At 58.4% G+C, this 56,644-nt stretch carries 52 protein-coding genes and 1 other annotated feature (1 of these 53 cut by a window edge); of the genes, 23 read left to right on the top strand and 29 right to left on the bottom strand.

The window, feature by feature from the left end; genetic code table 11:
* Positions 1 to 250: 250 nt before the first annotated feature.
* Positions 251 to 811: a D-glycero-beta-D-manno-heptose 1,7-bisphosphate 7-phosphatase gene (gmhB, locus tag AB3U87_RS06015; RefSeq protein WP_253455360.1), complete on the bottom strand. Its 561-nt coding sequence runs from the start codon at positions 809 to 811 to the stop codon at positions 251 to 253.
* A 180-nt stretch (positions 812 to 991) separates the two neighbouring features.
* Between gmhB and metN the strand changes: the two genes are divergently transcribed.
* From metN to proS, 6 genes are all read left to right on the top strand, one after another.
* Positions 992 to 2,023 carry a methionine ABC transporter ATP-binding protein MetN gene (metN, locus tag AB3U87_RS06020; RefSeq protein ID WP_253455361.1) on the top strand — a complete coding sequence of 344 codons (1,032 nt, stop codon included), beginning with the start codon at positions 992 to 994 and terminating at the stop codon, positions 2,021 to 2,023.
* On the top strand, positions 2,016 to 2,669 hold the full coding sequence (locus AB3U87_RS06025; protein WP_125290540.1) for a methionine ABC transporter permease MetI: 654 nt from the start codon (positions 2,016 to 2,018) through the stop codon (positions 2,667 to 2,669). Before metN ends, AB3U87_RS06025 begins: the two co-directional genes overlap by 8 nt.
* Before the next feature lie 30 nt (positions 2,670 to 2,699).
* Positions 2,700 to 3,512, top strand: a complete 813-nt coding sequence (locus AB3U87_RS06030) for a MetQ/NlpA family lipoprotein (RefSeq protein WP_253455363.1) — start codon at positions 2,700 to 2,702, stop codon at positions 3,510 to 3,512.
* A gap of 151 nt (positions 3,513 to 3,663) precedes the next feature.
* The gene (gene rcsF, locus AB3U87_RS06035; RefSeq protein ID WP_253455364.1) at positions 3,664 to 4,068 is read left to right on the top strand and encodes an Rcs stress response system protein RcsF; all 405 of its coding nucleotides are present in this window, start codon (positions 3,664 to 3,666) and stop codon (positions 4,066 to 4,068) included.
* Positions 4,065 to 4,769 carry a tRNA (N6-threonylcarbamoyladenosine(37)-N6)-methyltransferase TrmO gene (gene tsaA, locus AB3U87_RS06040; protein ID WP_301252449.1) on the top strand — a complete coding sequence of 235 codons (705 nt, stop codon included), beginning with the start codon at positions 4,065 to 4,067 and terminating at the stop codon, positions 4,767 to 4,769. Before rcsF ends, tsaA begins: the two co-directional genes overlap by 4 nt.
* A 106-nt stretch (positions 4,770 to 4,875) precedes the next feature.
* Positions 4,876 to 6,594, top strand: coding sequence for a proline--tRNA ligase (gene proS / locus AB3U87_RS06045; protein WP_253455366.1), 1,719 nt, complete (start codon positions 4,876 to 4,878; stop codon positions 6,592 to 6,594).
* Positions 6,595 to 6,625: 31 nt separating this feature from the next.
* Here the strand turns inward: proS and AB3U87_RS06050 are convergent, their stop codons facing one another.
* Genes AB3U87_RS06050 through AB3U87_RS06060 form a run of 3 tightly spaced genes read right to left on the bottom strand, consistent with a single transcriptional unit; the run spans position 6,626 to position 8,022 of the window.
* Positions 6,626 to 7,030 carry a copper resistance protein NlpE N-terminal domain-containing protein gene (locus tag AB3U87_RS06050; protein ID WP_301252447.1) on the bottom strand — a complete coding sequence of 135 codons (405 nt, stop codon included), beginning with the start codon at positions 7,028 to 7,030 and terminating at the stop codon, positions 6,626 to 6,628.
* Between the two features lie 21 nt (positions 7,031 to 7,051).
* Entirely contained in the window at positions 7,052 to 7,474 is a 423-nt protein-coding gene (gene arfB / locus AB3U87_RS06055) for an alternative ribosome rescue aminoacyl-tRNA hydrolase ArfB (RefSeq protein ID WP_253455368.1), read from the bottom strand.
* Positions 7,471 to 8,022, bottom strand: coding sequence for a YaeQ family protein (locus AB3U87_RS06060; RefSeq protein WP_394148698.1), 552 nt, complete (start codon positions 8,020 to 8,022; stop codon positions 7,471 to 7,473). The genes arfB and AB3U87_RS06060 overlap by 4 nt, the downstream gene beginning before the upstream one ends.
* Positions 8,023 to 8,151: 129 nt before the next feature.
* On the opposite strand from AB3U87_RS06060, the gene AB3U87_RS06065 reads away from it, so the two are divergent.
* Complete coding sequence (locus AB3U87_RS06065; RefSeq protein ID WP_125290532.1) at positions 8,152 to 8,352, top strand: YaeP family protein; 201 nt, start codon at positions 8,152 to 8,154, stop codon at positions 8,350 to 8,352.
* Positions 8,339 to 8,599: a Rho-binding antiterminator gene (gene rof, locus AB3U87_RS06070; RefSeq protein WP_301289610.1), complete on the top strand. Its 261-nt coding sequence runs from the start codon at positions 8,339 to 8,341 to the stop codon at positions 8,597 to 8,599. The genes AB3U87_RS06065 and rof overlap by 14 nt, the downstream gene beginning before the upstream one ends.
* 36 nt (positions 8,600 to 8,635) lie before the next feature.
* Here the strand turns inward: rof and AB3U87_RS06075 are convergent, their stop codons facing one another.
* The 10 genes from AB3U87_RS06075 to ribF form a co-directional block, all read right to left on the bottom strand.
* A complete protein-coding gene (locus AB3U87_RS06075) occupies positions 8,636 to 8,944 on the bottom strand; it encodes a c-type cytochrome (protein ID WP_253455370.1) in 309 nt (102 codons plus the stop codon).
* Positions 8,941 to 10,242: a tRNA lysidine(34) synthetase TilS gene (gene tilS / locus AB3U87_RS06080; RefSeq protein ID WP_394148699.1), complete on the bottom strand. Its 1,302-nt coding sequence runs from the start codon at positions 10,240 to 10,242 to the stop codon at positions 8,941 to 8,943. The genes AB3U87_RS06075 and tilS overlap by 4 nt, the downstream gene beginning before the upstream one ends.
* Before the next feature lie 49 nt (positions 10,243 to 10,291).
* On the bottom strand, positions 10,292 to 10,678 hold the full coding sequence (locus AB3U87_RS06085; protein ID WP_125290528.1) for a VOC family protein: 387 nt from the start codon (positions 10,676 to 10,678) through the stop codon (positions 10,292 to 10,294).
* A gap of 74 nt (positions 10,679 to 10,752) precedes the next feature.
* Positions 10,753 to 12,891, bottom strand: a complete 2,139-nt coding sequence (locus tag AB3U87_RS06090; protein ID WP_394148700.1) for a lysine decarboxylase LdcC — start codon at positions 12,889 to 12,891, stop codon at positions 10,753 to 10,755.
* Between the two features lie 80 nt (positions 12,892 to 12,971).
* On the bottom strand, positions 12,972 to 13,157 hold the full coding sequence (locus AB3U87_RS06095) for a YegP family protein (RefSeq protein ID WP_125290526.1): 186 nt from the start codon (positions 13,155 to 13,157) through the stop codon (positions 12,972 to 12,974).
* 214 nt (positions 13,158 to 13,371) lie between these two features.
* A complete protein-coding gene (ispH, locus tag AB3U87_RS06100) occupies positions 13,372 to 14,325 on the bottom strand; it encodes a 4-hydroxy-3-methylbut-2-enyl diphosphate reductase (RefSeq protein ID WP_253455373.1) in 954 nt (317 codons plus the stop codon).
* Positions 14,306 to 14,776, bottom strand: coding sequence for an FKBP-type peptidyl-prolyl cis-trans isomerase (fkpB, locus tag AB3U87_RS06105; protein WP_253455374.1), 471 nt, complete (start codon positions 14,774 to 14,776; stop codon positions 14,306 to 14,308). Before fkpB ends, ispH begins: the two co-directional genes overlap by 20 nt.
* Positions 14,769 to 15,278, bottom strand: coding sequence for a signal peptidase II (gene lspA, locus AB3U87_RS06110; protein WP_253455375.1), 510 nt, complete (start codon positions 15,276 to 15,278; stop codon positions 14,769 to 14,771). Before lspA ends, fkpB begins: the two co-directional genes overlap by 8 nt.
* Positions 15,278 to 18,085, bottom strand: a complete 2,808-nt coding sequence (ileS, locus tag AB3U87_RS06115) for an isoleucine--tRNA ligase (protein WP_301252443.1) — start codon at positions 18,083 to 18,085, stop codon at positions 15,278 to 15,280. Before ileS ends, lspA begins: the two co-directional genes overlap by 1 nt.
* A 30-nt stretch (positions 18,086 to 18,115) precedes the next feature.
* Entirely contained in the window at positions 18,116 to 19,054 is a 939-nt protein-coding gene (ribF, locus tag AB3U87_RS06120; protein ID WP_253455377.1) for a bifunctional riboflavin kinase/FAD synthetase, read from the bottom strand.
* Between the two features lie 306 nt (positions 19,055 to 19,360).
* Here ribF and rpsT point away from each other — a divergent pair, with 306 nt between their 5' ends.
* The gene (rpsT, locus tag AB3U87_RS06125; protein ID WP_125290520.1) at positions 19,361 to 19,624 is read left to right on the top strand and encodes a 30S ribosomal protein S20; all 264 of its coding nucleotides are present in this window, start codon (positions 19,361 to 19,363) and stop codon (positions 19,622 to 19,624) included.
* Between the two features lie 182 nt (positions 19,625 to 19,806).
* On the opposite strand, the gene nhaA is transcribed toward rpsT, so the two are convergent.
* Positions 19,807 to 20,967 carry a Na+/H+ antiporter NhaA gene (gene nhaA, locus AB3U87_RS06130; RefSeq protein WP_253455378.1) on the bottom strand — a complete coding sequence of 387 codons (1,161 nt, stop codon included), beginning with the start codon at positions 20,965 to 20,967 and terminating at the stop codon, positions 19,807 to 19,809.
* 204 nt (positions 20,968 to 21,171) lie between these two features.
* Between nhaA and AB3U87_RS06135 the strand changes: the two genes are divergently transcribed.
* The gene (locus AB3U87_RS06135) at positions 21,172 to 22,101 is read left to right on the top strand and encodes an Rpn family recombination-promoting nuclease/putative transposase (RefSeq protein WP_394148701.1); all 930 of its coding nucleotides are present in this window, start codon (positions 21,172 to 21,174) and stop codon (positions 22,099 to 22,101) included.
* Between the two features lie 79 nt (positions 22,102 to 22,180).
* Here AB3U87_RS06135 and dnaJ read toward each other — a convergent pair whose 3' ends face one another.
* Together dnaJ and dnaK are read right to left on the bottom strand one after the other, a co-directional pair.
* Positions 22,181 to 23,320: a molecular chaperone DnaJ gene (gene dnaJ, locus AB3U87_RS06140; RefSeq protein ID WP_125290517.1), complete on the bottom strand. Its 1,140-nt coding sequence runs from the start codon at positions 23,318 to 23,320 to the stop codon at positions 22,181 to 22,183.
* A 105-nt stretch (positions 23,321 to 23,425) separates the two neighbouring features.
* Entirely contained in the window at positions 23,426 to 25,339 is a 1,914-nt protein-coding gene (gene dnaK / locus AB3U87_RS06145; RefSeq protein WP_253455380.1) for a molecular chaperone DnaK, read from the bottom strand.
* 301 nt (positions 25,340 to 25,640) lie between these two features.
* Here dnaK and satP point away from each other — a divergent pair, with 301 nt between their 5' ends.
* Positions 25,641 to 26,213 carry an acetate uptake transporter gene (gene satP / locus AB3U87_RS06150; RefSeq protein WP_394148702.1) on the top strand — a complete coding sequence of 191 codons (573 nt, stop codon included), beginning with the start codon at positions 25,641 to 25,643 and terminating at the stop codon, positions 26,211 to 26,213.
* 36 nt (positions 26,214 to 26,249) lie between these two features.
* Here satP and AB3U87_RS06155 read toward each other — a convergent pair whose 3' ends face one another.
* The 3 genes from AB3U87_RS06155 to tal form a co-directional block, all read right to left on the bottom strand.
* The gene (locus AB3U87_RS06155) at positions 26,250 to 27,551 is read right to left on the bottom strand and encodes an MFS transporter (protein WP_253455382.1); all 1,302 of its coding nucleotides are present in this window, start codon (positions 27,549 to 27,551) and stop codon (positions 26,250 to 26,252) included.
* Positions 27,552 to 27,665: 114 nt separating this feature from the next.
* Complete coding sequence (mog, locus tag AB3U87_RS06160; RefSeq protein ID WP_125290515.1) at positions 27,666 to 28,253, bottom strand: molybdopterin adenylyltransferase; 588 nt, start codon at positions 28,251 to 28,253, stop codon at positions 27,666 to 27,668.
* Between the two features lie 121 nt (positions 28,254 to 28,374).
* Entirely contained in the window at positions 28,375 to 29,328 is a 954-nt protein-coding gene (tal, locus tag AB3U87_RS06165; protein ID WP_253455383.1) for a transaldolase, read from the bottom strand.
* A gap of 239 nt (positions 29,329 to 29,567) precedes the next feature.
* On the opposite strand from tal, the gene yaaA reads away from it, so the two are divergent.
* The 3 genes from yaaA (at position 29,568) to AB3U87_RS06180 (ending at position 33,130) form a co-directional block, all read left to right on the top strand.
* On the top strand, positions 29,568 to 30,344 hold the full coding sequence (gene yaaA / locus AB3U87_RS06170) for a peroxide stress protein YaaA (RefSeq protein WP_301730176.1): 777 nt from the start codon (positions 29,568 to 29,570) through the stop codon (positions 30,342 to 30,344).
* Between the two features lie 117 nt (positions 30,345 to 30,461).
* Complete coding sequence (locus AB3U87_RS06175; protein WP_370734732.1) at positions 30,462 to 31,460, top strand: type III secretion system chaperone; 999 nt, start codon at positions 30,462 to 30,464, stop codon at positions 31,458 to 31,460.
* Positions 31,457 to 33,130 carry a hypothetical protein gene (locus AB3U87_RS06180; protein ID WP_253455386.1) on the top strand — a complete coding sequence of 558 codons (1,674 nt, stop codon included), beginning with the start codon at positions 31,457 to 31,459 and terminating at the stop codon, positions 33,128 to 33,130. The genes AB3U87_RS06175 and AB3U87_RS06180 overlap by 4 nt, the downstream gene beginning before the upstream one ends.
* A 295-nt stretch (positions 33,131 to 33,425) precedes the next feature.
* Here the strand turns inward: AB3U87_RS06180 and thrC are convergent, their stop codons facing one another.
* The 5 genes from thrC to AB3U87_RS06205 form a co-directional block, all read right to left on the bottom strand.
* Positions 33,426 to 34,718, bottom strand: coding sequence for a threonine synthase (gene thrC / locus AB3U87_RS06185; RefSeq protein ID WP_394148703.1), 1,293 nt, complete (start codon positions 34,716 to 34,718; stop codon positions 33,426 to 33,428).
* 3 nt (positions 34,719 to 34,721) lie between these two features.
* Entirely contained in the window at positions 34,722 to 35,651 is a 930-nt protein-coding gene (gene thrB, locus AB3U87_RS06190) for a homoserine kinase (RefSeq protein ID WP_253455389.1), read from the bottom strand.
* 2 nt (positions 35,652 to 35,653) lie between these two features.
* Positions 35,654 to 38,113: a bifunctional aspartate kinase/homoserine dehydrogenase I gene (gene thrA, locus AB3U87_RS06195; protein WP_253455391.1), complete on the bottom strand. Its 2,460-nt coding sequence runs from the start codon at positions 38,111 to 38,113 to the stop codon at positions 35,654 to 35,656.
* Between the two features lie 22 nt (positions 38,114 to 38,135).
* Positions 38,136 to 38,260, bottom strand: a sequence feature (Thr leader region).
* A complete protein-coding gene (thrL, locus tag AB3U87_RS06200) occupies positions 38,193 to 38,267 on the bottom strand; it encodes a thr operon leader peptide (protein ID WP_301252455.1) in 75 nt (24 codons plus the stop codon). (Overlaps the previous feature by 68 nt.)
* A gap of 188 nt (positions 38,268 to 38,455) precedes the next feature.
* Positions 38,456 to 39,154, bottom strand: a complete 699-nt coding sequence (locus AB3U87_RS06205) for a tRNA/rRNA methyltransferase (RefSeq protein WP_301730180.1) — start codon at positions 39,152 to 39,154, stop codon at positions 38,456 to 38,458.
* Between the two features lie 605 nt (positions 39,155 to 39,759).
* Here AB3U87_RS06205 and arcA point away from each other — a divergent pair.
* Positions 39,760 to 40,476: a two-component system response regulator ArcA gene (arcA, locus tag AB3U87_RS06210; protein ID WP_125290506.1), complete on the top strand. Its 717-nt coding sequence runs from the start codon at positions 39,760 to 39,762 to the stop codon at positions 40,474 to 40,476.
* Between the two features lie 49 nt (positions 40,477 to 40,525).
* On the opposite strand, the gene creA is transcribed toward arcA, so the two are convergent.
* Positions 40,526 to 40,999 carry a protein CreA gene (gene creA, locus AB3U87_RS06215; protein WP_253455395.1) on the bottom strand — a complete coding sequence of 158 codons (474 nt, stop codon included), beginning with the start codon at positions 40,997 to 40,999 and terminating at the stop codon, positions 40,526 to 40,528.
* A 174-nt stretch (positions 41,000 to 41,173) separates the two neighbouring features.
* Here creA and robA point away from each other — a divergent pair, with 174 nt between their 5' ends.
* Entirely contained in the window at positions 41,174 to 42,055 is an 882-nt protein-coding gene (gene robA, locus AB3U87_RS06220; protein WP_253455397.1) for an MDR efflux pump AcrAB transcriptional activator RobA, read from the top strand.
* A 28-nt stretch (positions 42,056 to 42,083) separates the two neighbouring features.
* Here the strand turns inward: robA and gpmB are convergent, their stop codons facing one another.
* Positions 42,084 to 42,731, bottom strand: a complete 648-nt coding sequence (gpmB, locus tag AB3U87_RS06225) for a 2,3-diphosphoglycerate-dependent phosphoglycerate mutase GpmB (RefSeq protein ID WP_253455399.1) — start codon at positions 42,729 to 42,731, stop codon at positions 42,084 to 42,086.
* A 51-nt stretch (positions 42,732 to 42,782) separates the two neighbouring features.
* Between gpmB and yjjX the strand changes: the two genes are divergently transcribed.
* Positions 42,783 to 43,325 (top strand): inosine/xanthosine triphosphatase, encoded by a 543-nt coding sequence (gene yjjX / locus AB3U87_RS06230; RefSeq protein ID WP_253455401.1) that lies wholly within the window; start codon positions 42,783 to 42,785, stop codon positions 43,323 to 43,325.
* Here yjjX and trpR read toward each other — a convergent pair.
* On the bottom strand, positions 43,311 to 43,640 hold the full coding sequence (trpR, locus tag AB3U87_RS06235; RefSeq protein ID WP_125290501.1) for a trp operon repressor: 330 nt from the start codon (positions 43,638 to 43,640) through the stop codon (positions 43,311 to 43,313). The two genes, yjjX and trpR, sit on opposite strands and share 15 nt — an antisense overlap.
* A 53-nt stretch (positions 43,641 to 43,693) precedes the next feature.
* The gene (gene sltY, locus AB3U87_RS06240) at positions 43,694 to 45,616 is read right to left on the bottom strand and encodes a murein transglycosylase (protein ID WP_301252454.1); all 1,923 of its coding nucleotides are present in this window, start codon (positions 45,614 to 45,616) and stop codon (positions 43,694 to 43,696) included.
* Between the two features lie 340 nt (positions 45,617 to 45,956).
* On the opposite strand from sltY, the gene AB3U87_RS06245 reads away from it, so the two are divergent.
* The 6 genes from AB3U87_RS06245 to urtB all read left to right on the top strand — a co-directional run.
* On the top strand, positions 45,957 to 48,653 hold the full coding sequence (locus AB3U87_RS06245; RefSeq protein WP_394148704.1) for a P-type ATPase actuator domain-containing protein: 2,697 nt from the start codon (positions 45,957 to 45,959) through the stop codon (positions 48,651 to 48,653).
* Positions 48,654 to 48,870: 217 nt separating this feature from the next.
* Entirely contained in the window at positions 48,871 to 50,667 is a 1,797-nt protein-coding gene (gene atzF / locus AB3U87_RS06250) for an allophanate hydrolase (protein ID WP_394148705.1), read from the top strand.
* Positions 50,660 to 54,274 (top strand): urea carboxylase, encoded by a 3,615-nt coding sequence (uca, locus tag AB3U87_RS06255; RefSeq protein ID WP_394148706.1) that lies wholly within the window; start codon positions 50,660 to 50,662, stop codon positions 54,272 to 54,274. The genes atzF and uca overlap by 8 nt, the downstream gene beginning before the upstream one ends.
* A gap of 11 nt (positions 54,275 to 54,285) precedes the next feature.
* Positions 54,286 to 54,984 (top strand): GntR family transcriptional regulator, encoded by a 699-nt coding sequence (locus AB3U87_RS06260; RefSeq protein ID WP_253455409.1) that lies wholly within the window; start codon positions 54,286 to 54,288, stop codon positions 54,982 to 54,984.
* 10 nt (positions 54,985 to 54,994) lie between these two features.
* A complete protein-coding gene (gene urtA, locus AB3U87_RS06265) occupies positions 54,995 to 56,263 on the top strand; it encodes an urea ABC transporter substrate-binding protein (RefSeq protein WP_301730188.1) in 1,269 nt (422 codons plus the stop codon).
* Between the two features lie 61 nt (positions 56,264 to 56,324).
* Positions 56,325 to 56,644, top strand: the 5' end (the start) of a protein-coding gene (gene urtB, locus AB3U87_RS06270) for an urea ABC transporter permease subunit UrtB (protein ID WP_394148707.1). Its footprint extends 1,243 nt past the window's final position; 320 of the gene's 1,563 nt are visible here — the first part of the coding sequence; the start codon lies at positions 56,325 to 56,327; its stop codon lies beyond the right edge, outside the window.

Consider the following 56,644-nt stretch of genomic DNA (forward strand, 5'->3'; position numbering starts at 1 on the left):
AAAGAGCGTTGCGGCCAGTGCTTTCGCTTCCTGCCGCGAGGTGGCGTATATTACGCTTTCCTCCTTCAGAGTCAACCACTTTTTCAGAAGTTTTCTCCGGCGATTCAGCTTCCTGAACCTTCTGAGCCGCTGGCCTGTAAGCCGTTGTGCCGTCTCAGTGGTTGCGCATTATAGGGAGGCGCCGCGGAAAGGCAAGCGTAAAAATGAACTTTTTTATCGTTCGCTCTATTTTTGCTCGCAACGCTGCTTTTTAGCGCTTTTTGATGCGCGAAGGCAGGTCAGCAAGGCTATCTATCACCCAATCTGCTGCATTTTCGCCCTCTTCCGTTACCGGCTTGCCGCTGCGCACTAATACCTTTGTGCCTACACCTGCCGCTTTACCTGCCAGCAGGTCATCAATTTTGTCGCCTACTATATAAGAAGCCGCCATATCGATATTCAGCTCTTTTTGGGCAGAGAGCAGCATGCCCGGCTGCGGCTTACGGCAGTCGCATTCCTGACGATACTCTTCCACTACGCCTTCCGGATGGTGAGGACAATAATAGATGCCGTCCAGGTCGACTTCGCGATCGGCCAGCGACCAGTCCATCCACTCCGTTAACTGCATAAAGGTATCTTCCGTAAAGAGGCCGCGAGCGATACCAGATTGGTTGGTGACCACCACCAGCGCGAAACCCATTTTTTTCAGTTCCTGCATCGCTTCGATAACGCCGTCGATAAACTGAAAGTTGTCGATCTCATGGACATAGCCGCGATCGATATTCATGGTACCGTCACGGTCGAGAAATATTGCGGGGACTTTGTTCGTCACGTGGAAACTCCTGCTACTAATGTTAAGACAGAGTATCGCACGTTTGTATCCGCAGAGAGAATGCCCCTTAAGCGCGCATTGATTGATTCAGACGTCTGGATGCCTTACCATCCACTCGCAGCTCTCTGCAGGAAAGTGCAGACGAATATTTGCCACGGCCCACTCTATTACGATAATAAAATGATAAAACTTCAAAATATCAGCAAAGTGTTCCGACAGGGCACCCGCACTATTACCGCGCTGACGGATGTCAGCCTGGAAGTGCCCGCCGGACAAATTTATGGCGTAATCGGCTCGTCCGGCGCCGGGAAAAGCACGCTTATCCGCTGCGTGAATCTGCTTGAGCGTCCTACCTCAGGCACGGTGTTAGTGGATAGCCAGGATTTAACCGCCTTTTCAGAAAGTCAGCTGACCCAGGCGCGCCGCCAAATCGGTATGATCTTCCAGCACTTTAACCTGCTGAACTCCCGTACCGTTGCGGGCAATGTCGCGCTGCCGCTGGAGCTGGGCAAGCTTTCCCGCAGCGAGATCGACTCGCGGGTTAACGAGCTGCTGGAACTGGTTGGTCTGGCGGATAAAAAGGACGCCTGGCCTGCCAATCTTTCCGGCGGACAAAAGCAGCGCGTCGCTATCGCCCGCGCGCTGGCCACCAATCCTAAAGTGCTGCTGTGCGACGAAGCCACCAGCGCCCTCGATCCGGCGACGACCAGAGCGATTCTGGAGCTGCTGAAAGATATCAACCGTCGCCTGGGGATCACTATCCTGCTAATCACCCATGAAATGGACGTGGTGAAACGCATCTGCGATCGCGTCGCCGTGATCAGCAACGGCAAGCTGATTGAACAGGACACGGTCAGCGAAGTCTTTTCTCATCCCAAGACGCCGCTGGCACAGCAGTTTATTCAGTCCACGCTGCATCTGGATATTCCGGAGGATTATGCCGCGCGGCTGTCGGCAACGGCGAAACCAGAAAGCGTCCCTTTATTACGCCTGGAATTTACCGGCAAGTCCGTAGATGCTCCGCTGCTGTCGGAAGCAGCCCGCCGTTTTAACGTTAACAACAATATTATCAGCGCGCAGATGGATTATGCAGGCGGCGTTAAGTTCGGCATTATGCTGACGGAAATGCACGGCGCAGCGGCTGATACGCAGACAGCAATCGCTTTTCTGCAGGAACACCATGTAAAGGTAGAGGTATTAGGTTATGTCTGAGGCAATGATTCTGCTGCTCTGCCGTGGCGTATGGGAAACGCTGGTCATGACTTTTGTTTCCGGTTTCTTTGGCTTCGTGCTCGGCCTGCCGCTTGGCGTGCTGCTGTACGTCACGCGTCCGGGCCAGATTATCGAAAACCGCGGGCTGTATCGCTTTTTATCCGCGCTGGTGAATATTTTCCGCGCCATTCCTTTTATTATCCTGCTGGTCTGGATGATCCCGTTTACCCGCATGATCGTCGGCACCTCGATTGGCTTACAGGCGGCTATCGTACCGTTAACCATCGGCGCCGCGCCTTTTATCGCGCGCATGGTAGAGAACACGCTGCTGGAGCTGCCGCATGGCCTGATTGAGGCCTCGCGGGCGATGGGCGCGACGCCGTTGCAGATCGTGAAAAAAGTGCTGCTGCCGGAAGCCCTTCCCGGCCTGATTAATGCGGCGACCATTACGCTTATCACCCTGGTCGGCTATTCGGCCATGGGCGGCGCCGTCGGCGCGGGCGGTTTGGGACAAATCGGTATTCAGTATGGTTATATCGGCTACAACGCCACCGTGATGAATACCGTATTGGTGCTGTTAGTGGTTCTGGTTTATTTGATTCAGTTCTGTGGCGACCGCATTGTTCGTGCTGTCACCCACAAGTAAATAACGCTTCTTACAGATTAAGGAAAGGATATGTTTAATTTTAAAACGATTGCCGCTGTGGGTGCGCTGATTGGTTCGCTGGCGCTGGTCGGGTGCGATCAGAAAGAGAAGGATCCTAACCATATTAAGGTCGGCGTGATTGTAGGTTCCGAGCAGCAGGTTGCCGAAGTCGCCAAAAAGGTCGCCAAAGATAAATATGGTCTGGATGTAGAGCTGGTCACCTTTAACGATTATGTCCTGCCGAACGAAGCGTTGAGCAAGGGCGATATCGACGTTAATGCTTTCCAGCACAAGCCTTATCTGGATCAGCAGATCAAAGATCGCAACTATAAGCTGGTGCCTGTTGGCAGTACCTTCGTTTATCCAATTGCAGGCTACTCGAAAAAGATCAAGTCGCTGGACGAGCTGCAGAATGGCGCGCAGGTTGCCATTCCGAACGATCCCACTAATCTTGGCCGCTCACTGCTGCTGCTGCAGAAAGTAGGTCTGATTAAGCTGAAAGACGGCATCGGCCTGCTGCCGACCGTGCTGGACGTGGTAGAAAACCCGAAAAACATTAAGCTGGTTGAGCTGGAAGCGCCGCAGCTGCCACGTTCACTGGACGATCAGCAAATTGCGCTGGCGGTGATCAACACTACCTATGCCAGCCAGATCAACCTGACGCCGGCCAAAGACGGCATCTTCGTTGAGGATAAAGATTCTCCTTACGTGAACCTGATCGTAGCGCGTGAAGATAACAAAGATGCTGAAAACGTGAAGAAATTCGTTGAAGCCTATCAGTCCGACGAAGTCAGCGAAGCGGCTAATAAGATTTTCAACGGCGGCGCGGTGAAAGGCTGGTAATTTCCTTTCAGTACCACACTATTCTGGCGGTCACCTGGCCGTCACCTCAGCAAAGCGGGCAACAGCCCGCTTTGTTCATTTATGCGCGCTTGTTATTTGCCGCCGGGCTTGCTTCAATAACGCCTCTTTTACCGACAATGAGGATGTTCCCATGCGTGTTGTACCGCTCTGTTTGTTAGCCCTTTCGCTGACAGGGTGTTCATTGCTGCATAAGCCTTATAAGCCCGTAGAGCCTTTTAAGCAGCCTGCACAAACTGAGCCAGTCAGGAGCAAACCCGCGCCGCGTCCCGCACCGGTAAAACTTTACAGCGACGCCAGCGATCTGGTCAGCAAGCCTTTCCGCGATCTGGGCGAAGTCTATGGCGAAGATTGCCAGAGCAGCAGACAAAGCTCGCCGCCGGCTATCGCCACCGCCCGTAAAAGAATGCAGATCCGCGCCTCCGCGATGAAAGCCAATGCGGTGCTGCTGCACAAGTGTGAAATCGTCACCAATTCCCAGGGCTGCTACCGCCAGGCGGTGTGCCAGGGTTCGGCCCTGAAAGTCAGCGGCCAATGAGTTTTACCTTCCAGCCAATTGGCACTATCCATTCGCCGTGGAAAGAGAAGTTCGCGGTTCCGCGTCAGCCAGGCCTGATCCAGGACGGCGGCGGCGAGCTGCGGCTGCTGTCGCCCTATAATCAGCCGGAAGCGGTGCGCGGGCTGGAAGCGTTCAGCCATCTGTGGCTGCTGTTTGTGTTTCACCAGACGATGGCAGGCGGCTGGCGACCCACCGTTCGCCCTCCCCGGCTGGGCGGCAATGCGCGCATGGGCGTCTTCGCCACCCGATCCACCTTTCGTCCCAACCCGATCGGCATGTCGCTGGTAGAGCTGAAGGGCATCCGGACGGGAAAAGGCGAAGTGGTGCTGGAACTGGGCAGTCTGGATCTGGTTGACGGCACGCCGATAGTGGATATCAAGCCCTACCTGCCTTTCGCCGAGTCGATCCCTGCCGCGCGCGCGGGTTTCGCGCAGGAGGCGCCGGAAGCCTCTATGCCGGTAGCGTTTTCGCCGCAGGCCGTCCAGCAGATCGCGCAGCACGGCGCGCGCTATCCGCATCTGCAACGTTTTATCGCCGAAGTGCTGGCCCAGGATCCGCGTCCGGCCTACCGCAAAGGCGAAGAGCCGGAACGGGAATACGCCGCCTGGCTGCTGGATTTCAACGTGCGCTGGCGCGTCGACGCCTCCGGCACGCTGGTGACCGCCGTAGAGCGTCGTTAATTTATCTTCTGTCTCTTTTGAGTCTCTGACCACGCTGGTACACTAGCCGCCAGCAATTATTTAGCCTGGCTTAATGTAGCTTTCTGCTTAACTGGAATCGTAACTCATGCGTACTACTCAATATCTGCTCTCCACCCAGAAGGAGACGCCTGCCGACGCTGAAGTGATCAGCCACCAGCTGATGCTGCGCGCCGGAATGATCCGCAAACTGGCTTCCGGGCTGTATACCTGGCTGCCAACCGGCCTGCGCGTTCTGAAAAAAGTCGAAAACATCGTGCGTGAAGAGATGAACAACGCCGGTGCTATCGAAATCTCTATGCCGGTCGTGCAGCCCGCCGATCTGTGGCAGGAAAGCGGACGCTGGGAGCAGTACGGACCGGAGCTGCTGCGCCTGGTCGATCGCGGCGACCGCCCTTTTGTACTTGGCCCGACGCACGAGGAAGTGATCACCGATCTGATCCGCAACGAGCTGAGCTCTTATAAGCAGCTACCGCTGAATCTTTTCCAGATCCAGACCAAGTTCCGCGATGAGGTACGCCCTCGCTTTGGCGTAATGCGCTCGCGCGAGTTCATCATGAAAGATGCCTATTCGTTCCATACTTCGCAGGAATCGCTGCAGGCGACCTACGATGATATGTATCGCGCTTACAGCCAGAGCTTTGCGCGCATGGGCCTGGATTTCCGCGCCGTGCAGGCCGATACCGGCTCCATCGGCGGCAGCGCCTCGCATGAGTTCCAGGTGCTGGCCGAGAGCGGCGAAGACGATATCGTGTTCTCTACCGGCTCCGACTACGCGGCGAATATCGAACTGGCCGAGGCCGTTGCGCCAGCCGGCAGCCGTGCAGACGCCACCCAGCCAATGGTGGAAATCGACACGCCGAACGCGAAAACCATCGCGGCGCTGGTTGAACAGCATAAGCTGCCGATTGAGAAGACCGTGAAGACGCTGCTGGTACAGGCAACCAAAGAGAGCGGCCATTCGCTGGTTGCGCTGATTGTGCGCGGCGACCATGAGCTTAACGAAATCAAAGCCGAAAAAATTGATATCGTCGCCGCGCCGCTGACCTTTGCAAGCGAAGAGGATATTCGCGCGGCAACGGGCGCAGGCCCTGGCTCCCTTGGCCCGGTCGGCCTGACGCTGCCAATCGTGGTTGACCGCACCGTCGCGATGATGAGCGATTTCTGCGCCGGCGCGAACCAGGACGGCAAGCACCTGACCGGCATCAACTGGCAGCGCGATCTGCCGCTGCCGCGCGTGGCCGATCTGCGCAACGTGGTGGAAGGCGACGCCAGCCCGGATGGAAAAGGCACGCTGCTGATCAAGCGCGGCATCGAAGTCGGTCATATCTTCCAGCTCGGCACCAAGTATTCCGAAGCGATGAAAGCCTCCGTGCAGGGCGAAGACGGCCGCAATCAGGTGCTGACCATGGGCTGTTACGGCATCGGCATCACGCGTATCGTGGCTGCCGCTATCGAGCAGAACCATGACGAGCGCGGCATTATCTGGCCTGCGGCGCTGGCGCCGTTCCAGGTGGCTATTCTGCCGATGAATATGCACAAATCCTTCCGCGTGAAGGAGCTGGCGGAAGAGCTGTACGCTCAGCTGCGCGCTAAAGGCATCGACGTGATCCTTGACGATCGCAAAGAGCGTCCTGGCGTGATGTTTGCCGATATGGAACTGATTGGCGTGCCGCATACCGTGGTGATCGGCGACCGTAATCTCGACAGCGAGGAAGTGGAGTACAAATCCCGCCGCGCGGGCGAGAAGCAGATGATTAAAACAGGCGAAATCCTGGATTTCCTGCTGGCCGAAATCAACAAGTAGTCGTCAGGCGGCGGGCGTTCTGTCCGCCGCTTCAGCTGCCCGTTTCTACCGGCGCCAGCCGATAGTTCAGCGTGGTCGATAGCGCTTCGCCGCTCGCGTCCGTCATCTCCAGCCCGCTGTCGCGCGGCCGAAAATAGCGCTTCTCTCCCTGATCCGATACCAGCACCAGTTTTTCCGCCGTGCGCGACCAGTGGCCCTGCTGCTGATTTTCAACGTGTTCGTCGGTCAGATAGCGCTCCTGCAAACGGTAGCGCCCGCCCTGCTCTAAAGAGAGCGTGACCTGGATGCCTCCACAGTCGGCGCAGGGAATAACGCCGCGATAGTTCTGCACCTGTGCCTCGCGCGGCTGCACCGTTGCCGCCGCATCGTAGTTCTGACAGCCCATCAGCGGGCCAAAGAACAGCGATATCACCAGAACAATCAGAACCTTTTTCACTTTCCCTCCTCTGTCATACGATCAGTCAGGCACGCGTCGCATTTTGCCGCGCAGCGATTTGGTGGTGGCTTTGCGCGCCTTGCCCTCCAGCCGCCGCTTTTTAGACGCCAGCGTGGGCCGCGTGGCCCGCCTTGTTTTTTCGACTACCGTCAGCTCCTGGATCAGGTTTTCCAGCCTTTTCAGCGCCGCTTCACGATTCATCTCCTGGCTGCGATACTCCTGCGCCTTGATAATCACTATCCCTTCCGGCGTAATCAGATGGTGACTGGCCGACAGCAGCCGCTCTTTATAAAACTCCGGCAGGCTGGAGGCGCGAATATCAAACCGTAAATGGATCGCCGTAGAGCTTTTATTCACGTTCTGACCGCCGTTCCCCTGCGCTCGGATAGCGGTTAACTCCAGCTCGCTATCGGGAATGGTCGCGTGGCGTGACAGGACGATCATGCCGGTTTACCGTCGAGCAGCCAGTCGGTAAAGCGCAGTTCCAGATGCTGCTGCTCGTCGGAAAGCCAGATGGTGCCGTCCTGAATGGTCGCCTGGAGCGTCATGGAGCGCGAGGCAAGCTGCGTCAGCGCCTTCAGCTGTTCATCATCCAGGAAACGCACGGTCAGATTCTCTTGCTGGAGCTTGCTCTGGTTTTGTAGCCACCAAATCTGCGCGGCGCGGGCGTTATAAGTATACAAGTATACGCGGGCTGCGCGATTGCACGCTTTTTTTAGCCGCCGCTCGTCCGGCAGCCCCAGCTCTATCCAGACCTCAATGCCGTTGTGATCGTTCATCAGCCAGATTTCCGGCTCGTCTTCCGCGCTCAGGCCGCGCGTAAAGGTCAGCCTTTCATGCGCGTTAACCAGCCACGCCAGCAGACGTAGCATCAACCTTTCTTCCGTTTCGGAAGGATGTCGGGCCAGCGTCAGCACGCTGTCCAGAAACACGTTTTTGTCCATATCGGCCACGTTGACGGTGGCTTTATAAATTGTCGCTTTAAGTGCCATGGTATTCCTTATAGTCGTTGTCGGGCATTGTAACCCGTGCGGGCAGCAAATCACGCTCCGCCTGGCTGATTTCCCGTGAAATCCTGTGTTATAGTCGTCAGGTCGCCAAAGAAAATTCTTGAGGTGCATGTGCAAAAGTATTGTGAATTAGTTCGTCGTAAATATGCTGAAATCGGCAGCGGCGATCTGGGATACGTGCCGGACGCGATAGCTTGCGTTTTAAAAGCACTGAATGAGGTAGCCGCAAATCCTGAGCTACACTCTTCAATCAGGGAACAGGCAGCTTTTGCTGCTGCTAACTTATTGGTGAGCGATTATGTTGACGAATGAATACCAACCGATCAACTGCGATGATTACGACAATCTGGAACTTGCCTGCCAGAAACAGCTGACGCTGGCGCTGGCGCTGAAGGACGGCGAGCAGTTGAAGGCAAAGGCCATAGATATGCTGTTGCGCAAGAAGGTGGAATACCTGGTCGTCGATCTCTCAGGCGAGATCCGCGAGCTGCGTCTGGATCATATCGCCAGTTTCAGCCACCCTGAACTGGGTACCGTCGTGGTCAGCGAGTCTGACTAACCCCCAATCGGGCGGAAGCTATTCCGCCCTCCGTCGTCAGGGCTTCAGGCCCGCATAGTAAGCCGCCAGATCCGCCATATCCTCATCGCTCAGTCCCGCTACGAAAGCTTTCATCACCTCTGCCTGGCCGCCGCTGCGCTCGCCTTTTTGATAGGCGTGGAGCGAGTGATCGAGATAGTCTGCATTCTGGCCCGCCAGATTGGGATACAGCGACACGGCGGCTTTGCCTGCGGCGCCGTGACAGCCCTGACAGCTGGCGGCTTTTTGCTGGCCGCTCTGCGCGTTGCCCGCCAGCGCGGGGAAACTGATCGCCAGCAGCAGCGCCGACGCGATTACTTTTTTCATTGCTCATCCTGTTGCCAGCTGATTTGCCAGCCGGGTTGCTCTTTCGGATCGCCTTCACGGGTAACAAAGACGCCCACGGCGGCAATCAGCTGATTGCCATAAAACAGCAGCGGCGTGCGCTCGCGCAGCCACGGGGCCACACCAAGCTCCTGCCAGATTTTTTTTATCGGCCGACTGCCCGCGCGTCCGACAATATGTATTTTCCCCTGCGCCTGGAAGCGCACGCTGACCGCCTCGTCAGCCTGCGGCACCCGCACTTTTGTGCCTGTGTCACCGCGTACCAGCCTGCCCATTTTAGCCGGCAGCGCCAGCGATAAAGACGTCAAAGGCCAGGCAAGCACCTCATCACGGACAGATACGGCGACCGGCAGCCAGTACAGGCGGCCGCGAAAGCGCCGGATTTCAACATTGCCCAACAGCAGGCGCGGCTCCGCATCTTCACGGCTACAGGCCACTTCCTGCCAGATACGCGCCAGCGCATCCCGCGAAGGCATCAGCCCCTGATGCTGCGCTATCCAGCGTCGCAGCAGCGCGGCGCGTCGGCTGTCGCTCATCGCGGCCAGCGGCGCTATCGCCAGCGCGCCCTTTTCATCCATTAGCGAACGGAGCGATTCAGCCAGCAGCTCATCCAGCAGCTGTTCCTGCTCGCCGCACAGGGCCGCGCTGCGCGCCGCCGCGCGGGCAAAATGAGGCCAGCGCGCGCTCAGTTCGGGCAGAATAACCTGACGCAGGAAATTACGGTCGTAGCGCGTATCCTGATTGCTGTCGTCCTCAACCCAGCTCAGCTGATGTTCTGCCGCCCACTGCTCCAGCTGCGCTCGCGTCTGCGTCAACAGCGGCCGCAGGTGCAGATGCGAATCAAGTCTGACGCTGACGGGCATAGCGGCCAGCCCGGCCGGCCCGCTGCCTCTTTTCAGCGCCAGCAGCAGCGTTTCGCACTGATCGTCCAGATGCTGCGCGGTCAACAGACATTCGCCGGGCTGAAGGTGCTGACGAAACGCCTGATAGCGCGCCTCGCGGGCAGCCGCCTCTATGCCTTTTTCCCGCCCGTCGACCTGCACATACACCACTTCCAGCGCCACCTGCCAGCGCGCGCACTGCTGCCGACAGTGCGTCGCCCAGCTTTCCGCCAGCGGATTAAGGCCGTGATGAATATGAATGGCGCGTAAAGTGAGGGCGAGCTGCTGACGCAGGCAGACCAGCTGGTGCAGCAGCACGCTGGAATCCAGGCCGCCGCTGAAGGCCACCAGCAGCTGCCGTTGTCCGGCAAGATGGTGTTGAAGATCGGACAGTGACATGCAAATCCCTGAAGCAAAAAGGCCCGGCCGACAGCGGCCAGGCGCTATTTTACGCCTGATACAGCTCCAGCGGCAAACCGTCCGGATCTTTAAAGAAGGTATAGCGCTTGTCGGTCAGCGGATCGACGCGGATCGCCTCGCAGCTGACGCCCTTCTCTTCAAGATGCTGCTTTGCCGCCTCGATATCCTCCACGCTGAACGCCAGATGGCGCAGGCCGCAGGCTTCCGGGCCGTCCGGCCGCGCAGGCGGAAAAGGAAACGAAAACAGTTCAATAGCGTACTCGCCGTTCAGCGCCAGATCGCCTTTCCAGGAATCCCGCGCTTCCCGATACACTTCACCCATCAGCGTAAAACCCAGCACGTCGCAATAGAAAGCCTTACTGGTTTCATAATGGCTGGCGATAATAGCGATATGGTGCACTTTCCTGATAAACATATCTTTCTCCTGAATAAAAGCTTCCGGCTACCTTACGCAGACCGGAAGCACAGGACAATGGCACAATTCCGGAACTACGCTTTCAGCACGCGAACCAGATACTGCCCTTCGTCGGTCAGGGTGGCGCCATGAATATCGGTTTCGAAACCGGGATAGTGACGACCGATGGTGCAGAGCATCAGCAGGAAGTCGAGCACCGCGCGGCTCTCTTCGGTGATCATCTCGCCCGGCATCACCACCGGCACGCCCGGCGGATAAGGCAGGATCATATTGGCCGATACTCGCCCGACTAATTTGCTGAGGTCTACCGTTTCCACATTGCCTTTCACCTGCTGCTGGAACATCTGGTGCGGCGTCAGCTTCATTTCCGGCAGCTTATCGAAGGCCTGAAGCATCAGCCTTGGCAAATCGTGATCGCGGATCAGATTATGAATGCCCTGGGCCAGCGTCTGAATGCGCATATTGCGATAAAACTCCGGCGCCTGCGCATAAAGATCCGGCAGCATGTTTCTGACCCGCAGATTAAGGTCGTAAGCGCGCTTGAACTCGGTCAGGCCGCGCAGCACGCTCATCGCCTTGGTTTTATCAATGCCGATGCTGAACAGGAACAGCAGATTGTAAGGCCCGGTTTTTTCCACCACCACGCCGCGCTCGTCGAGGTATTTCGCCACCAGCGCCGCCGGGATCCCTTCATCCGCCATCACGCCCTGCTCGCTCATGCCCGGCGTCAGGATCGTTACCTTAATAGGATCGAGGTACATATGATCGGCATCGGCATCGTTAAAGCCGTGCCAGTCCTCCTCGCCCGGCTGGATCGGCCAGCACTGCGGCTCGTCGACGCCTTCCGGCTGCCAGATATCGAAGAACCAGCCTTCGGATTCTTCTCGCAGCCGCTGAACTTCGCGCCGGAAATGCAGCGCGCGCTCTACGGAGCGATTAATCAGCCGCTTGCCCGGATTGCCGCGCAGCATCGCCGCCGCCGTTTCTATCGACGCCACGATGGGATAGTTCGGCGAGGTGGTGGTGTGCATCATATAGGCTTCATTAAAGGTTTGTTCGTCGTACTCCCCTTTAATATGGATCAGCGAGGCCTGCGAAAAAGCGGCCAGCAGCTTATGGGTGGACTGGGTTTCGTAGATGATCTTACCCGGCGTGCGGTCGCCGCTCATGCCGCTCAGCCCGTTATAGATAGGATGGAAATTGGTGTACGGCACCCAGGCGGAATCAAAGTGGATCGACGGCACGTCCAGCGTCTCTTTGATGTAGCGGGTGCTGTAGAGCAGCCCGTCATAGGTGGAATTAGTGATAACCGCGTGCACCGGCCAGCTGGCGCGTTCGGTCTGCTCCACCTTTTGCGCTATGCTCTCGCGGGTAAACTCCCGCTTAGGGATGCCGCCAAGAATGCCCAGCGCGTTGCGCGTTGGCTTCAGCCAGATGGGTACGATATCGCTCATCATCAGCAGGTGCGTTAAGGATTTATGGCAGTTGCGATCGATCAACACCGTGCTGCCCGACGGTGCGGCGTACATACCGACGATTTTGTTGGAGGTCGAGGTGCCGTTGGTCACCATATAGCTTTGCTCGGCGCCGAAGGTGCGGGCGACATACTCTTCCGCCTCCAGATGCGGGCCGGTGTGGTCAAGCAGCGAGCCCAGCTCCGTGACCGAAATCGACACGTCCGCTTTTAACGCGTTGCCGCCGAAGAAATCGTAAAACAAACTGCCGACCGGGCTTTTCTGAAACGCGGTGCCCGCCATATGGCCCGGCGTGCAGAAGGTATATTTCCCTTCTTTCACATAGGTGAACAGAGCCTTCGTCAGCGGTGGCGTAATGGTATCGATATATTCATCGGTGTACTGGCGGATACGCTGCCCGATATCTTCCGCCGCGCCCAGACCATATTCAAAAAACCAGATGGCCATGCGCATCTGATTAACGCTGACGTCCATCGTCGAGTGCGTATTAATAAACGCGTACAGCGGCAGATATTCATTCAGCTGATTTATTTCGCTGCACAGATCGAAGCCGTGCTCGTCCCAGTCGAAAATTACGCCGCAGATACGCGGATTGTGTTCAATCAGCTTGAGCAGATCGCCAGCGTCTTTAGGATAAATAGTTTGAAAACCCTGGGCGGCCAGCGCGCCATCCAGTTCGCGGATGGGTTCATCCTTATAGAACGCGTGGTGCGGTCCCATAATCGCGATAATATTCAATGCGGACTCCTTACAATAACGGCAAGGGGTAAGCATAGCGAAGTTGAACAGCGGAGGCAGAAAAATCGCCTCCGCCGGGGTTAGCTCCTGTCGCGCACCTCTTCGGAAGGCGCATTGGCCCGTACGGACTTAATGCCGTTCAGCGCGCCCTGCTTGCTGGCGTACATCTCGCTGGTGGCGATAATTTCATGATTGTTGGCGACCAGCACAAAATACCAGGGCTGATCCGTCTGCTTGTCTGATTTTCTTACTTCGTAGTGACCCATATTTCCCTCCTGTTTTTACTGTTCCTGACGCTATAACAAACAGCTTCGCTCACGGAATCAAGCCAAAACATTAGAAAAGTTGATCTGTTTAACTTTTTATTACGCAGAGAAAGTCGGAGAGACTGAATAAGAGGCGTGATGAGGCAGAATAAAAAAAGCCCGAAGCGAAAACGGTATTAATGTTTCCCTTCGGGCTGTAGCGAACGGTCAGGCGTTAGTCGACCTGCTTAACGTCCACGCGCAGTTCTTTCGGCACTTCAAACACGATATTCTCTTCACGGCCGATCAGCTCGATGGCCGCTTCGCCGCCCAGCTCGCGCAGACGCTGGATAACCTGCTGCACCAGAATATCCGGTGCGGAAGCGCCCGCCGTGACGCCCACGCAGCCGACGTCCTTGATCCAGGCTTCCTGGATATCGTCCGCCGAATCGATCAGCCGCGCCAGTTTGCCCGCGCGCTGGGCCAGCTCGGCCAGACGGTTGGAGTTGGAAGAGTTGCGTGAACCGACCACCAGCACCACGTCCGCATCCTTCGCCAGCGTGCGTACCGCTTCCTGACGGTTAGTGGTGGCGTAGCAGATATCATCTTTACGCGGCCCGACGATCTTCGGGAAGCGATCGCGCAGCGCGTCGATTACTTCGGAAGTGTCATCCACGGAAAGCGTGGTCTGGGTCATAAAGCAAAGGTTATCTTCGTTTTTGACCTGGAGCTTGTATACGTCCGCAGGCGACTCCACCAGATACATGCCGCCAGCCGGATTGCTGTACTGACCCATGGTGCCTTCCACTTCCGGGTGCCCGGCATGACCAATCAGGATCGCTTCCGTGCCCTTACGGCTGGCGCGCGCCACTTCCATATGCACCTTGGTCACCAGCGGACAGGTGGCGTCAAACAGCATGGTCAGGTTGCGCGCTTTGGCTTCCGCCCGCACCGCTTGAGAAACGCCGTGCGCGGAGAAGATCAGGATCGAGTCGTCCGGCACTTCGCTGATTTCTTCAATGAAGATAGCGCCGCGCTCGCGCAGGCTGTTAACCACGTAACGGTTGTGCACCACTTCATGCCGCACGTAGATAGGCGCGCCGTACATCTCCAGCGCGCGCTCTACGATGCTGATGGCGCGATCGACGCCGGCACAAAAGCCGCGTGGATTAGCCAGCAGGATTTGCATGGTTCGCCTCCAGTACCGGATCGATTTCCAGCACTTCTACATCAAAGTGAATCGTTTGTCCGGCCAGCGGATGGTTGAAGTCCACGGTAATCGAATCCCCGGAGATTTCGCGGATTACGCCCGGCATTTCGTTGCCGTCCATGCCGCTGAACAGCATGATGGCGCCGACTTCCGGTTCGCCCGCTTCCGTAAAGTCACGGCGCGAAAAATACTGGATCAGATCCGGGCTGGCCTGGCCGAAAGCGGCATCCGGGCCGAGCGAAAACGCTTTTTTGTCGCCGGGCTTCAGGCCCAGCAACTGCTCTTCCAGCTCGCCGGAAAGGCTGCCGTCGCCCAGGCTGAACAGCGCGGGCTTGCCGTTATCCCGCGTTGATTCCGCCGTGGAGCCGTCGGCGAGTTTTAAGGTGAAATGCACCAGCACCGCGCTGTTACGCTGTACAGAATCAGTCATGCCCTGCCCTTTTCGCTTTGCCGGCGGGCGTTAAAAAGCCCTCCAGCACGATCAGCGCGGCACCGATACAGATGCCGCAGTCTGCAATATTAAACGTGGCAAAATGCCAGTCGCCCACGTAGAAGTCGATAAAATCGACCACAAAGCCGTGGTAAGCGCGATCGAACAGATTGCCCAACGCGCCGCCAATAATCAGCGCGTAAGCGATATTGTTCAGCTTCTTGCTGGCTTCGGTGCGGTACATCATCACCAGCAGCGCGACGGCAATCGCCACCGCAATCGCGGCGAAGAACCAACGCTGCCAGCCGCCTTTATCCGCCAGGAAGCTGAACGCCGCACCGTAGTTGTGCGCGTAGAAAAAGTTAAAGAACGGCATCACCGACATCGACTCGTGCAGCATCAGCGTATTCATAATCCACTGCTTGCTGCCGAAGTCGACGGCGATCACCACCAGCACCAGCCACAGCCAGCGCAGTCCGGTCGAAAAAATCGGCCTGTTCATCAGGCGAACTTACGCTGTTCGCCAGCGCCGCTGACGTTGGTGACGCAGCGGCCACAGATTTGCGCTTCCCGATCGATATCGGTCGCGTAGTGCCAGCAGCGCGGGCACTTCTCGCCTTCCGCTTTATGCAGCGCGATCTTCAGGCCTTTTACCAGCTCGCTTTGCTGAGCTTCGGACGTGGCCAGCGCATAATCCGCGACCTGGGTGCCGGAAGTCAGCAGCACGAAACGCAGCTCGTCGCCCAGGCTGGTCAGCTTCTGCGCCAGGTCGGCGTCGGCATACAGCGTGACGGTCGCTTCCAGCGAGCCGCCCACGCGCTTGTCGGCGCGCGCCTGCTCAATGACCTTGTTGACTTCGCCGCGCACTTTCAGCAGCTCCGCCCAGAAACCATCGTTCATCGACTCGCTTTCCGCCAGACCAAACAGCCCGTCGAACCACTCTTCGGTAAAGACATACTTCTCACGTTTGCCCGGCAGCTCGTTCCAGATTTCATCCGCGGTAAACGACATGATCGGCGCCATCCAGCGCACCAGCGCTTCCGCGATGTAGTAGAGCGCGGTCTGGCAGCTGCGACGCGCCAGGCCGTCGGCTTTGGCGGTGTACTGACGGTCTTTGATGATATCCAGGTAGAAGGAGCCCATCTCAACCGAGCAGAACTGCATCAGACGCTGCACCACTTCGTGGAAGTCGTAGCTGTCGTAAGAGGCGACAATCGCATCCTGCGCGGCTTTCGCGCGGCCTACGGCCCAGCGATCCAGCACCACCATCTCTTCCGGGCTGACCATATCCGTTTCCGGGTTGAAGCCGTTCAGGTTAGCCAGCAGGAAGCGCGCGGTGTTACGGATACGACGATAGGCATCCGCAGAGCGCTTCAGGATTTCGTCCGATACTGCCATTTCGCCGGAGTAGTCGGTAGAAGCCACCCACAGGCGCAGAATATCGCCGCCCAGCTTGTTCATTACGTCCTGCGGCGACACGGTGTTGCCGATCGACTTGGACATCTTGCGGCCCTGACCGTCCACGGTAAAACCGTGCGTCAGCACCTGGCGATAAGGCGCCTTGCCTTTCATCGCCGTGGAAATCATCAGCGAGGACATAAACCAGCCGCGATGCTGATCCGAGCCTTCCAGATACATATCCGGCGTGTGGCCTTCAAATTCCGGACGCGCATCCACCACCGAGTAACTGGTGGAGCCGGAATCGAACCATACGTCCAGCGTATCCGGCACCTTGACGTAGTTTTCCGCGTCGTCGCCCATCAGCTCCTTCGCGTCCAGATCCCACCAGGCCTGGATGCCGTCCTGCTCGACGCGCTGCGCCACTTTTTCCATCAGCGCCAGCGTATCCGGATGCAGCTGCTCGGTTTCTTTATGCACGAACAGCGCCATCGGCACGCCCCAGGTGCGCTGGCGTGAAATACACCAGTCGGGACGGTTGGCAACCATAGATTCGATCCGCGCCTGGCCCCAGTCCGGGATCCACTGCACGCCTTTGATCTCTTTCAGCGACTGCTCGCGCAGGCCTTTCTGATCCATGCTGATAAACCACTGCGGCGTGGCGCGGAAAATGATGGGCGTTTTGTGACGCCAGCAGTGCGGATAGCTGTGCAGCAGTTTTTCCACGTGCAGCAGCGCGCCTTTTTCACGCAGCAGCTCAACGATCATATCGTTGGCTTTAAAGACGTTTACGCCATCCAGCGTCGGGTAAGTACCCGGCAGGTAGCGTCCATCCGGCCCGACCGGGTTGGCCGCTTCGATACCGTATTTCTGTCCGATAACGTAGTCGTCCGGGCCGTGGCCTGGTGCCGTATGCACCGCACCGGTACCCGCTTCCAGCGTTACGTGCTCGCCCAGCACCACCGGAGAAGTGATGTCGAGGAAAGGATGACGGAAAGGCTGCAGCTCCAGCGCCGCGCCTTTGGCTTCGCCCAGCACCTGCCAGTCGCTGACGCCGGCACGTTTCATCACGCTTGCCACCAGATCTTTCGCCAGGATCAGCGCGCGCCCTTCGATCTGCACCAGCTGGTAGTCAAATTCAGGGTGCAGAGAGATAGCGCGGTTAGCCGGCATGGTCCACGGCGTGGTGGTCCAGATAACCAGCGAGATCGGGCCTTCTACGCTGTCAGCGCCGAATTTAGCACGCACGGCGTCGGCATCTACCGCGTTGAACATCACGTCGATAGAAGGCGAGGTTTTGTCGTAGTACTCCACTTCTGCTTCCGCCAGCGCGGAGCGGCAGTCCAGGCACCAGTGCACCGGCTTGGCGCCTTTATGCAGGTGGCCGTTGCCGATGATTTTGCCCAGCGCGCGAATGATATTGGCTTCGGTCTGGAAATTCATCGTCAGGTAAGGACGATCCCAGTCGCCCAGCACGCCAAGACGGATAAAGTCTTTTTTCTGGCCTTCAACCTGCTCTGCCGCATAGTTACGGCACGCCTCGCGGAATTCAGCCGCCGTGACCTTCTCGCCCGGCTTGCCGATCATCTGCTCGACCTTGTGTTCGATAGGCAGACCGTGGCAGTCCCAGCCCGGCACATAAGGCGAATCGAAGCCCGCCAGGCCTTTGGACTTAACGATAATGTCTTTCAGAATCTTGTTGACGGAGTGACCAATATGAATGCTGCCGTTCGCGTAGGGAGGGCCGTCATGCAGGATAAAGGTTTTTTTCCCTTTTTTGGCTTCGCGGATGATGCCGTACAGATTGTCAGCATACCAACGTTGCAGCATTCCCGGTTCGCGTTTGGCCAGATCGCCACGCATCGGGAACCCCGTTTCCGGCAAATTCAGGGTAGATTTATAGTCACTCATCAGATTCTCGATTCCGTATTCCGCTTCTGTTTAAACCGGTGCGCTCAGCCCAAAAAAAGTTCGGGCCGCCACCACGTCTTTAGCAATTTGCTCTTTGAGCGCGTCAAGCGAGGAAAAACGCTGCTCGTTTCGTATTTTTTCGCACAGCACCACTTCTATATGGCGCCCGTACAGGTCAATTGCAACGTCCAGCAGATGCACTTCCAGCTGCTGACGTATGCCCGCTACCGTGGGGCGCGTGCCGATATTGGCGACGCCGGGCAGCGGCTTGTCGCCCAGGCCGCGGACCTCGACGGCATACACGCCTTTTACCGGCGAAACATAGCGTCTTAACGGCAGGTTAGCGGTGGGAAAGCCGATGGTGCGGCCCAGCGCGTCGCCGTGCACTACGCGGCCGGAGATGCTGAAAGGGTGCCCCAGAAGCGTGGCCGCCAGCGGCAGATTGTCTTCCGCCAGCGCCTGGCGCACCGCCGTGCTGCTGATGCGCTTGCCGTCGTCGCAAAAAGTCTGGGTGCTGATAACGTCAAAACCGTAGTCGGCGCCCGCTTTCTGTAATAACAGGAAATCCCCTTCGCGACCAGCGCCAAAGCGGAAATCGTCGCCGACCGCCAGCAACCGTACGCCCAGCTTATCGACCAGCAGATCGGCGACAAAACTGTGTGCCGACAGCGCGGCAAAGCGTCGGTCGAAACGCAGGCAAAGCACCGCGTCCACGCCCGCCTCGTCCAGGTAGCGAAGTTTTTCGCGCAGTCGCGTCAGCCGCGCAGGCGCTTTATCGGCCGCAAACAGTTCCAGCGGCTGCGGCTCGAACAGCATCACCACCACCGGTAAATTACGTTTACGCCCTTCCTCGCGCAGCCGGGACAGTAGCGCCTGATGGCCGCGATGTACGCCATCGAAATTGCCAATGGTGAGAACGCAGCCGCGATGCTGCTCCCGGAGGTTATGTATGCCGCGGATAAACTTCATGGCTGGCTCAGGTTCGTGGAAATCGGCGGATTATACCAACTACCACCAGGAAGGTTAACCCGCGAATGCGCCTTTACCGCGTTAATGCGGGCTTTTTCTGTCGCGGCTGACGGGCGATACCATTTTTCTTGTGAATAAGCTGTATTCATCGCCATGAAGCTGGTAGAATCTTGCGCCATCGAAACGTAACCAGGTGTCGTTGTTTCAGCGGCGCTTATTTGCACAAATCCATTGACAACCACGGGCTAAAGAGGCATATTCCTCGGCCTTTGAATTGTCCTCATAGAACTATTTGGGAGTTGGACCTTGGCTAATATCAAATCAGCTAAGAAACGCGCCGTAACGTCTGAGAAGCGTCGTAAGCACAACGCTAGCCGTCGTTCAATGTTGCGTACTTTTATCAAGAAGGTATACGCGGCTATCGCTACTGGCGATAAAGCAGCTGCGCAGACTGCATTTAATGAAATGCAGCCTATTGTGGACCGTCAGGCAGCTAAAGGCCTGATCCACAAAAACAAAGCGGCACGTCATAAAGCAAACCTGACTGCTCAGATCAACAAACTGGCTTAATCGCCCGTCTGTTAATCAGCTTTGATAAAGAAACCTGCTCAGGCAGGTTTTTTTATGCCCGGCGTTTGGCTCCGGGCTTTTTTATGTCCGCCATTCGGCCCCGGCCTGAGTTTGCCGCCTCCTGAACGCCGGCCTTAGCCGCAAGAGACAACGGCAAGCGGTGAGCCTGCCGTCGTCCTCAATCAGCGCAGCTTGATACGCAGCAGCGTATAGCCTACCAGCGCAGAAACAATCGAGCCGGTAAGAATACCCAGCTTCGCCAGCGTCACCATCTCCTCATGCTGCGCATCGAAAGCCAGCGAGGCGATAAATATCGACATGGTAAAGCCAATCCCGCACAGCACGCCGATGGCGCAAATATCCTGCATACGCGTGTTTTCCGGCAGCGCCGCGATGCGCAGCCTGACGGCCAGCCAGCAGATTAGCGTGATACCTAACGGTTTGCCGATAAACAACCCTAAAATAATGCCCAGCGGCACGGCGGAGAACAAACCGTCCAGCGAGACGCCGCTCAGCGAAACGCCGGCATTGGCGAAGGCAAACAGCGGCAGGATCAGCCAGCTGACCCAGGGCGCAAGCCCGTGAGCCAGGTGGATAGCCGGAGAATGGCCGTTCTGTTTCTCCAGCGGCACAAAGAAGCCGACAATCACGCCGGCCAGCGTGGCGTGCACGCCCGACTTCAGCACCGCTACCCACAGCACCATGCCAACCAGCATATAAATAGCGATATTACGCACGCCCAGCCGGTTCAGTAACGCCAGCACCACGATAGCCCCGGCGGCCACGCCAAGCGAAGCCAGCGACAGATCCTGCGTATAAAAGAAGGCGATGATCAGGATAGCGCCCAGGTCATCAATCACCGCCAGCGCCATAAGAAACATTTTCAACGCTGGCGGCACGCGGCTGCCCAGCAGCGCCAGAATACCCAAAGCAAAAGCGATATCCGTGGCGGTAGGAATAGCCCAGCCGTGAACGGCCAGCGGATCGTTATGATTGAGCAGGGCAAAAATCGCGCCGGGCGCGATCATGCCGCCAATAGCCGCAATCAGCGGGAACATGGCCCGTTCACGCGTGGCCAGCGAGCCGGAAACCAGCTCGTGTTTGACTTCCAGCCCAATCATCAAAAAGAACAGCGCCATCAACGCATCGTTGATCCACAGCAGCAGATTTTTGCTGATATCCAGCGAGCCAAAACGGAATTCCACCGGCATGGCAAGAAGAGACTGGTAGGCTTGTTGGGTGCCGGCCGAATTGGCCAGATACATAGCGATAGCGGCAGCGATAATCAATACCACGCCGCCGGTTGCTTCATTATTGAGTAATCGCTTAATCGCGGATTTCATTGCAATCTTTCCTGATAAACAAATCGTGCGGCCTGACAGCATACGCGTTTCTGACGGCAGGAAAAACGGTTTGCGGTGGTTTATCGGGCAAAAAGGCTGCCGGAGAAATTATTTACGAGGCGCGCCGCATCGCGCTGTTAACGCCCTTAACCGGATAAAACGGGCATGACATGATGTCGGCATTATTTTTCTGATTCAGGATCGATGATGAAAACCCTTTCGCCTGTACCGCATGATGGACTATTTAAAACTTTTCTGACTAATACCGACACTGCGCGGGATTTTCTGTCGTTCTATCTGCCGCCGGAGCTGCTTGAAATCTGCGATATCACCACCTTGCAGCTGGAGTCGGGCAGCTTTATTGAAGAGAATTTGCGGACTTATTTCGCCGACGTGCTCTATTCATTGCGGACCAGTAACGGCACGGGCTATATCTATACGCTAATAGAGCACCAGAGCAGTTCGGATAAGCATATGGCCTTCCGCCTGATGCGCTACGCGATAGCGGCTATGCAGCGACATATAGAGGCGGGACACACGGCGTTGCCTTTGGTCGTCCCGCTGCTGTTTTGTCATGGTCGCGCCACGCCCTGGCCCTATACCACAGACTGGACGGCGCTGTTCGCTGAGCCGGAGCTGGCCCGACGGCTCTATACCCGAAGCTTTCCGCTGATTGACGTCGGCGCGATGGATGATGCGGATATCATGAAACACCGCCGGATGGCGATGCTGGAGCTGCTGCTGAAGCACGCCAGAACGCGCGACCTGGCGGAGCTGACGGAACAGTTGGTGACCCTGTTGCTTGCAGGTTATACTACGAACGAGCAGTTAGTAACCTCAATGAACTGGATGATGCAAATCGGCACGGCGGGTAATCCGGAAAAGCTGCTGCAGGAGCTGACCAGCCATTTATCGTCACAGGAGGACGTGTTGATGACTATTGCAGAATACCTTGAACAAAAAGGATTAACTAAAGGGCTTCAAAAAGGGCGAACCGAAGGCGAGCGCGAGGCCACGCTAAAAATTGCCCGCGCCTTGCTACAGAATGGCATTGCCCCCGACACGGTATCGAAAACAACCGGCCTGTCGGAGCAGGAACTCACCAGCCTCAGCCAGGCCAACCCAACGGCGTAGCCCTGGCGCTGACCCCTTTGCGCTTGCCATAAAAAACGGGCGGTTTAAGCCGCCCGTCTGGTTCTGCACGCTATAAAGGCTAGCGGGTCAGATCGTCAAAGAACTTCTTCACGCCGTCGAAAAAGCTTTTCGAACGCGGACTGTTCTTCTCGCCGCCCACGCCGCCAAAGCTCTCTTCCAGCTCGCGCAGCAGGCTTTTCTGCTTCTCGCTCAGGCTGACCGGCGTTTCCACGACCACACGGCACAGCAGGTCGCCCTGCGCGCCGCCGCGTACGGATTTAACGCCTTTGCCGCGCATACGGAACAGTTTACCGGTCTGCGTTTCCGCAGGCACTTTCAGCTTAACGCGCCCGTCCAGCGTCGGCACTTCGATTTCGCCGCCCAGCGCCGCCATTGCAAAGTTGATCGGCACTTCGCAGTACAGGTTATTCTCTTCACGTTCAAAGATAGGATGCTTGCGCACCTGCACCTGAACGTAAAGATCGCCCGCTGGTGCGCCGTGCTCGCCCGCTTCGCCTTCGCCTGAAAGACGGATGCGGTCACCGGTATCCACGCCTGCCGGAATTTTTACCGACAGCGTTTTAGAACGCTCTACGCGGCCATGTCCATGACAGGCGTTGCAGGGATCTTTGATAACGGAACCGCGACCGTGACAGGTCGGACACGCCTGCTGCACGGTGAAAAAGCCCTGACGCATCTGGACCTGACCCTGACCGTGACAGGTCGGACAGGTTTGCGGCTGCGTGCCCGCTTTGGCGCCGCTGCCGTGGCAGACGTCGCACTCTTCCAGCGTAGGGATGCGGATCTCTTTGGACACGCCGCGGACGGCTTCTTCAAGCGTCAGCTCCATGTTGTAGCGCAAATCGGCGCCGCGCGCAGCACGCTGCTGACGGCGTCCTCCGCCGAAGATATCGCCGAACACGTCGCCAAAGATATCGCTGAAGTCTGCGCCGCCGCCGCCAAAACCGCCGCCGCCGCCACCCATGCCGCCCTGTTCAAAGGCTGCATGACCGTACTGGTCATAAGCCGCACGCTTCTGCGCGTCGGTCAGAATTTCGTAGGCTTCTTTGACTTCTTTAAATTTTGCTTCTGATTCTTTGTCGCCCGGATTGCGATCGGGGTGATGCTTCATCGCCAGGCGTTTATAGGCCTTTTTGATTTCGCGCTCGTCCGCCGATCGCGAAACGCCCAAAATCTCGTAGTAGTCTTGCTTCGCCATTATGGTGATCCTGCCCTAAATATGCGTGAACGGGCGTGGAGAACACTCCGACGCCCGTAGGTTTCACTGGGGGCCTTGCGGCCCACCGTGCCCGCTCAAGGGCGATTATTTTTTGTCTTTAACTTCTTCGAACTCGGCGTCGACCACGTCGTCGTCTTTCTTCGCGGAAGCGTCGGCTGCATCAGCTGCGCCGCCGGCGGCCTGCTGCTGCTGAGCGAACTCCATCAGCTTGCTGGAGACTTCCATCAGCGCCTGCATTTTCGCTTCGATTTCCGCTTTGTCTTCGCCTTTCAGCGCGGTGTTCAGATCGGTCAGCGCGGCTTCGATTGGCGCTTTGTCGTCCGCAGGCAGTTTGTCGCCCGCTTCGTCCAGCTGCTTACGGGTGCTGTGCGACAGATGATCGGCCTGGTTGCGAACCTGTACCAGCTCTTCAAACTTACGGTCTGCTTCGGCGTTAGCCTCGGCGTCGCGCACCATTTTTTCGATTTCATCGTCGTTCAGACCAGAAGAAGCCTTGATGGTGATCTTCTGCTCTTTACCGCTGTTTTTGTCTTTCGCGGAGACATGCAGAATACCGTCGGCGTCGATATCGAAGGTCACTTCGATCTGCGGCATACCGCGTGGCGCTGCCTGAATGCCGTCCAGGTTAAACTGGCCCAGCGATTTGTTGTCCGCCGCGCGCTTACGCTCACCCTGCACCACGTGAATGGTTACCGCAGACTGGTTGTCTTCCGCCGTTGAGAACACCTGGCTGTGCTTGGTCGGGATAGTGGTGTTCTTGGCAATCAGCGCGGTCATCACGCCGCCCATGGTTTCGATACCCAGGGACAGAGGAGTAACGTCCAGCAGCAGCACGTCTTTCACGTCGCCTGCCAGCACGCCGCCCTGCACCGCTGCGCCTACCGCTACCGCTTCGTCCGGGTTCACGTCTTTACGCGGCTCTTTGCCGAAGAACTCGGCCACTTTCGCCTGCACCATTGGCATACGAGTCTGACCGCCGACCAGGATAACGTCGTTGATGTCGGAAACGGACAGGCCAGCATCCTGCAGAGCCACTTTCAGCGGCTCGATAGAACGGCTCACCAGATCTTCTACCAGCGATTCCAGCTTCGCACGGGTCACTTTGATGTTCAGGTGTTTAGGACCTGTTGCATCAGCAGTGATGTACGGCAGGTTAACGTCGGTCTGCTGTGCGGAAGAAAGCTCGATTTTCGCTTTTTCTGCCGCTTCTTTCAGACGCTGCATCGCCAGCGGATCGTTGTGCAGATCGATGCCCTGATCTTTCTTAAATTCTGCTACCAGATAGTTGATCATACGGCTGTCGAAGTCTTCGCCGCCCAGGTGGGTGTCACCGTTGGTCGCCAGCACTTCGAAAGTTTTTTCGCCGTCAACTTCATCGATTTCGATAATAGAGATATCGAACGTACCGCCGCCCAGGTCATATACCGCGATAGTACGGTTGCCCTGGCCTTTGTCCATACCGTAAGCCAGCGCGGCTGCGGTTGGTTCGTTGATGATACGTTTTACGTCCAGACCTGCGATACGGCCGGCATCTTTGGTCGCCTGACGCTGCGCATCGTTAAAGTAGGCTGGTACGGTGATAACCGCTTCGGTTACCGGCTCGCCCAGGTAATCTTCCGCCGTTTTCTTCATTTTTTTCAGCACTTCAGCAGAAACCTGCGGCGGTGCCATTTTCTGGCCTTTTACGTCCAGCCATGCGTCGCCGTTGTCGGCGCCAACGATCTGGTAAGGCATGATTTTAATATCACGCTGCACTTCTTCGTCCTGGAAGCGACGGCCAATCAGGCGCTTGATCGCAAACAGGGTGTTCTGTGGGTTAGTCACGGCCTGGCGTTTAGCAGGCTGACCAACCAGCGTTTCACCATCCTGGGTGTAAGCGATGATGGATGGCGTAGTGCGATCGCCTTCCGCATTCTCCAGTACACGCGCTTTGCCGCCATCCATGATCGCGACACAAGAGTTTGTTGTACCTAAGTCAATACCAATAATCTTGCCCATCTAAACGTCTCCCACTTAAATTCATTTCAAATCAGGTTATGCACACTTAATGCGGGCGGTTTTGGCCGTTTCAACTCCCGGCTTCACGCTTTTTTTCGCTACATAACCCTGGATGCCAAATAAGATGGGGCCTGCGCGCCCGGCATCAAGGGGCGAGTTAAAAAAAATTTCGTTTTTATCCTTATGGCAGATCAATGTCGCCCGCCCGGCGGCTCTTTATGATGCCGCGCGCTTTGCAGGAAAGCGGCGGTCAGCCGCCCTGCCCGCGCCTCTTCTTAATTTCTGTTATAGCTGAGGACTTATGCATAACAACAAACTGGCCAATCCTGGGCCGCTGGGCCTGATGGGGTTTGGGATGACCACCATACTGCTGAACCTGCACAACGCAGGATTTTTCCCGTTAACGTCCGTGGTGCTCAGCATGGGCATTTTTTTTGGCGGCCTCGCGCAGATCCTGGCTGGCCTGCTGGAATATAAAAAAGGCAACACTTTCGGCCTGACGGCGTTTACCTCCTATGGCTGCTTCTGGCTTAGTCTGGTCGGCATGCTGCTGCTGCCGTCGCTGGGGCTGGCTGCGCCGACGGATGCGGTTTTTCTTGGCGTCTGGCTGGCGCTGTGGGGCATTTTCACCCTGTTTATGTTCTTCGGCACGTTGCAGGCCAACCGCGCCTTGCAGTTTGTTTTTGCCAGCCTGACGCTGCTGTTCGCGCTGCTGGCGACAGGCAATATCAGCGGCAGCGAGCGCATTCTGACGCTGGCCGGTTACGAAGGCATTATTTGCGGCGCGAGCGCGATTTATCTGGCGATGGCGGAAGTGATTAACGAACAGCTGGCGCGCAAGGCGCTGCCAATTGGCGAGGTAACGCGGGCATAAAAAAAGCCCCGTGTGGATAATCACGGGGCCTGTCTTTTAGCGAACGCTGACCTGATTTAATAACGGTTGCCTGTCGCTACGCAGCAGCCAGCCGCCCAGCACAAAGCCCATCGCCGCCAGGCTCAGCACGTACCAGAGCGGCGCCATGGGTGTCAGCTTCATGATAAAAGTGACGCAAATGGGCGTCAGCCCACCAAAAATGGCGTAGGCGACGTTATAGGAGAACGAAATGCCGGTGAAGCGTACGTCCGCCGGAAACGCTTTAACCATGATAAAAGGCGTGATGCCCACTACCCCTACGCACAGGCCAGCCAGCGCATAGGCGGCATAAAGATACTGTGGCGCAGCCGCGGCCACGTAAAAAAAGCAGGCGCTGCCGCCCGCCAGCAGCAGGCTGCCGACCATCAACGTCTTACCCGCGCCGAAACGATCTGCCGCCGCGCCCGCCACCACGCAGCCGATAAGTAGCATAACGGTCGCCAGGCTATTGGCCTGTAAAGTTTGCGCCGCCGGTAGCCCATAGGTTTTTTGCAGCAGCGCGGGTGCCATCAAAATGACCACCACAATGCAGGCGGAAAGCAGCCAGGTCAGCAGCATGGAAACGATCACGCTCCGACGATGCGCCCTGACGATGGTTTTCAGCGGCAGCTCCTGCGCCAGCGCCTTGCGTGCCTGCATTTCCGTAAAGACCGGCGTTTCATGCAGCCAGCGGCGCAGATAAAGCGCGATCAGGCCAAAAATCCCGCCCAGAAAAAAAGGAATGCGCCAGCCGAATGTCGCGATGCTTTGGGCCGACAGCGTGGTGGCGATCAGCGTGGCAACCAGCGATCCCAATAAAATACCCGCCGTCAGTCCGGCGGTCAGCGTGCCGCAGGCGAAACCGATCCGTTTTTCCGGCACGTGCTCCGCCACAAAAACCCAGGCACCGGGCACTTCGCCGCCGATGGCCGCGCCCTGTAACAGGCGCAGCAGCAGCAGCAGTACGGGTGCCGCCACGCCCAGCGACGCATAGTCAGGCAGCAGCCCCATCGCCAGCGTCGGCAGGGCCATCAGCAGGATGCTCAGGCTGAACATTTTCTTCCTTCCCCTGCTGTCACCAAAATGCGCCATGATAATGCCGCCAAGCGGCCGCGCCAGATAGCCTGCGGCAAAGATGCCGAAGGTCTGCATCTGTCGTAGCCAGTCGGGGATATCAGCCGGAAAGAAGCGTTCGCCTATGACCGCCGCGAAAAAAACGAAGATGATAAAATCATAGAACTCCAGCGCGCCGCCCAGGGCGGCCAGAGAGAGGGTTTTGTAATCCTGCCGGTTCAATCGGCGAGTGCTGTTATTGTGCATAATCGTCGCGCAGCCAGAAGTGAGGGAATAAGAGCGTGTAAAGCCAGCATGACTATACCGTTCATTTTCCGCTACACCAGCAGCGCTGAACTTTATGCCTGAATCCGGAAATTTTTAGCTGTTTGTTTCGCGTCTGGCGCTTTTAGGACGAAATGCTGCTACTACCGCCTCATGCGTTTCCACATAAGGGCCATCCAGAAGCTGGATGCAGTAGGGCACGCTGGCGAAAATACCGTGCACTTTCGCTTTGCCGTCCGCGTCCTTTAAGCCTTCCAGCGTCTCTTTGATCGATTTTGGCTGCCCCGGCAGATTAATCACCAGTGACTGCTTGCGGATCACGCCAACCTGGCGCGAAAGGATAGCGGTCGGCACAAAATTCAGGCTGATCTGACGCATCTGTTCGCCAAAGCCCGGCATTTCGCGATCCGCGATAGCCAGCGTGGCGTCCGGCGTCACGTCGCGTCTGGCCGGCCCGGTTCCGCCGGTAGTCAACACCAGATGGCAAAACAGCTCGTCCACCAGCTCGCAAATGGCGTGCTCAATCATTGGCTGCTCGTCGGGCACCAGCCGTTTCTCAACGGTAAAAGGCGTCGCCAGCGCCGTAGAAAGCCAGGCTTCCAGCGCCGGTAAGCCTTCGTCCTGATAGATGCCGTTAGCCGCGCGATCGGAAACGGAGATCAATCCTATGCGTAAAGTATTCATTGTGTCGTCACTGTGAGGCCGGCCGCGGGAGGGCGCGGTTTTATAAGGGGAACAGGGGAAGGATAAACATTGCCACGCTTGATGTACAGGACGCGGCCGGCGAACCGACCGCGTGAGGGAATTACAGCAGTTCGGCGAGCATCTTATCCAGCTTGGCCTGGTCAAGCGCGAAGTTGCGAATGCCCTGCGCCAGCTTATCAACCGCCATTGGATCCTGGTTGTGCTCCCACAGGAATTCCGCTTCGGTCATTTTAGCGGGACGCGCTTTGACTTCGCCGGTGTAGGAGAGCTTACGCTCCAGCGTGCCTTCGCTTTCCGCCAGCTCTTTCAGCAGCGCCGGGGAGATGGTCAGACGGTCGCAGCCGGCCAGCTCAACGATCTCGCCTACGTTACGGAAGCTTGCGCCCATAACCACGGTTTCGTAACCGTGCTGCTTGTAGTACTGGTAGATTTCAGACACGGAAACCACGCCCGGATCTTCATGCGGCGCGTACTCTTTCTTGTCGGTATTGGCTTTGTACCAGTCCAGAATACGGCCAACGAAAGGAGAGATCAGGTAGACGCCCGCTTCGGCGCAGGCGCGGGCCTGAGCGAAGGAGAACAGCAGCGTCAGGTTACAGTTGATGCCTTCTTTTTCCAGCTGCTCGGCGGCGCGAATGCCCTGCCAGGTGGAGGCCAGCTTGATCAGGATGCGGTCGTTGCTGATACCGGCATCGTTATAGAGCTTGATCAGCGCGCGCGCTTTATTGATGCTGCCTTCGGTGTCGTAAGAGAGACGCGCATCGACTTCCGTAGAGATACGACCCGGCACCAGCTTCAGGATCTCCAGACCAATTTTGACGTTCAGCATATCTGCCGCGTACTGGATCTGCTCTTCTTTGTTGCTGGTCTGCTCGCGCGCCCACGTTACGGCTTCATCGATCAGCTTACGGTATTCCGGGATCTGTGAGGCATTCAGGATCAGTGAAGGGTTAGTGGTAGCGTCTTGCGGTTGATACAGCTTCATCGCTGCGATGTCGCCGGTATCGGCAACAACGGTGGTGAGCTGGCGCAGGGAAGTCAGTTTGTCCGTCATGGTTGTCATTCTCTCAGAAGAGTTATCGGGTTCTTGAAACTGTCTGCCACGGATAATATCACGCGAGACCGACCATGCAAGGTAAGCTTGCGGCCAGGCCACTGAGTGCTAAATCGCGCCCTTTATTTAGCTAATTTGTCCGGGCCGATAGCAGTGATTTGTCGTGCCACGGCGCTTTTTTGCTACACTGCCTGCGCTTTTTTTTGCCCTCCGATGGCGTATTACATAAGGATTCTGTCATGTTGATGGTGATCTCCCCGGCCAAGACGCTGGATTTCGCAAGCCCGCTGGCGACCGCCCGCTTTACGCAGCCCGCGCTGCTGAATGATGCCAAAAAGCTGATTGACGTGGCGCGCGACTTGACGCCCGCGCAGATCGGCTCACTGATGAGCATCAGCGACAAGCTGGCCGATTTAAACGCCGGTCGTTTTCAGGCATGGCAAACGCCTTTTACGCCGGATAACGCGCGCCAGGCCATTCTGGCTTTTAAGGGCGACGTTTACGCCGGACTTCAGGCGGAGACCTTCAGCGAAGACGACTTCACCTTTGCCCAACAGCATCTGCGCATGCTTTCCGGGCTTTACGGCCTGCTGCGGCCGCTGGATCTGATGCAGCCTTACCGTCTGGAGATGGGCACTAAGCTGACCAACCCTGCCGGCAAAGATCTTTATGCCTTTTGGGGCGACAGGCTGACCGAAGCGCTGAACGCGGCGCTGGCGGAACAGGGCGACGACGTGCTGATTAACCTGGCTTCCGATGAGTATTTTAAAACGGTGAAGCCAGCGAAGCTGCAAGGCCGCATCGTCAAGCCGGTGTTCCTGGACGAGAAGAACGGCAAGTTTAAGGTCATCAGCTTCTACGCCAAAAAGGCCCGTGGCCTGATGAGCCGTTATATTATCGAGCGCCGCCTGACGCAGCCGGAACAGCTGAAAGCGTTCGACGTTGACGGCTACTTTTTCGTGGCTGACGAAAGCAGCGAGCGCGAGCTGGTGTTTAAACGTCACGAAATCGCCTGATACCGCTTTCGCGGGCGAGCCGCCTTTTCAGATCCAGCCATAGCGTTTTGTTATGGTGCCGAACCGCGCCGCCGATCGCTCTACTCAAGGTTTATCTGCATCAGCCTTGAGGTAATTATGGATCGGCAAGCGCTTCTTAAAACCGTCACTGACAGGGCCTGGCACGCCACGCATCCTCCCACCGTAAACGCCGCCGCGCCCACGCTGCAAAATCCGCTGCCCGTTGGCTCGCATGCCTGGCTGCAAGCGGCAGCGGCGCAGTTTGGCGTAGACGAAAAGGCGCAGCAGCAATTTGCCACAACCGGCCTGCTCCGCCTGGACGCGCTGCATGTAGTTATGATTTGCCAAAGCGAAGATCCCGTCCCGCTGTGGCTCGTCGTTGGCTATTTGCGCACGCCCCAGGCAATCCATTCTGAAACCTGGCAGCAGCTGTTGCTGCGCGCTAACGGCGTGGCGATGGCGATGAACGGCATCAGCCTCTCGCTGGATGAACAGGGTACGACGCTGCTGACCAGACGCCTGGCTTTTGACGCCGTTGATGATGCGCTGGCGCTGGCGGCCATCCTTAACGATATCGACGCCCTTGCCGCCAGCCTGATCGATTTACTGCTGTCTCTCGGCCAGCCCGAGGCAACGCAGCAAGCAGACAAAACGCCAGCACTGCCCGGCTGGGTCATGGGCTGGCAGCAGCAGACGGCTTTAAAAATCGATGCGCTGGCGGAACAGGCGCTGGCCGCCCGGTGGCACTACCCGCTGGTGCAGCAGGCTGTCGCCGCGTTAGAACTGCCCGCAACGCAATACCAGCTCAACGGCTGCCTCTGTTCGCTACGCTTTCCCGAGCGTGAGATAGCCATTACCGCCGACGGTGACGGCCGCCACCTTTTCCTTTCCACGCCGCTTGAGCTGAAGAAGGATGACGCCCGTCGGCTGCTGGTCGCCAACGGGGATTTACAGCCGCTGACGCACTGCTCGCTGGGGCTTTATCAGGAAGAGGTCAGCCTGCTCTGCCGCTGGGATTCCCTGGGGCTGGACGGCCTTGATTTAGCCGAATGGCTGGCAAATCTGATGACCCTGACCATGGCTTTCAGTAGCGATACACAGAGAGGCGACTTATGACTGATTCAATCCAGCGCGCGCCCGCCCTACAGCAGATGACCGTGCAGAACAGCCGGGGCGATATTGAAAGCGGCCCGCTGCCCACGGGGCCAGCGCGCGCGGCCAGAGCGAGTCACGCGGCAGGCCAGTTTTTTTCCGGCCTGGCGGAGGGCGCCAGAAAAGGGTTACAGACGACCTCGGGCGGCCTGCAAACCGTTGGCAACGCGGCATGGGGCGGCTTAAAAACCGGCGGCAGCTACGCCGCCGACAAAATGACGGTAGCGGGCAAAGCGGGCTGGCAGGGCACGAAGTATGTTGGTAATCAAAGCTGGAAAGGCGCAAAAATTGCCGGAAAAGCGGGCTGGAACGAAACCAAACACTCCGCCGTCACCCTGGGGAAATTCGCCTCTGCGCCGCTGCAAAACAAAGCCTGGGGCGCGCTGGGCGGCCATGCGCTACAGCAGATGGTGACCTGCGGGCTGCCGACGCTGATGCGCGAAGAGGCATTTATCGAGGCCTATAACATGATGCTGCCGCATCTGGCCGAGAAGCATCCGGCCGCCGCCGTGGGGCTTCAGGTCGCGGTGTCGCTGGCAAACATCGCCGCGCATCACCATATCAGGGAGCCGCGTCTGGCACGCGATCCGCAAAACAATGCCGTTGCCGTGCGCGGTCAGTTTGGCCTGAGTCCGGGCCAGGCAGACGTGATCCAGCGCGATAAGCCGCAGGAATGGCAAAATATGACGGACAAACACCAGCAGGACTCACAGCGCGTAACCGGGCAGCAGGTCGCCGCCGAACTGATGAATATAGGCATGTCGGCGGCTGGCGTGCTGACCGGCAACCCTGGCTTAACCACCCGCGTGCTCAGCACCCAGCTGCGCAACGTGCTTTACGCGGCCTCGCGCGAATCTTTGCAGGCGACCGGCAGCATGGTGGCCTCGCGCGACGGCAAACCAAGCCACGGCGTCAGCGATGGCGATATGCGCACCAACGGTGCCTGGTACACGCTGAATACGCTGGCGATGGGCATGTTGCAGGACGGTCTGATCCAAAAAGCGCTGCCGCAGGGCTATACCGTTTCCGGCCCTGAAATTCGCGATGCGGCCGGGCAGCGGCTCAGCGGGAAAGAGCTGCACGCGATGGCGGCGCTGGTTTCCGGCATCCGGGCAGCCTGCAACACCGTGATTGAGACGGGCGACGCCTTTCTGGGCAAGCATTATGACGCCAAACGCGCGGGCGACTCGCAGAAGTTCTCCCCTTCCCTGCCGATGAAAGATTATGGCCGCCTGCTGGATCACTCCATTGCCCGCCTGAGCTGGAATAACTTCGCCAATGCCAGCACCCTGGCCGCGCAGCAGGTGCTGAATGCGGCGACCAAAGGCTCGCTGTCGCCGCAGCTCTCCAGCCTGCTGAACAACGGCGGCACCGCAGCCGCGTTTGGCCTGACCTACAAGATGGTGAACCAGATCTATCAGGCGCACAGTAAAGTGCGCGCCGCCGTAGCAGCTGCCACCAGCGGGCCGGTGAATATCACCGCCGCCGGACAGCCGAATCCGGCAGCGGATAGCCGTAGCCAGCAGGCGATTGCCGCGCCGCCTTCCGGGCAGCAAACGGCCGCTATTCAGCCTTCAGGGTCACCACAATCAACCGGAAACTCAGGAGAGCCCTCCACCAGCGGGACGGCATAACAGGCAGGAAAAGACCCTTACGGGTAAGGGCCAATGTTTGATGACAGACTTAAAAGCCTGCGACTCTACACTGTCGTTTTTGATAGCGACACAACCGCTTCACAGCGGCAGAGGCTGAGCGGATAAGCGGACCGTTTTCGCGCATGGACGCGCGAAACGAGCCTACATGGACGTATTCACGGCGTGTCCGTGTTCCGATCTGCCTCCGCTGCTTTCCACCGGCCCCAATGCGACTTGATGACAGAGGATGAGTGTGTCAACAATCTCAGGCCCTTATGAATAAGGGCCGCAGGCGTTATTTGTAAAGCAGGAAGTCGCGCAGCTCGGCGAAATCGGCGGCCATCTTGTGCGACAGCAGCGGCAGATCGGCGCGATCCGCCAGCTCCTGCGGCAGCGGCAGCGGCAGCGTCTGGCCCAGGATTTCTTCCACGCTCTCCTTGAACTTGGCCGGATGCGCCGTCCCCAGGAACAGCCCGAACTCGCCTTCCTGTAGCTGATCGCGCAGCAGTCGGTAAGCGATAGCGGCGTGCGGCTCGGAGATATAGCCCAGATCCGCCAGCTCGCGCATGGTAGCGCGGGTGGTTTCATCATCTACCGCGCCAAAGCCCAGGTCGGTCAGGCGCCAGGTTTTGCGGCGGAACAACTCCTCAACGCGCGGCCAGTTGTTCGGCTGGCTGACGTCCATGGCGTTCGACAACGTGGAAACGGTAGCGGCAGGCAGCCATTCACCGCCTTTCAGGAAGCGCGGCACGGTGTCATTGGCGTTGGTGGCGGCAATAAAACGCTTCACCGGCAGGCCCAGCGACTTCGCCAGCAGGCCGGCCGTCAGATCGCCGAAGTTGCCGCTCGGCACCGACACCACCAGCTGATTGCGTTTTTCCTGCGGCAGCTGCGCCACCGCTTCAAAGTAGTAGCAAATCTGCGCCAGCAGACGGCTGATATTGATCGAGTTCGCCGAGTTCAGGCCGATGGCCTTCTTCAGCAGCTCGTCGTCGAAGGCCTGCTTGACTAGCGACTGACAGGTATCGAAATCGCCGTCGATAGCGATCGTCTGGATATTGCCTCCCAGCGTACAGAACAGCTTCTCCTGCAACGGGCTAATTTTGCCCTGCGGATAGAGGATCACCACGCGCACGTTGTCCATGCCGTAAAACGCATGGGCTACGGCCGCACCGGTATCGCCAGAAGTGGCGGTCAGGATGGTGATCTTCTCGTCCGCGCCGCTGACGTAAGAGAGCATCTGCGCCATAAAGCGGCCACCGAAGTCTTTAAAAGCCAGCGTCGGGCCGTGAAACAGCTCCAGCGCAGAAATATCGTCGGTGACTCTCGCTACCGGCGCGGGGAACGCAAACGCGTTTTTCACGCGCTCGTGCAGATGATGCGCGTCGATTTCGTCGCCGATAAAAGCAGAGAGAATTTTGCTGCTGCGGCTGACGAAATCCATCTCCAGCATGGCGTCGATATCGGTCAGCTCAAACTCCGGCAGCTCCAGCGGGAAAAACAGCCCCTGCTGGCTGCCCAGACCCTGTTTAACCGCCTGTGAAAAGCTGACCTGCTCGTTGTGATCTTTCAGATTATAAAGTTTCATGCGTTATCCCAGTTTACGTGCGCCAGCCGTGTCTAAGCGGCAAATATGGACGAAGCCTTCCTCGTTTTGCAGGTAGTGCTGGCGAAGCCAGTCTGCCATGCGCTGCGCCGTGTCGGCCTGATTACAGACGGCGAACAGCGTCGGCCCGGAGCCGGAAATGCCGCAGGCCAGCGCGCCAATATCCTGGGCGGCCTGGCGGGCATTGGCGAAGCCCGGTAACAGTTTAGTGCGGTAGGGTTCGGCGATCACGTCGCGCATCAGCTTCGCCGCCAGTTCCGGCTGCTGAGTGTGGCAGGCGTGAATAAAGCCGCCCAGATAGCGGCCGTGTTTGATGATATCTTCTTTGCGATATTGCGCAGGCAGGATCGCCCGCGCCTCGGCGGTGGAAACCTTGATGCCGGGATAGGCCATCACCCACAGCCAGTCATCAAAGCATGGCACCGGCTGGCTGATCGCGCCGTTCTCTTCCAGCATCAGCTGCAGGCCGCCCAGGAAACAGGGTGCCACGTTATCAAAGTGGACGCTGCCGGAAACCCGGCCTTCCAGCTCGCCCATCAGCGTCAGCAGCTGGTTGTCGTCAAGCGGCCTGCCGCAATGTTCGTTCATCGCCATCAGTCCGGCCACCACCGAACAGGCGCTAGATCCCAGACCGGAGCCGATCGGCATATTTTTTTCCAGCGTCATCGCTACCGGTACGCGTTTGCCTGTCGCCTCGCAAAAGCGATCCCAGCACTGCCAGACGATATTTTCCTGCGGATCGGCAGGCAGCTTGCTGACGAAGCGTCCCTCGTTGCGCAGGCTGAACTCGCTGGCCGCCTCCACCGTTACGCAGTCGCCCAGCAGCGTTCCGTCGACGGGCGAAACCGCCGCGCCCAGCACGTCGAAGCCGACGCTGACGTTGCCAATTGAGGCTGGCGCATAGATCTTAACCATGTTTAAACTCCCAACTTCCATGACAAGGTGCGTAACAGATCGGCAAACACGCCCGCGGCGGTCACGTCGTTACCGGCACCGTAACCGCGCAGCACCAGCGGTATAGGCTGATAATAGCGGCTGTAAAAAGCTAAAGCATTTTCGCCGTTTTTGACTTTATACAGCGGATCGTTGCCGTCAACGGCGTCGATCTTCACGTGGCAGCGGCCGCCCTCTTCAATCACGCCGACAAAGCGCAACACTTTGTCCTCATCGGCCGCGCGGCGTACGCGGGCGGTAAAAGCGTCGTCCAGCTCCGGCAGCCGCTGCATAAAGGTTTCCACGTCCAGCGCGTTAAACGCCTCCGGCAGCACGGCTTCGATTTCGATATCGCTCAGCTCCAGCTGATAGCCCGCTTCACGCGCCAGAATCAGTAACTTGCGCGCCACGTCCATCCCGGAGAGATCGTCGCGCGGATCCGGCTCGGTAAAGCCCATTTCGCGCGCTGTACGTGTCGCTTCCGACAGCGACACGCCCTCGTCCAGCTTGCCGAAGATATAAGAGAGCGATCCGGACAGAATGCCGGAGAAACGCAGCAGCTCATCACCGGCGTTAAGCAGGTTTTGCAGATTTTCAATCACCGGCAGGCCCGCACCCACATTGGTATCGTACAGGAACTTGCGGCGCGATTTAGCCGCCGCCGCGCGCATCTGCTGATAGTACTGCCAGGATGAGGTATTGGCCTTTTTGTTAGGCGTGACCACGTGAAAACCATCGGCCAGAAAATCCGCATACTGATCGGCTACGGCCTGGCTGGAGGTACAGTCGACAATCACCGGGTTAAGCAAATGATACTCTTTCACCAGACGGTTCAGGCGCGCCAGGTTAAAAGGCTCTTTGGCTTCCTGGAGCGCGGCCTGCCAGTTGTCCAGCGGAATGCCGTGCACGTTGGTCAGCAGCGCTTTGGAGTTGGCGATGCCGCAGACGCGCAGATCGATATGCTTGTTCTTCAGCCACGCCTGCTGGCGGGAAAGCTGTTCGATCAGCGCGGCGCCCACGCCGCCGATGCCGATCACAAACACTTCGATCACCTGGTCGGTGGCGAACAGCATCTGATGCACCACGCGCACGCCGGTCGTGGCGTCGTCGTTATGCACCACCACGGAAATAGAGCGCTCTGAAGAGCCCTGCGCAATGGCTACGATATTGATATTGGCCCGCGCCAGCGCCGAGAAGAACTTCGCGGAGATACCGCGCAGCGTACGCATTCCGTCGCCCACCACCGAAATCACGGCCAGATTTTCCATTACGTCCAGCGGCTCCAGTAGCCCGTCTTTCAGCTCCAGGAAGAACTCGTCTTCCAGCACGCGACGGGCGCGCAGCTGATCGCTTTGCGGCACGCAGAAGCTGATGCTGTATTCGGAAGAAGACTGGGTGATCAGCACCACGGAAATGCCGCTGCGGGACATGGCGGCGAACACGCGCGCGGCCATGCCGATCATCCCTTTCATGCCGGGCCCGGAGACGTTAAACATCGCCATGTTATTCAGGTTGGTGATGCCTTTTACCGGGTTATCGTCGCTGGCGCTGTCGCCGCCGATCAGCGTGCCGGGCGCCTGCGGGTTGGCGGTATTTTTAATCAGGCAGGGAATTTGAAACTGGGCGATCGGCGTGATGGTGCGCGGATGCAGCACTTTAGCGCCGAAGTAGGAAAGCTCCATCGCCTCCTGATAGGACATGGTTTTCAGCAGGCGGGCGTCCGGCACCTGACGCGGATCGCAGGTGTAAACGCCATCGACATCGGTCCAGATTTCACAGCAGTCGGCGCGCAGACAGGCAGCCAGCACGGCGGCGGAGTAGTCGGAGCCGTTACGGCCCAGCACCACCAGCTCGCCCTTTTCGTTTCCGGCAGTAAAGCCCGCCATCAGGATCATATTTTCGGCAGGGATCTGCGCGGCGGCGATACGGCGAGTGGATTCAGGAATATCCACGGTGGACTCAAGATAGTGGCCAACCGCCAGCAGCTTTTCAACAGGATCGATCACGCTGACGCCGTAGCCGCGCGCCTGGAGCAGCCCTTCCATAATGGCGATCGACAGCTTCTCGCCGCGACAGATAATGGCGGCATTGACGCTGTCCGGGCACTGGCCGAGCAGGCCGATACCGTGCAGCACCTGCTTCAGCTGAGCGAACTCCGCATCCACCACGGCTTTCAGACGGGCGTAGGGAAATTTCGGCTCCGCTTCCGCCAGCCCTTGCAGCAAAACGTCAAAAATCTTTTCGGCATCGAGCAGGTTTACCTGCGCATCCTGCCCGCTGATGGTTTTTTCAATCATCGCCACCAGATGGTTGGTGATTTTGGCCGGCGCGGACAATACGGTAGCGACCTGTCCCTGCTTAGCATTGCTCTCCAGAATATCCGCCACGCGCAAAAATCTTTCCGCGTTGGCGACTGAGGTTCCACCGAATTTCAGCACTCGCATAATCATCTCCTGAATTTTTGCCGAAAAAAAAGCCCGCACTGTTTAAGGTGCGGGCTTTTTTTATTTTTTCCTGTATGCGTCAGCCCGCACCGTTACCTGTGGTAATGGTGGTGGTGGTAATAATGATTGTTGTCATCAGGCTGTAAGTACGCATTTTAGATTTTACTGTCTGTCTTGAATTTGTCCGCTTTCAGAAGTAAAGCAAAGCCCTGGCTAAGTCAATTTTTTTATCCGCAGGCGCAAATCGGCTGACAAAACGCCCGCCAGGGATTTGGCCTGAAAACAGATCTTAATCAAGGCGAAAGCCGCTTACCCTTAGCATGTCTTGCTATGTATAAAGCGTTAACCAGTTTTTTTATCTATAAGATTTTTTTCTATGTCGTGCAGCAGCCGGTGCAGCATAGCGGTGTCGCGCTGTTGCAGCGTGCCCAGACGCTGATCCAGCCAGTCGACCAGTTTGCGATCGTCGCTGACCTCAAGCCGCTCAACCAGCTGGCTGAGCCGCTGGCGCAGCGCCTTCAGCTGCTGACCGTCAGCCGTGACGGCCGGCACGGCGGCGACCTGACGCAGCGCCGACAGCTGATAGCAGTACACCATCACCGCCTGCCCAAGATTCAGCGAAGGATAGTCCGCCGCCATCGGAATGCCGGTCAGCAAATCCACCTGGTCTAACTCCTCATTCGTCAGGCCGGTATCCTCACGCCCAAACACCAGCGCCGCGCTGCCGATCCACTGCTGCTTTTCCGCCAGCTGGCTTTCTACCTGCTGCGGCGTGGCGTAATAGCGGAATTTTGCCCGGCTTCGCGCGGTGGTAGCGATGCTGAAGTCGATATCCACCAGCGCGGCAGCCAGCGAAGGCCAGTGCGTAGCCTGTTCCAGGATCTCGCCTGCGCCATGCGCGACCCGTCGTGCGCCCGCTTCCAGATGCGCCTGACTGTTTACGATCCGTAATTCATCAAATCCCATGGTTTTCATGGCGCGGGCCGCCGCCCCCACATTTTCAGGTCGGGCAGGTGAAACAAGTATCAGGGGAAAACGCATAAGGGCCTTCTTAAGTTCAGTGTGGACATATCCTGAGGGTCCCGTGGCATAAGATGGACGGGAAACCTCTGCTATCATTTTAACAAATCAACAACATACTAACGACCTGTCTGACCAGCTATAATTATAAACTACGGCTTTTTTCCGCTGATTTTAGCGATAAAAACATTTATCTGACGATAATCTCATGTAGTTCAGGCAATTAAGAATTGTTAAATTTTATCTATACTCTTTGCAAAGAAAGCCGTTTATTTTTTCATCTTTGCGCGGCGCTTATCCAGCTAAATCGCCCTTTGGCGGGGCGTTTTTCAACAGCACCTCAACGTGCTACAATTGGATTGATATAAGTCAATTAAGCTTTATTTATTGGCTGTTGGTCGTGGCTTGTGCTGTTATGTTGCTGTTAATGAGGTTAGGATATACGCCATTTTTGACCTTGCCGAGACAGGGAATATACTTTTTTATCTGGTATTTTCCGGTCCATGAATGGCTTGTGAACATATTCCGTACAGCCCGCGTTACGCGTCAATCGGCGCCCGCGTATTACCCATACGGTAACTGCTGTATGCCCATATCGTTTTTTGGCAATTTTAGGTAGCGAACACATGCAGACCCCGCACATACTTATCGTTGAAGACGAATTAGTTACTCGCAATACTCTCAAAAGTATTTTTGAGGCCGAAGGCTACATGGTTTATGAAGCTACGGACGGTGCAGAAATGCATCAGGTTTTGACAGAGAACGACGTCAACCTGGTCATCATGGATATAAACCTTCCCGGCAAAAACGGCCTGCTGCTGGCGCGCGAACTGCGTGAACAGGCCAACGTGGCGCTGATGTTCCTGACCGGCAGGGACAACGAAGTCGATAAGATCCTCGGCCTTGAGATCGGGGCGGATGACTATATCACCAAGCCTTTCAACCCGCGTGAGCTAACTATCCGCGCCCGTAATCTGCTGTCGCGCACCATGAATCTGGCGCCGCACAGCGAGGAGCGCAAGCTGGTTGAAAGCTACCGCTTTAACGGCTGGGAGCTGGATATCAACAGCCGCTCGCTGATTGGCCCGCAGGGCGAACAGTACAAGCTGCCGCGTAGCGAATTCCGCGCGATGCTGCACTTCTGCGAGAATCCGGGCAAAATCCAGACCCGCGCCGATCTGCTGAAAAAAATGACCGGCCGCGAGCTGAAGCCGCACGATCGCACCGTGGACGTCACCATCCGCCGCATTCGTAAACATTTTGAGTCCACGCCGGACACGCCGGAAATTATCGCCACTATTCATGGTGAAGGTTACCGTTTCTGCGGCGACCTGCAGGAGTAAGCCGGTGCTGCGTTGAGGGGTCGTTTTTCGCGGCCCCCTCTCGCTTGCCTTAGCGGCTCCAGGGCATGATGGGAACGGCGCTTAACGCATTTTTAGGCGAGCCTTCCACCACCTTGTCGGAATAGCTAAGGTAAATAAGCGCGTTACGTTTGCGGTCGTAAAAGCGGACTACCTGTAGCTTTTTGAACACCAGCGAGGTGCGCTTACGAAACACCACTTCACCTTCTGCTTTCCCTTGGGCAATCTTGTCGCTGAGCGTTATCGGCCCAACCTGCTGGCAGGAAATAGCGGCATCCGACGTATCTTCCGCCAGACCTAACCCGCCTTTGATCCCGCCGGTTTTTGCCCGGCTGAGGTAGCAGGTCACGTTTTGTACATCGGGATCGTCAAAGGCTTCGACCATAATCTTATGATCGGGCCCAAACACTTTAAAGGTGGTATCGACCGAGCCGACCACTTCGGCGCGCACCGCAAGAGGGGTGAGCATTATTGCCGTGACCATTAACATTTTTTTCATTGTCATAACGTTACCATTGCATAGAAAATAGATGACATTGTAAGTTACCTCGCTTAGCGCTTTTACGCTGGCGGACCTGGCGTGCCCCGGTATAGCATACCGGACTAACAAAACGAAATTTCACTCTCAGCACGTCCAGCACTGCTGCTGCACCAATATTAACCAGGATGAGGACGTTTTATGGATCAAGCCGGTATCATTCGCGACTTGCTAGTCTGGCTTGAAGGCCACCTTGACCAGCCGCTGTCTCTGGATCACGTCGCAGCCAGAGCAGGCTATTCAAAATGGCATTTGCAAAGGATGTTTAAAGAAGTTACCGGTCATGCTATCGGCGCCTATATTCGTGCACGTCGGCTGTCAAAAGCCGCGGTCGCGCTGCGCCTGACCAGCCGCCCTATTCTGGATATTGCCCTGCAGTATCGCTTCGACTCGCAGCAGACCTTTACGCGCGCGTTTAAAAAACAGTTTAACCAGACGCCGGCCTGGTATCGTCGCGCCTCCGACTGGCACTCCTTCGGCCTGCGTCCGCCGATCCGGCTGGATGACTTTCAGCTGCCCGAAGCCACTTACGTCACCCTGCCGGAAACGGTGCTGGTGGGACAAACGCAAAGCTATACCTGCACGCTGGAGCAGATTTCCAGCTACCGCGATGAGATGCGCCTGCATTTCTGGCGGCAGTTCCTGACGGAAACGGACACCATCCCGCCCGTGCTGTACGGCCTGCACCAGTCGCGGCCCAGCGTGGAAAAAGATGACGAGCAGGAAATTCTCTACACCACCGCCGTGCCGTCCGATAAGCTTTTCCATCCCGTCCCGGCAACGCAAACGGTGCTGCTGGAAGGCGGCGAGTACGTGCAGTTTACTTACGAAGGGCCGAGAACCAGCCTGCAGGAATTTATCCTGCTGCTTTACGGTACCTGTATGCCGACGCTACAGCTGACGCGCCGCCACGGGCAGGATATTGAGCGTTTCCACACCCACGGCGGCAAAAGGCAGCCGGAACCGCCACAAGATATCCGCTGCGAATATCTGATCCCGATCCGCCGCCAGGCTGAAGAGTAAGCCGGTTCAGCCCGGCTTCGCGTCTTCGTTAGCGTTGCAGCTCGTCCAGCGCGGGCGCATCCAGATGCGACACGTCTCCCGCCGTTTCCACTACCCAACCGGACGCCAGCCAGGCGCTCTTTTGGTAATCGACGCGGGAAATGGAGCAGTTGCGCAGCCGTAGCCGACGCTCGGCCCACGCAGGCAGCCCCAGCAGCGTACTTACCAGCACGCCCAGCGCCATACCGTGGCTGACCAGCAGCGGACGGCTGCCGGCGGGCAGATTCAGACAGGCGTTCAGCGCCTCGTGCATTCGCGCGGCCAGCTCCGTCATCGACTCGCCGTTCGGGATACGACCGTTTTCGGTGCCGTTGATCAGCGTGGCGCGCCAGCTCTCTTCTTCCGGCGTCAGCGAATCCAGCGGGCGCTTTTCCAGCACGCCCATATTCAGCTCGCGCAGACGCGGCTCCAGCGTCACTTCACAGCCGCAGGCGTCCGCGATGATTTCAGCCGTGCGTTTGGTGCGGCCCAGGTCGCTGGCGATGACGTGAGTAATGCCCAGATGTTTCATCCGTTCACCCACCTGCTGCGCCTGCTGCTCTCCTTTAGCCGTCAGCGCGCTGTCCGACTGTCCCTGAATGCGTCTCGCTGCATTCCAAAGCGTTTCTCCGTGGCGAACAAGATAGACCTGTAACATTGCTGTTTTCCGTTATACTGCGGCAAATTTGCGTAAGGGGTTCAAACAATTATGTACCATGTTGTCGCTGCAACCATTAATCCGGCAAAAATTAAGGCAATTTCTCAGGCTTTCAGCGATATTTTCGGTGAGGGATCCTGCCATATGGAGGGCGTCGAGGTCGACAGCGGCGTGGCCCTGCAGCCCCTTACCGATGCAGAAACGAGAACTGGCGCACGCCAGCGCGTGCAAAATGCCCGTCAGCTGCGTCCGCAGGCGGATTTTTGGGTGGCGATTGAAGCCGGTATTGAAGGCGAAAGCGCGTTTGCCTGGATGGTGATTGAAAACCGTCAGCAGCGCGGCGAGTCACGCTCCGCCAGCTTTACGCTGCCGCCGGTGGTGCTGAAAGGCATTGCGGCCGGACGCGAACTGGGCGAAGTGATGGCGAGCCTGACCGGCATTGAAAACATCAAGCATAAGGGCGGCGCGATCGGCGCCTTTACCGCCGGGCAGCTCAGCCGCACCAGCGTCTATCATCAGGCGCTGATCCTGGCGCTCTGCCCTTTCCATAACGCGGTATACCAGCAAAGCGCCGACGGATCAGATCTTATCTGAACCGTTCAGCAGCTGCGCCTCCAGCCAGGTTTTCAGGGCAGGCGGCGCGCTTTTCAGGCTGTTCGAGCCACGGGTGATGGTAGCGATGCCGACGCCCAGATCGTTTTTCAGCTCGCGCTGGCTCATCTCGCCGCGCATCAGCTCTTCGATAATACGCAGGCGCGTGCCCAGCGCCTCGCGTTCGTCCGGCGTCATCATCAGCTGAAGTAGCGGCAGGTGCAGTCCGTTGTCAAAAGCGTGCTGGAGCAGCACAACAAAGCGCTGCCACTCTTCGTTGTGCGGTTCCATCGTTACGGGAATGGAAGGTTCAGTCATAGGTGGCCCATACTCTTTAACTAGTACAGCAGTCTAGCACAGGCCGGGCGGGATCAATAGCGTCGCTGCCACTCGCCGTCAGAGAGAATATTGTCCGACTGCCGCATAAAGTGACGATAGTAGGCATCGTAAGCCAGCACGTTTTTTACATAGTTACGCGTTTCCGAAAAAGGAATGGTTTCGATAAAAGCGACCGCGTCCAGGCGGCCAGCGCTGTTCCCCAGCCACGTTCTGACCCGTGACGGCCCGGCGTTATAGGCCGCCGAAGAAAAAATGCGGTTCTGGCCGAACTGTTGATAGACCGATTCCAGATACTGGGTGCCGATCTGGATATTGGTTTCCGCATCCAGCAGCTGGCTGCTGTTGCTGTAGCCTGGCAGGCTATAGACCTTCACCGTATGCTGCGCGGTCGCGGGCATGACCTGCATCAGCCCGGATGCGCCCACCGGCGAGCGGGCTTTCGGATTCCAGGCGCTCTCCTGGCGGGCAATCGCCATCGCGTAGCTGACAGGGATCGCTTTGCCTTCCGTATAGCGCTTAAACTGTTCCTGATAGGCCAGCGGGAAGCGCTCCTTCAGGCTGTTCCACAGTTTGCCGGAAATGGTCGCCTGCACGCTGAGCACCCACCAGTTCTGCTCGTAGGCGTAGCGCGCCAGCTGCTGCTGCTGGCTGCGGCTTTTGCTGCCGACCAGGTAGCTCCATTCGGTTCGCGCCAGGTTATCCATATTCCAGTACATCAGTTCACGCACGCGGGCGATTTCCGGCCCCTGAGTCAGGCTGCGCTCTACCGACGGCGCCTCGTCAATCTGTAGGGGATAGGCAACGCCAAGACGCTGGGCGGCGACCATCGGATAGAAGCCGCGCTCCTGCATCAGGCCGCGCAGAATTTTATCGGCTTCCTCTTTGCGGCCCTGCTCCAGCAGCAGATCGGCCTGCCAGTACTGCCATTCATCTTTCTGCTTGGTTTCTACCGGCAGTCGGGCGATCCAGGTGTTCAGCCCGCGACGATCGTTGTTGCCCAGCGACATCCTGACGCGGCGCTCGATTAGCGCATCGGAATCGCTGCGCATCACCACGTCATCGCGCCAGCGCGCCTGTTCCGTCGTCACGTCGCTGCCCATTAATCGCCACGCGACCGCCTCTTTCAGGCTCTGCTCTTCCTGCTCGCTCATCTTTTGCAGCCGCACCAGCGTCGGGATCATCGCGCGGGCGTTTTCGGCATCTTCACGCGCCACGCGCGCGAAAGCGATGGCGGTGGCCTGGCGGGTAAAATCGGTCGGGCCGGCGATACGGGCGAAGGCCTCCACGTTTTGCGGATTGTTTTGCAAATCTTTCACCGCGCTGGCGATGGTCTGATAATCCTCAGGAAGCTGATCCGCCAGGAAATTCACCAGGTTGCTGTTGCCGGCCACCATAGCCAGACGAATACGCTCCAGCGTGGTAATCGGCGTCTGTTCACCTGCCGCCTGCCAGGCGCTGAACAGCCTGTCGCAGCCCGGCGGCAGCGAGGTGCCGCGTAGCCAGATCGTTTTAGCGCCTTTCCAGGCCACCTGCTCCTCGCCAGTGGCCCATTTGGCGTAGTACCAGTTGCAGCGTGCGGCAACAGGTTTAGGTTCGGTCGGGCTGAACACCAGCAGGCCGCGCCAGTCTTCGCGTCGCGCCAGCTCGTTGATAAAGCTTGAGGAAAGCGCGCGAACCGGCGGCAGCGTCGGGTTTTTTTTAATAAAATCGTTGATAACGAAGCTGCTCTGCTGATCGAGGCTTTGCGCCAGCTCGCGATATTCAAGATAGGGATAAAGCGGGTAATCGCGCAGCGTGGGCATCAGCTGCGCAACCTGATCCATCTGTTTATTGTCCCAGGCCTGCTTGATTTGCAGGTAGCGCGTGCGCTGCGCATCCAGCGAATCCGCGTGCGCCGTGCCTGTTACTATCGCCAGGCAAACGCCTGCCGCCCAAAACCGCCACTTGTCCGCCATGACTTTTCCCACGTTAACGCCTCTCTTTGTCCTGTGCTTACCATTAAAGCTCTTAACATGCTAACCAGGCCTGGCGACTCCCGCTATGCCGCATCGGCAAATTTACTTAACCTGACTTCTTTAAACGCCGGGTCAACAGGGCTTCGTCAGGCTATTTTGGCTGGCTAAAGGTTAATTGCGATCAACAATCCTTGCCCTGCTTTCCTTCAGCATAGCCTTCCTTGCTCGCCTCAACGCTACCCGCCTTTAGCCTGACTGGCGGAGAACAGCCATCTGACTCACTGATGTTATGACGTTGGTAGCGGGTTCTGTTATCCACTCCCCGCAAGGATTACCTGTGATGCAAAAATTAAAATCGCCGCCTGCCTGGTATCGTTATGATGCGGCTGGCGTAATAAAAAGAATGCAGAGTCATGAATCGGGGCTTTCCGCAGAAGAGGCGCAGAAACGTCTGGTCGGCCTCGGCCCCAATACGCTGCCGCCGCGCAGGCGTCGGTGCCCGCTGATGCGCCTGCTGACCGCGCCAATCTGCGTTCTGCTGTTGGCTTCGGTGTTAACCGCCGTTACCGAACATTGGCTGGATACCGGCGTCATCCTTGTCGTTATTCTGCTTAACCTGCTGGCTAACTGGCTACAGCAAAACGCCACGCAAAGCTCGCCAGATCTTGCAGGCGGCTTTCCCGATCGCGCAAGCGTCAGGCGCGAGGGTAATATTCTGCAGGTGGATACCCGCAGCCTGGTGCCGGGCGACATCATTATGCTGGGCGCGGGCGATAAAGTCCCTGCCGATCTTCGCCTGATCGAGGCGCAAAATCTGCGGGTGGATGAAAGCATGTTAACGGGAGAAGCAACCGCCGTTGCCAAACAAACGGCCGCGACCGAAGGCGAACGGCCTGCGGAAGTCCGCAGCAATATGCTTTTTTGCGGCTCCACGCTGGTTTCAGGCTGCGCCACCGGTATTGCGGTAGCCACCGGAGCAAAAACGCAGCTGGGTCGCATCGAGGCGGCCCTGTGCTCTGTCAGACCGCGCCGGACGCCGCAGCTAAGATCGTTCGACAGGCTCGGCAACGGCTTCTGGCTGCTGATGGTCACGCTGATCGCTTTTCTGTTCTTCTATGCGCTGCTGCGGCACAGCCTGCCGATGCAGGGACTGATGCAGACGCTGGCCGGTCTGGCGGTTGCCGCCGTGCCGGCAGGGCTGCCGATGATTATCGTGCTGGCGCTGGCGTTGAGCATATGGCGCCTGAGGAAAATGAATATTGCCGTCCGCCATCTCTCCACGGCGGAAACGCTGGGCGCGCTGAGCGTCGTCTGCTGCGATAAAACCCACTCGCTGACGATGAACGAAATGACGGTCAGGGCGCTGATCCTGCACGAAGAAACGATCCGCGTAGAGGGCAACGGCTACCAGCCGACAGGCCGCTTTTTACAGGACAAAGACTGTAGCGTCATTGCGCCAGCCGTACACGCCCGGCTCCGCGACCTGCTAAGAAATATGGATCTGTGCAGCGACAGCACGCTGTTAAAAGATGAGGGAAAAAACTGGCGCATCACCGGCGAGCCGCCGCAGGCCGCGCTTAAGGTGGCGGCTGCCAAAGCGCACCTGCCTGAACGGGCGGCGCTGCTGCTGGATAAGCTGCCGTTTGATGAGCTCAGAAAGTATCAGGCAACGCGCCATCTGGTTGACGGTGAAAGCTATATTCTGGCGCTCGGCGAGCCGGAAGCGCTGCTGCGGATATGCGACTTCCAGCAGACCGGACAGGGTCTGGAAGCGCTGGATGTTGCCTGGTGGCAGCAGCAAATAGCGCACCACGCTGCAGAAGGCCTGCACCTTATTGCCAGCGCCTGCCGTCCGGCCGATAAAAACCAGGCCGCGCTTTGCCACGACGATTTGCAAAACGGCCTGATTTTCTGCGGCATAGCGGCCATGATAGATCCACCGCGTCCTGAAGCAGCCAGAGCGATTGTCGACTGCCAGCGTGCCGGGATCCGGGTAAAAATGCTGGCCGACGACCCTGTGGCAACGGCGCTGGCCATTGGTCGAATGACAGGCATTGGCGGCAGCCATAGCGAGTTGACCGGCCGCCAGCTGGAGCGAATGAGCGATATCGAGCTGGCCCGGGTGGTGGATCGCTATGACATCTTTGTGGGCATGACGCCCGCGCACAGGCAACGGCTGGTCGCCGCGCTGCAAAGCCAGGGCGAAGTGGTCGGCATCACCGGCAACGGCGCTCAGGATATCCCCGCGCTCAAACAGGCCGATGTCGGAATAGCGACACAGGCTGCAAACGGCGGCGTGACAAAAGCGATCGCCGATCTCGTGCTGCCCGATAATCATTTCGCCGCGCTTATCAGCGCCGTGCAGGAAGGCCAGCGCCTTCGTGACGGCCTGAAAAAAGCGGGACGCTTTATGCTGCCAATCTGCCTGTCGCAGACGCTGCTGTTTATCGCCGCCCTGCTGGCAGGAAAATTTATTCCGATCGCGCCTCTTCAGGTTTTATGGATAAATGTCGCGGCGTCGGTCACGCTTGCCGTTAGCCTTATCAGCGGAAAAACAGCGTCCACGCCTGTCTGTTCCCGGCCGCGGAAAGCGAGCCATTCGGCGCAAGGCTGCCGGTTCTGGCACCTCGGCTTTACAGGCGTAACCATTATGCTGAGCGCTTTCGTAACCGAGCTGTGGCTGCAATCACGCGGCTACGAACCAAAATTTATTCACGCCGTGCTGCTGCAAACGCTGATCGTGGCGCAGTGGGTCTGGCTGCTGAACTGCCGCGAACCGGCGCGATCTTCGCTCAATACCGGCCTGCTGAAAGATTATGGTTTCTGGCTGGCGAGCGCTCTGCTCGCGCTGTTGCAGCTGGCTCTGTTCGGCCTGCCGGTGATGCAAAGCCTGTTTGCCACCGTGCCGCTGCCGCAGGAAATCTGGCTGCTTACGTTGGCCGTCGGCGCGCTGCTGTTTGCCGTATTCGAGCTGGAAAAAATGCTGACGCGGCGCCGACAGCAGTCCGCCATCGAACAGTGGCATCCGGCAGAATAATAGCGCACGGCCTGGGCGCCGCTCGCTGCGGCCCCTGGTGCTGTACGTTCCCGCACGGCCAGCTTCCTTATCGCCCCTTTTTTGTTCATTCACTGCCCAAATAACGTGCACCCTCGCCTGCCTTATTTATTTAAATATTTAATAATCAGTAAATTATCCGTATGGCACGGCTTTTGCTCTGTTTATTCCATCTTGTATACCAGATGGAATTCAACCTATGGCTTTCACCGGTTTTACCCTGAATGACTGGCGGCGTTACCATCAGGAGCAGCCGCAGGAGCTGTTCGCTACCCTTTCCTCTTTGCTGGCGGAGCTGAGCCTGGAAGATAACGCCTGGCTTTATCTTGCCACTCCTTCTCAACTGCGGGCGCAGACGGAACCGCTGCTGGCAGCCTGGCAGAAGGATCCGCAGTCGCTGCCGCTGTTCGGCGTGCCCTTTGCGGTGAAAGACAATATCGACGTGGCGGGCTGGCCGACCACCGCCGCCTGCCCTGCTTTCGCTCACGAAGCCGCAACCGATGCCGTTGCGGTCGCCAGGCTGAAGGCGGCGGGCGCCGTGGTCATCGGCAAAACCAATCTCGATCAGTTCGCTACCGGCCTGGTCGGCACGCGGTCGCCCTATGGCGCGGTGAAAAACAGCTTTAATGCGGATTACGTCAGCGGCGGCTCCAGCTCCGGTTCGGCTTCCGTGACGGCTCGTGGCCTGGTCTGCTTTGCGCTGGGCACCGATACCGCTGGCTCAGGGCGCGTCCCGGCCGGCTTTAACAATATCGTCGGCCTGAAGCCGACCAAAGGCTGGCTGTCGGCCACCGGCGTGCTGCCAGCCTGCCGCCTGAACGATACGCTTTCCGTGTTTGCGCTGACGGTGGAGGATGCTTTCCAGGTCGCGACCTGTGCGGGCGGCTATGACGCCAGTGACGCCTATTCACGCGACAATCCGGCGCTGGCGCCCGCCGCCCTGCCTGCCGCGCCGCGCCTGGCTGTTCCTTCTCATCCCACCTTTTTTGACGATGCACAGGCCGAAGCCGCCTGGAAAAAAGCGCTGGCCGCGCTGCAGGCGTGCGGCGCCACGCTGCATCCCATCGATTTCGCGCTGTTCCACCAGCTGGCCGAACAGCTTTACTCGGGGCCCTGGGTAGCCGAACGTACCGCGGCCGTCGGCGAGATGCTGCACCATCCGGAACAGATGGATGCGACCGTGTACGGCATTATCGCCAGCGGCCAGCACTACAGCGCGGTTGACGCTTATCGGGCGGAATACCTGCGCGCGGAGCTGAGCCGTCAGATCCAGCAGACGCTCGCCCAGTTTGACGCGCTGGTGGTGCCAGCGTCGCCGACCATCCACACGCTGGAAGAGATGCGGCAGGAGCCGGTGCGCTATAACTCGCAGTTTGGCACCTATACCAACTTTACTAACCTGGCCGATCTCTCGGCGCTCGCCCTGCCAGGGCCATTCCGTGAGGACGGGCTGCCCGCCGGGATCACGCTGATTGCGCCCGCGTGGCACGATCGCGCACTGGCGACCTTTGGGCAGCGCTGGCAGCAGAGCCTGGCGCTCGATCTGGGCGCGACCGGAAAAGCCTGCGCCGCGCCGTCCGCTTTGCCCGCTTCGCCACACCACGTTCGCGTCGCGGTCGTTGGCGCGCACCTGACCGGGATGCCGCTGAATCACCAGTTAACCCGCCGCAATGCGGTGCTGGTGGAAGAAACCCGCACCGCCGACGCCTATCGCCTTTATGCGTTGGCCAACACCCAGCCGCCCAAGCCGGGGCTGGCGAAAGCGACCGGCGGCAAAGCCATTACCGTCGAGCTGTGGGACATTCCGCTGGCGCGCTTTGGCGAATTCGTAGCGGAAATCCCTGCGCCGCTCGGCATCGGCACGCTGACGCTGGAGGATGGTCGTCAGGTAAAAGGCTTTATTTGCGAACCGGCGGCGCTGGCCGACGCCCGGGACATCACCGAGTTTGGCGGCTGGCGCAACTGGCTGGCGCGCAAGGAGGCTTCCCATGTTTAATACCGTTCTTGTCGCCAACCGGGGCGAAATCGCCTGCCGCGCCCTGCGCACGCTGAAAAAGCTGGGCATTACCGGCGTGGCGGTCTATTCCGACGCGGATAAAAACGCGCAGCATGTCAAAGAGGCGGATATCGCCATCGCGCTGGGCGGCGAAAAAGCCGCCGACAGCTATCTGCGTATCGACAGGATCCTGGCAGCGGCGCAGCAGAGCGGCGCCCAGGCGATCTGGCCCGGCTACGGTTTTCTTTCCGAAAGCCTGCCGTTTGCGGCGGCCTGTGAAGCAGCGAACATCGTTTTCGTCGGCCCCACGGCGCAGCAAATCGGCGAATTCGGCCTCAAGCACCGCGCCCGCGAGCTGGCCGCCGAGGCTGGCGTGCCGATGACGCCGGGCACGCCGCTGCTGAACTCGCTGGCGGAAGCCTTAACCGCCGCGGACGCCATCGGCTATCCGGTGATGCTGAAAAGTACTGCGGGCGGCGGCGGCATCGGCTTAACCCGCTGCGGCGACGCACAGGCGCTACGCGACGCCTGGGAAAGCGTCCGCCGCCTGGGCGAGCAGTTCTTCAGCGATGCGGGCGTCTTTCTGGAACGCTGCATCGATCGTGCGCGCCACGTGGAAGTACAGATTTTTGGCGACGGCAAAGGCAAAGTCGTCGCCCTGGGTGAACGCGACTGCTCGCTACAGCGCCGTAATCAGAAAGTGGTGGAAGAGACGCCCGCGCCCAATCTGCCGGAAGCTACGCGTCGCGCCCTGTTGGAATCAGCCGTCCGGCTGGGCGAGCGCGTCAACTATCGCAGCGCGGGCACGGTGGAATATATCTACGACGCGCAGCGCGACGAATTCTTCTTTCTGGAAGTGAATACCCGTTTACAGGTCGAGCATCCGGTCACCGAATGCGTGACCGGGCTGGATCTGGTCGAGTGCATGTTGCAGGTGGCGGCGGGCGTGGAGCCGGACTGGGCGCGTATGGCGCAGGCGCCGCAGGGCGCGGCGATTGAAGTGCGGCTCTATGCCGAAGATCCGGTGAAAAACTTTCAGCCCAGTCCGGGCGTGCTGACGGACGTCTGCTTTCCGGAAGGGGTGCGCGTGGACAGCGGCGTGACGACGGGTTCAGAAGTTTCCGCCTTTTACGATCCGATGATCGCCAAGCTGATCGTTCACGCGGAAAACCGCGAGGCGGCGCTGGCAAAAATGCGCGAGGCGCTGAATGAAACGCGGCTGCACGGCATTGCTACCAATCTTGACTATCTGCGTCAGGTTATCGCCACCGACGAGTTCCGCAGCGGCCAGGTGTGGACGCGCCAGCTGGACAGCTTTACGCCTGCGGCCCACGTCATTGAAGTGCTCCAGCCCGGCACCTGGAGCAGCATTCAGGATTACCCTGGCCGTCCCGGCTACTGGGACATCGGCGTGCCGCCGTCCGGCCCGATGGACGACTTCGCTTTTCGGCTGGCGAACCGCATCGTCGGCAACGCGGAAGAAGCGGCGGGCCTGGAGTTTACCCTGCAAGGCCCGACGCTGCGCTTCCACACCGACGCCGTGATCGCCTTAACCGGCGCGGATTGCCCGGCAACGCTGGATGACGCGCCGGTCGGCTACTGGCAGCCGGTGACGGTCAAAGCCGGACAGACGCTGACGCTGGGCCGCGCGCAGACGGGCTGCCGCACCTACCTGGCGGTACGCAACGGTTTTGACGTGCCGGACTATCTCGGCAGCCGTTCGACCTTTGCCCTTGGCCAGTTTGGCGGCCATGCCGGACGCACGCTGCGCGTGGCCGATATGCTGCCCGTTTCGCAGCCGCAGCTTGCCGCCTGTACCACGCCAGCGCCGGTCGGCGAGCCGCAGGCCGTGGACGCCGCGCTGATCCCCACCTACGGCGACGAATGGCGCATCGGCGTGCTCTATGGCCCGCACGGCGCGCCGGACTTTTTTACCCAGCGATCCATTGATGAATTTTTCGCGCAGTCCTGGCAGGTTCACTACAACTCTAACCGGCTTGGCGTACGGCTGGTAGGGCCGAAGCCGGACTGGGCGCGCCCCAACGGCGGCGAAGCGGGCCTGCATCCTTCTAACGTGCACGACTGCGAATACGCTATCGGCGCGGTGAACTTCACCGGCGACTTTCCGGTGATCCTGACGCGCGACGGGCCAAGCCTTGGCGGCTTCGTCTGTCCTGTGACTATCGCCAAAGCGGAGTTGTGGAAAGTCGGCCAGGTCAAGCCGGGCGACCGCATCCGTTTTCATCCGATTGGTTTTGACGAGGCGCTGGCGCTGGAGAAAGCGCAGGAAGCGCGGATTAACACGCTGCATAACATAACCACGCCCGCCTTTGCCGTGCCGTCGCTGGCGGAAACCGCGCACGGTTCGGGCACTATCCTGGCCGCGCTTGAAGCCACAGCCAGCACGCCAGCCGCCGTTTATCGGCAGGCGGGCGATAACTATATTCTGCTGGAGTATGGCGACAACGTGCTGGATCTGGCGCTGCGGCTGCGAGTTCATCTGCTGATGATTGCCCTGCGCGAAACCGGCCAGCCGGGCATGGAGGAGCTGTCGCCGGGCGTGCGCTCGCTGCAAATCCGCTACGACAGCCGCATCCTCAGCCAGAAACAGCTGCTGGCGCTGCTGCTGCGCGTGGAGAAAGAGCTGGGCGACGTCAGCCAGCTGCGGGTGCCTTCCCGCATCGTGCATCTGCCGATGGCCTTTGAGGACAGCGCCACGCTGGGCGCCGTCGAACGCTACAAAGAAACGGTACGCGCCAGCGCGCCGTGGCTGCCGAACAACGTTGATTTTATTCAACGCATCAACGGGCTACCGACGCGCGAGGCGGTGCGCCAGACGCTGTTCGACGCCAGCTACCTGATCCTGGGGCTGGGCGATGTCTATCTGGGCGCGCCCTGCGCCGTGCCGGTGGATCCGCGTCATCGCCTGCTCAGCTCCAAATATAACCCGGCCCGCACTTTTACCGCCGAAGGCACCGTCGGCATCGGCGGCATGTATATGTGCATCTACGGCATGGATTCCCCCGGCGGCTATCAGCTGGTGGGCCGTACGCTGCCGATCTGGAACAAATTCCTGAAAAACGACCAGTTTGCGGCGAATGAACCCTGGCTGCTGCGCTTCTTCGACCAGGTGCGTTTCTATCCGGTCAGCGAGACGGAGCTGGACAGGCTGCGGGAAGACTTCCGCGAAGGCCGGGGCCGCATCGCCATCGAAGAAACCTTCTTTGATTTTGCCGAACATACGCGCTTTTTACAGGAAAACGCCGCCGATATCGCCGATTTCCGCCAGCGCCAGGCCAGCGCCTTCGAAACCGAGGTCGCGCTGTGGGCGCAGGAAGAGGAAGGCGCGCCGCTGACCAGCGAGGAGACGCTGCTGCCGCAGGAAGAGGAGGATGGCCTGCTGGTCAGTGCCGATCTCAACGGCAATATCTGGAAAGTGCTGGTGCAGCCGGGCGACGAAGTGGTGGTCGGCCAGCCGCTGATCGTGGTGGAGGCGATGAAGATGGAGCTGACCGTCAACGCGCCGCAGGCGGGCCGCGTCAGGCGTATCGGCTGCCAGCCGGGTCGGCCGGTCAGGCCGGGTGACGCGCTGCTGTGGCTGGAATAAGGCGCGGCGCGATGCAGACACCAAAGCCTCGTCCCCTGCCGCTGGCGGACAAAATCTATCAGACGCTGAAAAACGATATTTTCGATTTCCGCCTGATGCCCGGCGATCGCTTCAGCGAAAACGAGATCGCCGGACGGATGGCGGTGAGCCGCACGCCGGTGCGCCAGGCGCTGTTTCGGCTGGCACGCGAAGGCTATGTCGAGGTCGAATTCCGCAGCGGCTGGCAGGTATGCGAGTTCGACTTCACCCGTTTTGAGGAGCTGTACGATCTGCGCATCGTGCTGGAGTGCGAAGCCGTTAAGCGCCTGTGCGCGATGCCGCTGGCGCAGACCGGCGAGCGGCTGGCCGCGCTGCGGCGCTTCTGGCTGGAGGCCCCGCAGCTGGCCGACGGTAAAGCGGTGTCGCTGCATGACGAAGCGTTTCATATGGCGATAGTGGCGGCGGCGGGCAACGGCGAAATGGCCGCTATCCATGCCGAGCTGACCGAGAAAATCCGCATTATCCGCCGCCTCGATTTTACCCGTGAGGACAGGATTGCCGCGACTTATCAGGAACACGCACAGATTTTGCTGGCGGTACTTCAGCAGCAAAGCGAAGCGGCCCGGCGCATCCTGACGGCGCATATTGCCGTCAGCAAGGCCGAGGTCAGAAAAATAACGCTGCATCGGTTGCAGCAGGCCAGAACTTTACCCGATCCACTTAACTCTTGAGGTTCACCGGATGAAAAGACGTTCGTTATTAAAAGCTTTTGCGCTTTCGGCTTCGGTCATCGCGATGGGCGCGGCATGGAGCGCGCAGGCGGCGGAGACGATCAAAGTCGGCATCCTCTCGTCGCTGTCCGGCACAATGGCGATTTCCGAAACGCCGCTGAAGGACGTGGCGCTGATGACCATCGACGAAATCAATGCCAAAGGCGGCGTGCTGGGTAAAAAGCTCCAGCCGGTGGTGGTCGATCCGGCGTCCAACTGGCCGCTGTTTGCCGAAAAAGCACGCCAGCTGCTGTCGCAGGACAAAGCCGCCGTGGTCTTCGGCTGCTGGACCTCCGTTTCCCGCAAGTCGGTGCTGCCGGTATTTGAAGAGCTGAACGGCCTGCTGTTTTATCCGGTGCAGTACGAGGGCGAAGAGATGTCGCCGAACGTCTTCTACACCGGCGCGGCGCCGAACCAGCAGGCGATCCCGGCGGTGGAGTATCTGATGAGCGAAGACGGCGGCGGCGCGAAACGCTTTTTCCTGCTCGGCACCGACTATGTCTATCCCCGCACCACCAATAAAATCCTGCGCGCTTTCCTGCACGTCAAGGGCGTGAAGGACAGCGATATAGAGGAGGTCTATACGCCGTTTGGCTACAGCGATTACCAGACCATCGTCGCCAACATTAAAAAGTTCTCTGCGGGCGGAAAAACGGCGGTGATCTCCACCATCAACGGCGACTCTAACGTGCCTTTCTATAAAGAGCTGGCGAATCAGGGCATTAAAGCCACCGACGTGCCGGTAGTGGCGTTCTCGGTTGGCGAAGAGGAGCTGCGCGGCATTGATACCAAACCGCTGGTCGGCAACCTGGCCGCCTGGAACTACTTCCAGTCGGTGGACAATCCGGTCAATAAAAAGTTTGTCGCGGACTATCGCGCTTACGCCAAAGCGCACAATCTGCCGAACGCCGCGACCGCCGTCACCAACGATCCGATGGAGGCCACCTACGTAGGTATTCATATGTGGGCGCAGGCGGTCGAGAAAGCGGGAACCACCGATGTGGACAAGGTGCGGGAAGCGATGGCGAATCAAACCTTTAACGCGCCGGACGGCTTTACGCTGACCATGGATGCCACCAACCACCATCTGCACAAGCCGGTGATGATTGGCGAGATTGAAGAGAACGGCCAGTTCAACGTGGTGTGGCAGACCGACAAGCCGGTGCGCGCGCAGCCGTGGAGCCCTTATCTTCCCGGCAACGATAAAAAGTCCGATCGGCCGGTAAAAACAGCGCAGTAACCTCGTGGCCGGGATGGCAGCCGCCGCCCGGTCATCTTTTTTTCACTGAATGGGCATCGCGATGATTCTACGTCAACTGCTAACGCTCTTTATTACGCTGTGCCTGCTGCCCGCCGCCTTTGCCGGGCCGGCCGCGGATTTCGCCGCCGCCAGCCGTCCGGGCCAGGTCGCGCTGCTTCAGCAGTGGGCAGCCCAGCCGGACGCCTCGCGTCTTGCGCTGCTGACCGCGCTGCATCAGGAAAACGTGGTGCTGGACGCCAACAGGCGGCCGTTCAGCCGCGTTGACGGCAGGCTGGCGCCGCTTGATGGCAATGCGCCGCCCGAAGGCAGCACCAAAAAACTCTTTATGAACAACCGGCTGCGCGTGCTGATTGCCACCAC

Source organism: Erwinia plantamica (assembly GCF_043420595.1).
Classification (GTDB): Bacteria; Pseudomonadota; Gammaproteobacteria; order Enterobacterales; family Enterobacteriaceae; genus Erwinia; species Erwinia aeris.

What these genes read in the sequence shown, in the direction of transcription:
- sltY (WP_301252454.1), bottom strand. Translation starts at nt 45,616, where the DNA reads ATGGCGGACAAGTGGCGGTTTTGGGCGGCAGGCGTTTGCCTGGCGATA.
- AB3U87_RS06095 (WP_125290526.1), bottom strand. Translation starts at nt 13,157, where the DNA reads ATGGGTCACTACGAAGTAAGAAAATCAGACAAGCAGACGGATCAGCCC.
- AB3U87_RS06180 (WP_253455386.1), top strand. Translation starts at nt 31,457, where the DNA reads ATGACTGATTCAATCCAGCGCGCGCCCGCCCTACAGCAGATGACCGTG.
- AB3U87_RS06260 (WP_253455409.1), top strand. Translation starts at nt 54,286, where the DNA reads ATGCAGACACCAAAGCCTCGTCCCCTGCCGCTGGCGGACAAAATCTAT.
- AB3U87_RS06060 (WP_394148698.1), bottom strand. Translation starts at nt 8,022, where the DNA reads ATGGCACTTAAAGCGACAATTTATAAAGCCACCGTCAACGTGGCCGAT.
- tsaA (WP_301252449.1), top strand. Translation starts at nt 4,065, where the DNA reads ATGAGTTTTACCTTCCAGCCAATTGGCACTATCCATTCGCCGTGGAAA.
- fkpB (WP_253455374.1), bottom strand. Translation starts at nt 14,776, where the DNA reads ATGACTGATTCTGTACAGCGTAACAGCGCGGTGCTGGTGCATTTCACC.
- trpR (WP_125290501.1), bottom strand. Translation starts at nt 43,640, where the DNA reads ATGACTGAACCTTCCATTCCCGTAACGATGGAACCGCACAACGAAGAG.
- urtA (WP_301730188.1), top strand. Translation starts at nt 54,995, where the DNA reads ATGAAAAGACGTTCGTTATTAAAAGCTTTTGCGCTTTCGGCTTCGGTC.
- atzF (WP_394148705.1), top strand. Translation starts at nt 48,871, where the DNA reads ATGGCTTTCACCGGTTTTACCCTGAATGACTGGCGGCGTTACCATCAG.
- AB3U87_RS06030 (WP_253455363.1), top strand. Translation starts at nt 2,700, where the DNA reads ATGTTTAATTTTAAAACGATTGCCGCTGTGGGTGCGCTGATTGGTTCG.
- AB3U87_RS06175 (WP_370734732.1), top strand. Translation starts at nt 30,462, where the DNA reads ATGGATCGGCAAGCGCTTCTTAAAACCGTCACTGACAGGGCCTGGCAC.
- creA (WP_253455395.1), bottom strand. Translation starts at nt 40,999, where the DNA reads ATGACAATGAAAAAAATGTTAATGGTCACGGCAATAATGCTCACCCCT.
- thrA (WP_253455391.1), bottom strand. Translation starts at nt 38,113, where the DNA reads ATGCGAGTGCTGAAATTCGGTGGAACCTCAGTCGCCAACGCGGAAAGA.
- ileS (WP_301252443.1), bottom strand. Translation starts at nt 18,085, where the DNA reads ATGAGTGACTATAAATCTACCCTGAATTTGCCGGAAACGGGGTTCCCG.
- tal (WP_253455383.1), bottom strand. Translation starts at nt 29,328, where the DNA reads ATGACGGACAAACTGACTTCCCTGCGCCAGCTCACCACCGTTGTTGCC.
- gpmB (WP_253455399.1), bottom strand. Translation starts at nt 42,731, where the DNA reads ATGTTACAGGTCTATCTTGTTCGCCACGGAGAAACGCTTTGGAATGCA.
- lspA (WP_253455375.1), bottom strand. Translation starts at nt 15,278, where the DNA reads ATGAACAGGCCGATTTTTTCGACCGGACTGCGCTGGCTGTGGCTGGTG.
- ribF (WP_253455377.1), bottom strand. Translation starts at nt 19,054, where the DNA reads ATGAAGTTTATCCGCGGCATACATAACCTCCGGGAGCAGCATCGCGGC.
- dnaJ (WP_125290517.1), bottom strand. Translation starts at nt 23,320, where the DNA reads ATGGCGAAGCAAGACTACTACGAGATTTTGGGCGTTTCGCGATCGGCG.
- dnaK (WP_253455380.1), bottom strand. Translation starts at nt 25,339, where the DNA reads ATGGGCAAGATTATTGGTATTGACTTAGGTACAACAAACTCTTGTGTC.
- arcA (WP_125290506.1), top strand. Translation starts at nt 39,760, where the DNA reads ATGCAGACCCCGCACATACTTATCGTTGAAGACGAATTAGTTACTCGC.
- AB3U87_RS06205 (WP_301730180.1), bottom strand. Translation starts at nt 39,154, where the DNA reads ATGCGTTTTCCCCTGATACTTGTTTCACCTGCCCGACCTGAAAATGTG.
- ispH (WP_253455373.1), bottom strand. Translation starts at nt 14,325, where the DNA reads ATGCAAATCCTGCTGGCTAATCCACGCGGCTTTTGTGCCGGCGTCGAT.
- AB3U87_RS06135 (WP_394148701.1), top strand. Translation starts at nt 21,172, where the DNA reads ATGATGAAAACCCTTTCGCCTGTACCGCATGATGGACTATTTAAAACT.
- AB3U87_RS06025 (WP_125290540.1), top strand. Translation starts at nt 2,016, where the DNA reads ATGTCTGAGGCAATGATTCTGCTGCTCTGCCGTGGCGTATGGGAAACG.
- metN (WP_253455361.1), top strand. Translation starts at nt 992, where the DNA reads ATGATAAAACTTCAAAATATCAGCAAAGTGTTCCGACAGGGCACCCGC.
- arfB (WP_253455368.1), bottom strand. Translation starts at nt 7,474, where the DNA reads ATGATCGTCCTGTCACGCCACGCGACCATTCCCGATAGCGAGCTGGAG.
- tilS (WP_394148699.1), bottom strand. Translation starts at nt 10,242, where the DNA reads ATGTCACTGTCCGATCTTCAACACCATCTTGCCGGACAACGGCAGCTG.
- satP (WP_394148702.1), top strand. Translation starts at nt 25,641, where the DNA reads ATGCATAACAACAAACTGGCCAATCCTGGGCCGCTGGGCCTGATGGGG.
- robA (WP_253455397.1), top strand. Translation starts at nt 41,174, where the DNA reads ATGGATCAAGCCGGTATCATTCGCGACTTGCTAGTCTGGCTTGAAGGC.
- AB3U87_RS06075 (WP_253455370.1), bottom strand. Translation starts at nt 8,944, where the DNA reads ATGAAAAAAGTAATCGCGTCGGCGCTGCTGCTGGCGATCAGTTTCCCC.
- uca (WP_394148706.1), top strand. Translation starts at nt 50,660, where the DNA reads ATGTTTAATACCGTTCTTGTCGCCAACCGGGGCGAAATCGCCTGCCGC.
- proS (WP_253455366.1), top strand. Translation starts at nt 4,876, where the DNA reads ATGCGTACTACTCAATATCTGCTCTCCACCCAGAAGGAGACGCCTGCC.
- yjjX (WP_253455401.1), top strand. Translation starts at nt 42,783, where the DNA reads ATGTACCATGTTGTCGCTGCAACCATTAATCCGGCAAAAATTAAGGCA.
- AB3U87_RS06155 (WP_253455382.1), bottom strand. Translation starts at nt 27,551, where the DNA reads ATGCACAATAACAGCACTCGCCGATTGAACCGGCAGGATTACAAAACC.
- thrC (WP_394148703.1), bottom strand. Translation starts at nt 34,718, where the DNA reads ATGAAACTTTATAATCTGAAAGATCACAACGAGCAGGTCAGCTTTTCA.
- thrB (WP_253455389.1), bottom strand. Translation starts at nt 35,651, where the DNA reads ATGGTTAAGATCTATGCGCCAGCCTCAATTGGCAACGTCAGCGTCGGC.
- yaaA (WP_301730176.1), top strand. Translation starts at nt 29,568, where the DNA reads ATGTTGATGGTGATCTCCCCGGCCAAGACGCTGGATTTCGCAAGCCCG.
- rof (WP_301289610.1), top strand. Translation starts at nt 8,339, where the DNA reads ATGTTGACGAATGAATACCAACCGATCAACTGCGATGATTACGACAAT.
- nhaA (WP_253455378.1), bottom strand. Translation starts at nt 20,967, where the DNA reads ATGAAATCCGCGATTAAGCGATTACTCAATAATGAAGCAACCGGCGGC.
- AB3U87_RS06085 (WP_125290528.1), bottom strand. Translation starts at nt 10,678, where the DNA reads ATGTTTATCAGGAAAGTGCACCATATCGCTATTATCGCCAGCCATTAT.
- rcsF (WP_253455364.1), top strand. Translation starts at nt 3,664, where the DNA reads ATGCGTGTTGTACCGCTCTGTTTGTTAGCCCTTTCGCTGACAGGGTGT.
- mog (WP_125290515.1), bottom strand. Translation starts at nt 28,253, where the DNA reads ATGAATACTTTACGCATAGGATTGATCTCCGTTTCCGATCGCGCGGCT.
- AB3U87_RS06245 (WP_394148704.1), top strand. Translation starts at nt 45,957, where the DNA reads ATGCAAAAATTAAAATCGCCGCCTGCCTGGTATCGTTATGATGCGGCT.